The organism is Acidaminococcus sp. HCP3S3_H5 (assembly GCF_052122235.1).
Taxonomy (GTDB): domain Bacteria; phylum Bacillota; class Negativicutes; order Acidaminococcales; family Acidaminococcaceae; genus Acidaminococcus.
Genome location: NZ_JBQKCS010000003.1, coordinates 114032 through 171702, shown reverse-complemented (window position 1 = coordinate 171702; position 57671 = coordinate 114032). Strand labels below are relative to the sequence as shown.

General features: G+C 57.3%; 51 protein-coding genes. 50 read left to right on the top strand and 1 reads right to left on the bottom strand.

The features are described 5' to 3' along the window. Positions 1–35 precede the first annotated feature (35 nt). From atpD to ACTQY5_RS04655, 46 genes are all read left to right on the top strand, one after another. Entirely contained in the window at positions 36–1487 is a 1452-nt protein-coding gene (gene atpD / locus ACTQY5_RS04880) for a F0F1 ATP synthase subunit beta (protein WP_347567404.1), read from the top strand. Between the two features lie 2 nt (positions 1488–1489). Beyond that, positions 1490–1933, top strand: coding sequence for an ATP synthase F1 subunit epsilon (atpC, locus tag ACTQY5_RS04875; RefSeq protein WP_154487801.1), 444 nt, complete (start codon positions 1490–1492; stop codon positions 1931–1933). Positions 1934–1978: 45 nt separating this feature from the next. Beyond that, positions 1979–2170 (top strand): hypothetical protein, encoded by a 192-nt coding sequence (locus tag ACTQY5_RS04870; RefSeq protein ID WP_012939048.1) that lies wholly within the window; start codon positions 1979–1981, stop codon positions 2168–2170. 187 nt (positions 2171–2357) lie between these two features. Further along, positions 2358–2783 (top strand): hypothetical protein, encoded by a 426-nt coding sequence (locus ACTQY5_RS04865; RefSeq protein ID WP_302157167.1) that lies wholly within the window; start codon positions 2358–2360, stop codon positions 2781–2783. Positions 2784–2843: 60 nt separating this feature from the next. Further along, entirely contained in the window at positions 2844–4103 is a 1260-nt protein-coding gene (gene murA / locus ACTQY5_RS04860; protein WP_302157168.1) for a UDP-N-acetylglucosamine 1-carboxyvinyltransferase, read from the top strand. A 6-nt stretch (positions 4104–4109) separates the two neighbouring features. Next, on the top strand, positions 4110–5141 hold the full coding sequence (locus ACTQY5_RS04855) for a rod shape-determining protein (RefSeq protein WP_441368889.1): 1032 nt from the start codon (positions 4110–4112) through the stop codon (positions 5139–5141). Positions 5142–5221: 80 nt separating this feature from the next. Next, on the top strand, positions 5222–6631 hold the full coding sequence (locus tag ACTQY5_RS04850) for a phosphodiester glycosidase family protein (RefSeq protein ID WP_441368888.1): 1410 nt from the start codon (positions 5222–5224) through the stop codon (positions 6629–6631). A gap of 361 nt (positions 6632–6992) precedes the next feature. Further along, the gene (locus ACTQY5_RS04845; protein ID WP_441368887.1) at positions 6993–7298 is read left to right on the top strand and encodes a hypothetical protein; all 306 of its coding nucleotides are present in this window, start codon (positions 6993–6995) and stop codon (positions 7296–7298) included. A gap of 87 nt (positions 7299–7385) precedes the next feature. Further along, on the top strand, positions 7386–9152 hold the full coding sequence (locus tag ACTQY5_RS04840; protein WP_154487798.1) for a SpoIVB peptidase S55 domain-containing protein: 1767 nt from the start codon (positions 7386–7388) through the stop codon (positions 9150–9152). Between the two features lie 129 nt (positions 9153–9281). Beyond that, positions 9282–10064, top strand: a complete 783-nt coding sequence (locus tag ACTQY5_RS04835) for an MlaE family ABC transporter permease (RefSeq protein WP_302158176.1) — start codon at positions 9282–9284, stop codon at positions 10062–10064. A 1-nt stretch (position 10065) separates the two neighbouring features. Continuing rightward, complete coding sequence (locus tag ACTQY5_RS04830; RefSeq protein WP_022486870.1) at positions 10066–10818, top strand: ABC transporter ATP-binding protein; 753 nt, start codon at positions 10066–10068, stop codon at positions 10816–10818. Between the two features lie 4 nt (positions 10819–10822). After that, positions 10823–12076, top strand: a complete 1254-nt coding sequence (locus tag ACTQY5_RS04825) for an MlaD family protein (protein WP_279127822.1) — start codon at positions 10823–10825, stop codon at positions 12074–12076. A gap of 97 nt (positions 12077–12173) precedes the next feature. Further along, positions 12174–13466 carry a TolC family protein gene (locus ACTQY5_RS04820; protein ID WP_022486873.1) on the top strand — a complete coding sequence of 431 codons (1293 nt, stop codon included), beginning with the start codon at positions 12174–12176 and terminating at the stop codon, positions 13464–13466. 233 nt (positions 13467–13699) lie between these two features. Beyond that, positions 13700–18025 (top strand): translocation/assembly module TamB domain-containing protein, encoded by a 4326-nt coding sequence (locus ACTQY5_RS04815; protein WP_441368886.1) that lies wholly within the window; start codon positions 13700–13702, stop codon positions 18023–18025. Between the two features lie 183 nt (positions 18026–18208). Beyond that, a complete protein-coding gene (locus ACTQY5_RS04810; protein ID WP_441368885.1) occupies positions 18209–20422 on the top strand; it encodes a BamA/OMP85 family outer membrane protein in 2214 nt (737 codons plus the stop codon). 37 nt (positions 20423–20459) lie between these two features. Beyond that, positions 20460–20939: an OmpH family outer membrane protein gene (locus ACTQY5_RS04805; protein WP_022486876.1), complete on the top strand. Its 480-nt coding sequence runs from the start codon at positions 20460–20462 to the stop codon at positions 20937–20939. A 24-nt stretch (positions 20940–20963) separates the two neighbouring features. Further along, a complete protein-coding gene (locus tag ACTQY5_RS04800; RefSeq protein WP_441368884.1) occupies positions 20964–21896 on the top strand; it encodes an outer membrane chaperone Skp in 933 nt (310 codons plus the stop codon). Positions 21897–21911: 15 nt separating this feature from the next. Continuing rightward, entirely contained in the window at positions 21912–22316 is a 405-nt protein-coding gene (locus ACTQY5_RS04795) for an OmpH family outer membrane protein (protein WP_012939033.1), read from the top strand. A 68-nt stretch (positions 22317–22384) separates the two neighbouring features. Further along, a complete protein-coding gene (gene lpxD, locus ACTQY5_RS04790) occupies positions 22385–23425 on the top strand; it encodes a UDP-3-O-(3-hydroxymyristoyl)glucosamine N-acyltransferase (RefSeq protein WP_022486878.1) in 1041 nt (346 codons plus the stop codon). Further along, positions 23422–24033, top strand: coding sequence for a YjbH domain-containing protein (locus tag ACTQY5_RS04785; protein ID WP_022486879.1), 612 nt, complete (start codon positions 23422–23424; stop codon positions 24031–24033). Before lpxD ends, ACTQY5_RS04785 begins: the two co-directional genes overlap by 4 nt. 12 nt (positions 24034–24045) lie before the next feature. Then, the gene (locus ACTQY5_RS04780; protein ID WP_308664185.1) at positions 24046–24945 is read left to right on the top strand and encodes a lysophospholipid acyltransferase family protein; all 900 of its coding nucleotides are present in this window, start codon (positions 24046–24048) and stop codon (positions 24943–24945) included. Between the two features lie 3 nt (positions 24946–24948). Beyond that, positions 24949–26286 carry a UDP-3-O-acyl-N-acetylglucosamine deacetylase gene (gene lpxC, locus ACTQY5_RS04775; protein ID WP_302157073.1) on the top strand — a complete coding sequence of 446 codons (1338 nt, stop codon included), beginning with the start codon at positions 24949–24951 and terminating at the stop codon, positions 26284–26286. A gap of 15 nt (positions 26287–26301) precedes the next feature. Further along, entirely contained in the window at positions 26302–27111 is an 810-nt protein-coding gene (lpxA, locus tag ACTQY5_RS04770; protein WP_022486882.1) for an acyl-ACP--UDP-N-acetylglucosamine O-acyltransferase, read from the top strand. Positions 27112–27115: 4 nt separating this feature from the next. Then, positions 27116–27940, top strand: a complete 825-nt coding sequence (locus ACTQY5_RS04765; protein WP_288310456.1) for an LpxI family protein — start codon at positions 27116–27118, stop codon at positions 27938–27940. A 145-nt stretch (positions 27941–28085) separates the two neighbouring features. After that, on the top strand, positions 28086–29222 hold the full coding sequence (gene lpxB / locus ACTQY5_RS04760) for a lipid-A-disaccharide synthase (protein WP_302157068.1): 1137 nt from the start codon (positions 28086–28088) through the stop codon (positions 29220–29222). Further along, the gene (gene msbA / locus ACTQY5_RS04755; RefSeq protein WP_154487789.1) at positions 29219–31015 is read left to right on the top strand and encodes a lipid A export permease/ATP-binding protein MsbA; all 1797 of its coding nucleotides are present in this window, start codon (positions 29219–29221) and stop codon (positions 31013–31015) included. Before lpxB ends, msbA begins: the two co-directional genes overlap by 4 nt. 52 nt (positions 31016–31067) lie before the next feature. Beyond that, positions 31068–33599 carry a tetraacyldisaccharide 4'-kinase gene (gene lpxK, locus ACTQY5_RS04750; RefSeq protein WP_022486886.1) on the top strand — a complete coding sequence of 844 codons (2532 nt, stop codon included), beginning with the start codon at positions 31068–31070 and terminating at the stop codon, positions 33597–33599. Then, a complete protein-coding gene (kdsB, locus tag ACTQY5_RS04745; protein WP_022486887.1) occupies positions 33596–34342 on the top strand; it encodes a 3-deoxy-manno-octulosonate cytidylyltransferase in 747 nt (248 codons plus the stop codon). Before lpxK ends, kdsB begins: the two co-directional genes overlap by 4 nt. A 4-nt stretch (positions 34343–34346) precedes the next feature. Further along, positions 34347–35171 carry a 3-deoxy-8-phosphooctulonate synthase gene (gene kdsA / locus ACTQY5_RS04740; RefSeq protein ID WP_441368883.1) on the top strand — a complete coding sequence of 275 codons (825 nt, stop codon included), beginning with the start codon at positions 34347–34349 and terminating at the stop codon, positions 35169–35171. A 5-nt stretch (positions 35172–35176) separates the two neighbouring features. Then, positions 35177–36142 (top strand): KpsF/GutQ family sugar-phosphate isomerase, encoded by a 966-nt coding sequence (locus ACTQY5_RS04735; RefSeq protein ID WP_022486889.1) that lies wholly within the window; start codon positions 35177–35179, stop codon positions 36140–36142. Then, positions 36143–36685, top strand: coding sequence for a KdsC family phosphatase (locus ACTQY5_RS04730; protein ID WP_441368882.1), 543 nt, complete (start codon positions 36143–36145; stop codon positions 36683–36685). It begins immediately after the preceding gene. Then, entirely contained in the window at positions 36685–37554 is an 870-nt protein-coding gene (locus tag ACTQY5_RS04725) for a lysophospholipid acyltransferase family protein (protein ID WP_441368881.1), read from the top strand. Before ACTQY5_RS04730 ends, ACTQY5_RS04725 begins: the two co-directional genes overlap by 1 nt. Before the next feature lie 15 nt (positions 37555–37569). Beyond that, on the top strand, positions 37570–38121 hold the full coding sequence (gene lptC, locus ACTQY5_RS04720) for an LPS export ABC transporter periplasmic protein LptC (RefSeq protein WP_279127788.1): 552 nt from the start codon (positions 37570–37572) through the stop codon (positions 38119–38121). Then, on the top strand, positions 38121–38972 hold the full coding sequence (locus ACTQY5_RS04715) for an LptA/OstA family protein (protein ID WP_302574069.1): 852 nt from the start codon (positions 38121–38123) through the stop codon (positions 38970–38972). Before lptC ends, ACTQY5_RS04715 begins: the two co-directional genes overlap by 1 nt. A 12-nt stretch (positions 38973–38984) precedes the next feature. Continuing rightward, complete coding sequence (gene lptB / locus ACTQY5_RS04710; RefSeq protein WP_302574071.1) at positions 38985–39704, top strand: LPS export ABC transporter ATP-binding protein; 720 nt, start codon at positions 38985–38987, stop codon at positions 39702–39704. An 8-nt stretch (positions 39705–39712) separates the two neighbouring features. Beyond that, a complete protein-coding gene (locus ACTQY5_RS04705; protein WP_441368880.1) occupies positions 39713–40804 on the top strand; it encodes an LptF/LptG family permease in 1092 nt (363 codons plus the stop codon). Positions 40805–41019: 215 nt separating this feature from the next. After that, entirely contained in the window at positions 41020–41427 is a 408-nt protein-coding gene (locus ACTQY5_RS04700; RefSeq protein ID WP_441368879.1) for a ribonuclease Z, read from the top strand. Beyond that, positions 41424–42161, top strand: a complete 738-nt coding sequence (locus tag ACTQY5_RS04695; protein ID WP_441368878.1) for a DNA/RNA non-specific endonuclease — start codon at positions 41424–41426, stop codon at positions 42159–42161. The genes ACTQY5_RS04700 and ACTQY5_RS04695 overlap by 4 nt, the downstream gene beginning before the upstream one ends. A gap of 437 nt (positions 42162–42598) precedes the next feature. Then, entirely contained in the window at positions 42599–43825 is a 1227-nt protein-coding gene (locus tag ACTQY5_RS04690) for a DUF3084 domain-containing protein (RefSeq protein ID WP_441368877.1), read from the top strand. Further along, positions 43812–44252, top strand: coding sequence for a Holliday junction resolvase RuvX (locus ACTQY5_RS04685; RefSeq protein WP_441368876.1), 441 nt, complete (start codon positions 43812–43814; stop codon positions 44250–44252). The genes ACTQY5_RS04690 and ACTQY5_RS04685 overlap by 14 nt, the downstream gene beginning before the upstream one ends. 256 nt (positions 44253–44508) lie before the next feature. Next, complete coding sequence (locus ACTQY5_RS04680; protein ID WP_302574080.1) at positions 44509–45807, top strand: S-layer homology domain-containing protein; 1299 nt, start codon at positions 44509–44511, stop codon at positions 45805–45807. A 475-nt stretch (positions 45808–46282) separates the two neighbouring features. Further along, positions 46283–47560: an S-layer homology domain-containing protein gene (locus ACTQY5_RS04675; protein WP_441368875.1), complete on the top strand. Its 1278-nt coding sequence runs from the start codon at positions 46283–46285 to the stop codon at positions 47558–47560. A 296-nt stretch (positions 47561–47856) separates the two neighbouring features. Continuing rightward, on the top strand, positions 47857–49155 hold the full coding sequence (locus ACTQY5_RS04670; protein WP_441368874.1) for an S-layer homology domain-containing protein: 1299 nt from the start codon (positions 47857–47859) through the stop codon (positions 49153–49155). Positions 49156–49524: 369 nt separating this feature from the next. Then, positions 49525–49791 carry a DUF4160 domain-containing protein gene (locus ACTQY5_RS04665; RefSeq protein ID WP_288174839.1) on the top strand — a complete coding sequence of 89 codons (267 nt, stop codon included), beginning with the start codon at positions 49525–49527 and terminating at the stop codon, positions 49789–49791. A gap of 4 nt (positions 49792–49795) precedes the next feature. Continuing rightward, positions 49796–50095 (top strand): DUF2442 domain-containing protein, encoded by a 300-nt coding sequence (locus ACTQY5_RS04660; RefSeq protein WP_154488661.1) that lies wholly within the window; start codon positions 49796–49798, stop codon positions 50093–50095. Positions 50096–50277: 182 nt separating this feature from the next. Continuing rightward, positions 50278–51546 carry a porin gene (locus tag ACTQY5_RS04655; RefSeq protein WP_441368873.1) on the top strand — a complete coding sequence of 423 codons (1269 nt, stop codon included), beginning with the start codon at positions 50278–50280 and terminating at the stop codon, positions 51544–51546. 413 nt (positions 51547–51959) lie between these two features. Here the strand turns inward: ACTQY5_RS04655 and ACTQY5_RS04650 are convergent, their stop codons facing one another. Further along, on the bottom strand, positions 51960–53237 hold the full coding sequence (locus tag ACTQY5_RS04650) for a C40 family peptidase (protein ID WP_022488156.1): 1278 nt from the start codon (positions 53235–53237) through the stop codon (positions 51960–51962). Between the two features lie 445 nt (positions 53238–53682). On the opposite strand from ACTQY5_RS04650, the gene ACTQY5_RS04645 reads away from it, so the two are divergent. The 4 genes from ACTQY5_RS04645 (at position 53683) to ACTQY5_RS04630 (ending at position 57616) form a co-directional block, all read left to right on the top strand. Then, positions 53683–54327, top strand: coding sequence for a YigZ family protein (locus ACTQY5_RS04645; RefSeq protein ID WP_022488155.1), 645 nt, complete (start codon positions 53683–53685; stop codon positions 54325–54327). Between the two features lie 86 nt (positions 54328–54413). Further along, positions 54414–56303: an SH3 domain-containing protein gene (locus tag ACTQY5_RS04640; RefSeq protein WP_441368872.1), complete on the top strand. Its 1890-nt coding sequence runs from the start codon at positions 54414–54416 to the stop codon at positions 56301–56303. 72 nt (positions 56304–56375) lie between these two features. Next, on the top strand, positions 56376–56900 hold the full coding sequence (locus ACTQY5_RS04635; RefSeq protein ID WP_022487300.1) for an SH3 domain-containing protein: 525 nt from the start codon (positions 56376–56378) through the stop codon (positions 56898–56900). 77 nt (positions 56901–56977) lie between these two features. Continuing rightward, entirely contained in the window at positions 56978–57616 is a 639-nt protein-coding gene (locus tag ACTQY5_RS04630; RefSeq protein WP_441368871.1) for a hypothetical protein, read from the top strand. Positions 57617–57671: the final 55 nt, after the last annotated feature.

Sequence of the window (57671 nt, the reverse complement as noted above, 5' to 3'; positions counted from 1 at the left end):
AGGCACCCATCGTGTCGGAAGAGCAGAAACAAGCAATCGACAGGGCCGTTGCCCATCTCTCCGCCAAACAGCGGGGCCATGTGGGCAGAGTGGTCCAGGTCATGGGCCCGGTGGTGGATATCCGGTTCCCGGATAAGGAACTGCCGGCCATTTACAATGCAATCGTCATCGATGCCCAGGCATCGAAAAATATCCATGTGCATCTTACCGCGGAAGTGGTCCAGCACATCGGGGATGATGTGGTCCGTACCGTAGCCATGAGTTCCACCGACGGGGTTACCCGGAACATGGAAGCCAGGGATACGGGGAAACCCATTACGGTCCCGGTAGGCAAGGGCTGTCTGGGCCGGGTGTTCAACGTCCTGGGAGAAACCGTGGATGATGATCCCACCCCGGTCCAGGCAGCGGACCACTGGCCCATCCACCGGCCGGCTCCGGCTTTGGCGGACCAGGCCACGGAAACCAAGATCATGGAAACCGGCATCAAGGTGGTGGACCTGATCGCCCCGTATTCTCTGGGGGGCAAGATCGGTCTGTTCGGCGGGGCCGGCGTAGGCAAAACCGTGCTGATCATGGAACTGATCCACAATGTGGCCACCAACCACGGGGGCTATTCCGTATTTTCCGGGGTCGGGGAACGGACCCGGGAAGGGAATGACCTGTGGGGAGAAATGAAGGAATCCGGGGTCATCGACAAAACGGCCCTGGTGTACGGACAGATGAACGAACCCCCGGGAGCCCGTATGCGGGTGGGGCTCACCGGTCTTACCATGGCGGAATATTTCCGGGATGTGGGAGGCCAGGATGTACTGCTGTTCATCGACAACATCTTCCGGTTCATCCAGGCCGGGTCTGAAGTCTCCGCCCTGCTGGGCCGTATGCCTTCCGCCGTAGGGTACCAGCCCACCCTGGCCAACGAAATGGGTGCCCTGGAAGAGCGGATCACCTCCACCCGGAGCGGCTCCATCACCTCCGTCCAGGCCGTCTATGTGCCTGCCGACGACCTGACTGACCCGGCACCTGCCGCCACCTTCGCTCATCTGGACGCCACCACGGTGCTCAGCCGTGAAATCGTGGAACTGGGCATTTACCCGGCAGTGGATCCCCTTTCTTCCACCAGCCGGATCCTGGATCCTCTGGTCATCGGCCAGGAACACTATGAAGTGGCCCGGGGAGTCCAGAAAATCCTCCAGCGGTACAAGGAACTCCAGGACATCATCGCCATCCTGGGGATGGAAGAACTGAACGAACAGGACAAACTCACCGTATCCCGGGCCCGGAAGGTCCAGCGGTTCCTGAGCCAGCCCTTCTTCGTGGCCCAGCAGTTCACCGGCCAACCGGGAAAATACGTTCCCCTGTCCGAAACCATCCGGGGCTTCAAGGAAATCCTGGAAGGCAAACACGACGATCTGCCGGAAAGCGCCTTCTACATGGTAGGGTCCATTGATGAAGCCGTGGCCAAGGGCAAGAAACTGAAAGGCGCATGATCATGGCCAGGTTAATGAAACTGGAAGTCCTCACACCGGAAAAAATTTTGGTGAAAAGGGAGGATATTTCCTATGTCTTGTTGAATACAGTCAATGGGGGAGTTGGCATCCTGGCCAACCATGGCCCCATGATTGCAGTCTTGGGGGAAGGTGCACTGAAACTGCAGGATAAAGACAATCAGGTGATCCTGGTCTATGTGGAAGGGGGATTCGCAGAGGTCAAGGACAACCAGGTTGTGATCCTGACGCCCAGAGCCCAAAGAGCAGAGAAAATCGATGTGGCCAAATATCAGCAGATCCGGGACGAGGCCCAGGCCAGACTGGACCATCCCGACGCGCTTACCGACGTGGCCCATACGGAGAAGATCCTGCGGCGGGCGGAAGCCCGGCTCAGGACGGCATCCCTGGTGGGAAAGGTACAGCCCTATCCCGTAGAAGGAGAATGATCCTGTAGCACAAAGTCACTGCAGCAGGCAGAGGGGGGATCCGCTGTGGACTTTATCAGCAAAATGGCTGCCAGTAAAATGGGGCAGCTGCGGCTGGAACTGGTCGAGCTCAATGAACGGCTGGAAGCCGCAACAGACGAAGAACAGATCCGCAAGCTACGAAAGACCATCCAAGAAAAAGAAGTCTACTACAACATCCTGGCGGATCGGCTGCGGACCCATACGAGGAATTTTTAAAGGGGGTGCCAGTAGGCACCTCCTTTGCCCGTTGACAACCGACCGTTGACGGGGCTGTTGCTTATGCAACAGCCCCTTTTTTTATTTCCCTCTATGGAAAACAGAACGTTCTATGGTATAATAATCTAGTTATAAAAATGGACAGAGAAGGGAAGTTCCGTAGACATTAAGGGGGGTGCCGTACGGTTTGTCCAATATGATTGTTTTGGTGGTCTGCTGTCTTGTGACCTGGGTGGTTTTTCTGGACAGCCACAGCATTGGCATGAAGCACAAGAACCTGTGGGTATTGGGAACCTTTCTGCTGATGCCGGTGGCGGTGCCGCTGTATCTGATCCGGCGGGCCCAGTTCTTGTATGACCATAAATTGACGCCCCGGCAGAAACGGGAAGCCCAGGAACGGGCCGCATCCCGGAAACGGCGGGAAAAGGCGGAACGGGAAAAACAGCAGTGGGAACAGCAGCAAAGGCAGCTGGCCCAGGCCGATCCGGAAGAAGTGGCCCGGGAAAGGGCCGCCCGGTATCGGGAAAAGCATGAAATGAGACTCCGTCTGGATGAACAGCTGAGCAATCAGCAGAAACGTCATGCCAGACAATGGGGCATCCATCGACAATAGAGGCAGGAAAAAGAGGGAAGCCCGGCTTCCCTGCAGGCAAGGAAAGGTGTGGAATCAGGCGTGGAGAAACTGGTGGTAAAGGGTGGTCATCGGCTGACAGGAACTGTGCGGGTCAGCGGGGCCAAAAATGCAGTGCTGCCCATCATTGCAGCATCCGTTCTGGGGACGGAGGGCAGTACAATTTTGGAAGTTCCGGAACTGGAGGATGTAAGCACCATCTGCAAAGTGCTGGAATGTCTGGGGCTGAAGGTGGATCATTCCATCCCCCATGTACTGAAAATCGACAGCCACAACATTACCGGCTGGGAAGCTCCCTATGATCTGGTCAGCACCATGCGTGCCTCTTTCCTGGTCATGGGATCCCTGCTGGCACGGATCGGCCGGGCCAAGATTTCCCAGCCCGGAGGCTGTGCCATCGGCACCCGGCCCATCGATATCCATCTGAAAGGGTTCGAAGCCCTGGGGGCCACCATCGAACAAGGTCACGGCTACATTGAAGCCTTTGCCCCCCACGGTCTGGTGGGCACCACCATCTACCTGGATTTCCCCAGTGTAGGAGCCACGGAAAACCTGATGATGGCGGCGTCCATGGCCAAAGGCACCACCATCATTGAAAATGCGGCCCAGGAACCGGAAATCGTGGACCTGGCCAACTACATCAACGTGATGGGAGGCAAGGTAAGAGGCGCCGGTACCACTGCCATCCGCATCGACGGAGTGGAAAGCATGAAAGGCGGGGAACACGCGGTGATCCCGGACCGGATCGAAGCCGGCACCTATATGGTGGCGGGAGCCATGACCCAGGGGGATATCCTGGTGGACAATGTGCTCTGCGAACACATGAAGCCGCTCATTGCCAAGCTCCGGGAAGCAGGGGCCATTGTGGAAGAAGACATCAGCAGCGTCCATGTGGTGGGACCTAAGGAACTCCAGCCCATTACCATCAAGACCCTGCCTTATCCCGGGTTCCCTACGGACATGCAGGCCCAGGTCATGGCCATGATGTGCATTGCCAAAGGCCAGAGCTCTGTATTGGAAACCGTGTTCGAGAACCGGTTCATGCATGTGGATGAACTGCTGCGGATGGGGGCCAATATCCGGACCAACGGCGGCCGGGCCGCCATTGTGGAAGGGGTTCCCAAACTGTACGGCTGCCAGGTACGGGCTACGGACCTGCGGGCCGGTGCAGCCATGGTGCTGGCCGGTCTGGTGGCAGACGGGGTGACGGAAATCACCGATATCTACCACATCGACCGGGGCTACGAAAACCTGGTGGACAAGCTGACCGGACTGGGAGCCGACATCCAGCGGGTTGGCTGATGCGCCATGAAGCACACTGAAAAAAGCCTGTTCGCCCGGCTGTTCAATCCGGTGGACGTGGGCATCGACCTGGGGACTTCCTCCACCCGGGTGTTCATGAAAAATCGGGGGATCGTGCTGGAAGAGCCTACGGTGGTGGCCATCGATCCGGCTACCGGGAAGACGGGTGCCATCGGTTCCCGGGCCCGGGAAATGAACGGCCAGGGCCAGTGGGAAGTGGTCTGGCCCTTGGAAAACGGGGTCATTGCAGATTTCGACGCTTCCGTAGGCCTTCTGGAAACAGTGTTGGACCGGGTGGTGGGGAAGAATCTGTTCTTCAAGCCCAGAGTCATGGTCTGTGTGCCCACGGGAGTCACCGGCGTGGAACGGCGGGCGGTGACGGAAGCGGCTCTTTTGGCGGGAGCCGCCCGGACTTATCTGATCGAGGGGCCTCTGGCGGCGGCCCTGGGGGCCGGGCTTCCCATCCAGGAACCCAGAGGCCGGATGGTGGTGGATATCGGCAGCGGTACCACCAGTGCAGCGGTGATGAGCATGGGACGGATCATCCAGGCAGCCTCACTCCGGATGGGAGGGGAGGCCTTCAACGAAGGGCTGATCCGTCATCTCCGGGACCGGCTGAACATCCAGATTGAACGGCCCCTGGCAGAAGATATCAAGCTGGAAATCGGTACCGTGAGCCGGCGGGGGCGCCGGAGCACAAAGATTATCCGGGGCCGGGACAACATTACCGGCCTGCCCACCAGCCTGCGCCTGTCCTCCCAGGATACGGTGGCCGGACTGGAGGAACCCCTCACCGCCATTTTGTCCTGCATCCATCAGGTGCTGGAAAAGACCCCGCCGGAACTGGCAGCGGACCTGCTGGAAGAAGGCATCGTCCTTACCGGCGGGGGCGCCCTGCTGGAAGGGCTGGATGAGTGCATCGAAGCCGGGACCCACGTAAGGACCCGGGTGGCGGCCCATCCCAGGGAATGTGTGGCCCGGGGGGCCGGCATGGCCCTGGATGATCCGGGGCTGCTGGAAATTTTGGAAGGAAAATAAAGGGGGTGTTGCCTGCGCAACACCCCCTTTTTACGAAAGGAACGCGATCAATCACAATGAACCACAGTTACAGACAATGGATGGCACGAATTCTTCTGGCGGGGGTGCTGCTGACGGCTTCTCTGCCGGCGGCCCAGGCAGCCCGGGTCAGCGCTCTCCGGGGCGGGGTCACCCCCAACCGGGCCCGGGTGGTCATGAACCTGGACAGCCCTCTTTCTTATACGGCCCGGGTCACCGGGAACCAGCTGATCGTTGACCTGAAGGGAAAGGCGGACCGGACGGAAATGGTCCGGCTCCGGGATCCCCGGATCCAGAAGGCCTATCTGGAACCCCAGGGAAAGAACAGCCGGCTGGTGGTGGTCTTCCGGAAGACGGTACCGGTGTACAAGATTTTCCTGCTGAAGAATCCCCAGCGGCTGGTAGTGGATTTTCCCCGGTCCGGAACCAGCACCGGTACGGCCGGAAAACCGGCGGCGGGAAGTTCCCAGTGGCTGGGAAAGGGGCTTACCTACCGGGAAAGCACCGTGAATCTGGGAGCCGGCCGGGTGAAGACTTATCTTTTGACCCTGGCCCCTTCCAGTGACTTCCGTCTGGATTTCATCCCCGGCTATGGGAAGACCATCCAGCGGGGGACCCTGTCCATGATCCAGAAACGGTCCGGGGCTGTGGCTCTGGTGAACGCCTCCTATTTCGACAGCGACATCTGGGTGGTAGGAAACCTGAAAATCCAGAACAAATGGCTGGGCATGGAAAGCACGCCCCGGACCGGGCTGGTGATTCCCCGTACGGGAACTCCTTCCATCCAGCCCGGGCTGTCCTATACCGGCACTGTAACCCGGCCGGACGGAAAAAGTTTCGCCATCGGCGGATTGAACCGGATGCGGCTGCAGAACGAACTGATCCTGTACAACGACGGGTATGACGACACGACGGACACCAATGCCTACGGCACGGAAGTCCTTCTGAATGGCGGGATTGTCCGGGATATCCGGAAAGGGGCCGGCAGCATGGCCCTTGCCCCCGGCACCACGGTGCTTTCCGGCAACGGCAGTGCCGCCTCCTTTTTGAACGGCCTGCGGACCGGAGACAAAGTCACGGTGACTCAGACCCTGGGAAACCAGGCTGCGGACAGTGCAGCTTCCGTAGGGTCCGCAGGGCCTCAGCTGGTCCGGGACGGCCGGGTCCAGGTGACCAGTGAGGAAGAAAAAATCGCCGATGACATCGCCCAGGGACGGGCTCCCCGGACCGGGGTGGGCATCAAAAAAGACGGCACTGTGCTGATTGTAGTGGCTGACGGCCGGTCCGACAGCAGCGTGGGCATGACTCTCACCGAATTCGGCCGGTACTTCGTCCAGCTGGGGGCTGACCGGGCTATGAACTTCGACGGAGGCGGCTCCAGCGAAATGGTGGTCAACGGCAAAATCATGAACGATCCCAGCGACGGCAGCGAGCGCCCGGTTCGGGTGGCTCTGGGGGTGTTCAGGAAATAAGTGCCGCCAGAGGCGGCACTTATTTCAGTCTTGAGTCGGGAGTCTGAAGTCTGGAGCCGAATGATAAATTTGCAGGCAAATTTTTGAATGTGTAAATCGGTACCGTAGGGGCTGCACGCCGGGCAGCCCGCCAAATCATCGATGATCTGCGCATTTTGCGGGGCGCCGGGCCTGCGCCCCCTACGGTTATATACAATAAGAAGAACCTGGCCGAAGGACAGGTCCTATCCAATGGCCCGAGACTCATGACTCGGGACCCGAGACCTGAAGAGGGGGCTGCTGCCCTACCGGCAACAGCCCCCTTGCATCTCCCCTCTCCTTCGGTATATAATAAACAAACGAAAGAAAAGAGGTGCTGATCATGTTACACAAAATCCTGAAAAACAGAAAAATATGGGCAGCAGCCTTGCTGATGGTATTGCTGGCTTTGGGCATTGCTCAGGCGGCAGGGGTGCAGTCCCAGAAAAGCAGTCTTTCCGGCCAGGTGGCAACGGTGGTTTCCGTGGGCACCCAGGTATCGGAAGGTTCTGTGCTGGTTACGGTGAAGACCCTGACCGGGACGGCACCGGCAGCCCGTGCCAACTGCAGCGGGAAAGTGGTTTCCGTGGAAGTGGCTCCCGGCAGCCAGATTGCAGCGGACCAGGTGGTGGCCACCATCCAGCCCTGATGCAGGCAGTTTTTTCCATTATTGATAATTACAGGAACCAGAGGGTGTGAAATACACAGTCACACCCTCTTTTTTACAGGAGGAATTATGCGTTGTTTCAAGTGGAAGCGGCTCCTGGTGCTGACCCTGGGCTGCCTTGTGGCGGCGGTTTCCCTGGTAAGTGCCGCCATTCCCACCATTGCCGTGGAAGAGCTGAAACCGGGCATGAAGGGATATGGGAAAACAGTGATCCGGGGAGCGGACATCGAAACCTTTGATGTGGAAGTCCTGGGGGTCACCGGTACGGAAACCGGGGGCTACAACATCCTGATCAAGGCGTCCGGCCCTCTGCTGAAGGAAAGCGGGGGCATCGCCCAGGGCATGAGCGGCAGCCCGGTGTACATCGACGGCCGGCTGGCCGGAGCCGTGGCCTATGGTCAGGCTTTTTCCGACCCCAACTACTGTTTCCTGACCCCCATCAACGAAATGCTCCGGCTCTTTGACGAGACCGATCCCCGGCCTTCCGTCTTCCTGCCCAAGAGCACCCCTCTCATGGTCAGCGGTTTTACCGCTGACGGGGTGGCCCATCTGAACGAAAACCTGTCTCCTTTCGGCCTTACCTCCTATGCCGTGCCGGGAGGGACGGAACAACTGGACAATGTGAAGCTGGAACCGGGAAGTTCCGTGGGGGTTTCCATGGTCCGGGGAGATATGGTCATCGGAGCCATCGGCACGGTGACCTGGACTGACGATGAAGGACGGATCCTGGCTTTTGGCCATCCCTTCCTCCAGCATGGAGATTCCAACTATTTCATGACCAATGCCTGGATCTTTGCTTCCGTGCCCAACATCCAGAGCGCTTTCAAAGTGGGGACCCTGGGCAAGACCCTGGGACGGATCAGCCAGGACCGTCTCAGCGGCATTGCCGGGAAAGAAGGAGAGAACGCTCCCATCATCCCCATGTACGTGTCCGTCACCGACAAGGACCGGGGACTGCACAAAAGCAGCAATGTCCAGCTGATCACCGATGAGGACCTGGTGCCCAGCCTGGTGGACGGGGTGACCTACAACACCGTCAGCATGGCCAAGGACAGAAAGGGAGGGGGCACCTCCCGGATCCGGTTTACCATCACCGCCCAGGGGGAAAAGGAAGGCCCCATCCGGCTCCGTCGGGAGAACATGTTCTACAGCGCTTCGGACATCGGGAAGCTTACCGATTCGGAACTGAACGTGGCTACGGATATGCTCATGAACAACAGGTTCGACAAGGTGACCATCCAGGACATCAATGTGGATGTGGAAACCACCTCCAGCTGTGAAGTGGCGGAGATGGTGGGAGCCTCGGCACCTCTCACGGCAGTCCAGGGAGGGAACCTGCCCATTACCCTGACCTTTAAGCCCTACCGGTCTGAGGAAATCACCCGGACCATCAACTTCAAGATCCCGGACAAGCAGCCGGCGGGCCCCATGAACCTGATCGTCCGCAGCGGCAATGCCACCACCTGGATCAGCAAGGCCCTGGCCAAGCGGAACAGCCGGAACGGGGCCAACACCGCCCAGGGACAGGATGCAGGGGACGGCACCGGAGAGGACGACAGCGCCATGTTCCAGTCTTCCCAGCGCCAGTTCAAGGATTTCCTGACGGAATTCAATGAAATGGATGCCAACAACGAAGTGGTGGTGGACCTGATGCCCTCCTACGGGGACAGCCGGCCCAGCAGACGGGCTGCGGCCCGGGCGGCGGGAACCACCTCCGGCAGCATGAGCAGCGCCATCACCGGCCTGCTGAAAGGCAGCAAATACAAGCAGAAATTCCCCCTGGATTTCATCATAACCGGGGAAAGCAGCATTACTGTGGATGTGAAGAAGAGATAGTAAAAGAGTTGCTGCACGTGTATGGATTCCACACGTGTAGCAACTCCTTTTTTCTACATTTTTTCATCCAGATAGGTTATAATAATCAGTAACGTATTTTTGAAATCATGCAGGGAAGGAGTTGTTTCCATGGGATGTCGTGATCTTTGCCGCTGGGTGGGCCGTAAAATGGTGGACCTGTGCGCCCGTACAGGCCGGGTGGTCAACCTGTTTCTGGCGGCCTGTCAGGCGGCCGGCAGTGCGGACCGGCGGGAAGTCCTCCGGCAGATGGCACGGCTGGGGGCTGATTCCCTGCCCATTGTGAGCATGACCATCCTGTGCACCGGTATGGTCATGTCCGTCCAGACCGCCAAGGAATTCGTCCGTTTTGGGGCGGCGGATTCCGTAGGGGGCATCGTGGCCATTGCTATGGGCCGGGAACTGTCTCCCATCCTGACCGGGGTGGTGGTGGCCGGCCGGATTGGGGCGGCCATTGCGGCGGAAATCGGGACCATGAAGGTCACGGAACAGATCGATGCCCTCCGGGTCATGGCCGTGAGCCCCATCCGCTATCTGGTGGTGCCCCGGCTCCTGGCCATTGTGCTCATGATGCCCGTGCTGGTGGTCTATGCCAACCTTGTGGGGGATGTGGGGGGCTGGTTCGTGGCGGAAAACTACGCCGGGATCAATTCCCACATGTTCCTGGAAAGCATCAGGGGATTTATTGAACCCTGGGACATTATCGGCGGGCTGATCAAAGGAGCCGTGTTCGGCGCCATCATCGCCATCATCGGCTGCCACAAGGGTCTGAACGCCCAGCAGGGGGCTGAAGGTGTGGGCATGGCCACCACCAAATCCGTGGTGCTGTCCATTATCCTGATCTTTATCGCCAACTATTTCCTGTCGGTGATCCTGTATGTCCATGGAGGCTGAAATGGAACGACCTGTCATTGAATTCCGGAATGTGGAGATGGCCTTCGGGCCCAAGGTGATCCTGGACCGGGTGAATTTTTCCGTGGCCAAAGGGGAGACCCTGGCGGTAATCGGTCCCTCCGGTACCGGCAAAAGCACTGTGCTGAAGCTGCTGATCGGCCTTTTGAAGCCCCAGGGGGGCCAGGTGCTGATCCAGGGCCAGCCGGTGGAAAAATATACGGAAGACCAGTGGAACCAGCTGCGCCAGCACATGGGCATGGTGTTCCAGTATTCCGCCCTGTTCGATTTCCTGGATGTGGGAGAAAACGTGGCCTTCGGCCTGCGTCAGCACACCAGCATGTCGGAAGAAGCCATCCAGAAGCGGGTCAGGGACCTGCTGGAAGCGGTGGGCCTTGCCGGCAACGAGCATGTGTACCCGGCCCAATTGTCCGGGGGCATGCAGAAACGGGTGGGCCTGGCCCGGGCGTTGGCTCTCCAGCCGGACATTATCCTGTACGATGAACCTACTGCCGGGCTGGACCCCATTATGGCCACCAACATCAGTCAGCTGATTCTGGATACCAAGAAAAAACTGGGCATCACCGGGGTACTGGTGACCCACGACATGGCTTCCGCCTTCCTTTGTGCGGACCGGATCCTTATGCTCAGCCATGGGCACATCGTCTTTTCCGGCACGGTGGACGAAGCCAGACATACCCGGGAACCCCTGGTGCGGGCGTTCCTGCGCAGTGATATTTTGGAAGACAAGGAGTAAGATCATGAAAGCAGATGAAGTCAAAGTCGGTGCCGTCACCCTGGGGGGCATCGTGATCCTGGCCCTGATGCTCACCTTCCTGGGGGTGTTCAGTTTTGCCGGCCGGACCTACAAACTTAATGTAATGTTCGACGATGTAAACGGCCTGAAAGTGGGCAATGAAGTCCGGTTCGCCGGGGTCCCGGTAGGGAAGGTGGATGACATCATCGTGGACGGGTCCAAGGTGAAAGTGGTCATGAAGATGGACGAAAAACAGAAGATTCCCCGTAACTCCCAGTTCAGCATCGGTATGGACGGGGTCATGGGCACCAAATTCGTCACCATCGCTCCTCCCAAAATCGCCACCGGCCTGGTGTTCAAGGCAGGGGAAACCATTACCGGCCAGCAGGCAGGGGGCATCGACAAACTGATGGATTCCTCCGGCCGGGTGCTGGACAAGCTGGAAGTGGTGGTGGATGCCTTCAGCAATGTGTTCGGAGACAAGAACGTGCAGAAATCCATGCGGGAAGGCTTTGTCCAGACCGGGGAAGTGGCCAAGAACATGAACGACTTCACCAAGGCCCTGGCCACCATGGCCCAGCAGAACCAGGGTGATATCCGCACCATGGTGGGCCAGATGAAGGAAATGTCCGTCCATATGAACAGCATTATGGACAAGGCGGATGCTGATGGAGCCACCGGTCAGAACGTGGCAGCCATGGCAGCCAATATGGCGGATGCCAGCAAGAAGATCCAGAACACGGCGGAGGCCCTGCAGAATGTGGTCACCGACCCTCAGACTCAGCAGGACCTGAAGGAGACCATCCACCATGCCAAATCCACCACTGTGAAGGCGGACAAGATCCTGGGAGTGGTCACCGATGCCCAGGTCCAGGCGGATGTGCTGTACAATGACAAAAAAGGCAAATGGCGGACGGACATGGGAGTGAAGCTGCCCCTGAAGGAAGATACCTATGCCTATCTGGGGGTTTCGGACATCGGGGACCGGGACAAAGTGGACTTCCATTACAACAAAAAGCTGAACAAGTACATCTGGGGCCGGGCCGGTGTTATGGAAGGAGAATTCGGCGTGGGAGCCGACTGGATCCTGTCTCCCAAATTCAAGCTGTTCACCGATTTCTATGATTTCGATGATGCCAAACTGAAAGTGGGGGCGGAATGGGCCTTCAGTCCCAAACTTTCCCTGATCGGAGAGAGCATGGACGTGCTTGATCATGGTTCCGACACCACCTACCTGGGGCTTCGGGCCAGATTCTGACAAAAAGTTTAAAAAGTGTTTGGTTGACTTTACTTTTTCAACTGATTATAATAATAAAAGCTGACTAGGTAGTCAGAAAGTACAGGAGGGTCTGATTGTGAAGCATTTCCATACCAAAAGCATGATTCTGAGCGCTGTCATCCTGAGCGCCCTTTCTATCCATACAGTGGGGGCCGCCACCCCGGAAACCGTAAACCTGGATCTGGGGAAAACTGTCCGCATGGCCCTGGACAACAACTCCAGCGTCAAGATCTCTGCCGCTGAACTGGATGCGGCCAAGGCGGAACTGGACCAGGCCAAGGGGGCCCGGTGGGGGAGCATTGATTTCTCCCATACCAGCGGCCGTACAGAAAAATACCAGTCCAATGTCATCGGCAACAATCATTCCAATCAAGTGAGCATTACGGTGCCCATCTATACCGGAGGCCGTCTGGAAGGGGTCATCGACCAGGCCAAAAAGAACCTGGACTACTACCAGTATGGGATGAGCAGTTCCTACCAGACCACCCGGTACAATGCGGAAAAGGGGTACTATGATGTGCTCCAGGCCGCCAACACCGTGAACCTGGACAAGGAAACCGTGAACCGTCTGGATGAACATCTGAAGAACACCCAGGCCCAGTTTGCCGTAGGGGTAGTGGCCAAAGCCGACGTGCTCCGGTCCCAGGTGGAACTGGTCAACGCCCAGCAGACCTTGACCCAGGCGGAAAACAACTATGAAGTGGCTGTTTCCTCCCTGAACAACGTAATCGGGCTGCCCACTGCCACCCGGCTGAACCTGAGCCAGGGACTGGAATACAAACCCAACGACTACACCCTGGACAACTGCGTAACCTATGCCATGGCCAACCGGCCGGAAATCCACCAGGCGGAAGCCTCCGTGGGTATGGCTCAGGCCGCCCAGAAGATTGCCAACTCCGGCAGCCTGCCTCAGGTAAGCTTGGGAGCTTCCAACGCCTGGAGCAATGATACCTTCCCGGGCCAGAACCGGGACAACTGGACGGTGGGGCTCAACATCACCCAGAACATCTGGGACTACGGGGTCAACGCCGCCAAAGTCCGGGAAGCCAAGGCCAATGTGGTGAAAGCCCAGGAAAGCTACCGGCAGATCAGTGATCAGGTGCGCCTGGCCGTACGGACCAGTTACCTGAGCATGCGGGAAGCGGAAAAACGGATCAAGACCACGGAAGTGGCTGTGGCCCAGGCGGAAGAAGATTACCGTATCGCCCAGCTCCGGTACCGGGCCGGCGTAGGGACCAACACCGACGTAATGGATGCGTCCGTGGCTCTCACCACCGCCAAGAACAACTACATCCAGGCCCTGTATGACTACAATACTTCCACTGCCCTGCTGGAACAGAGCATGGGTGTTCCTGTGGAAAACGAATAAAAGAGCAAAGAAGAGGCTGTTGCGCAGGCAACAGCCCTTTTCTTTTTCCCTCTATACCTGTTATACTTATGTTGTGTATGATAAATTAATTAATTTGCATTTCCCTTGTAAGCGCCGGGCAGCAGCCCGCGCTTTATATCCGCCCTTTTCAAGGGCGGGGGACCATGCGCAGCATGGTGGTGGGTTTCGCGATGAACGACCCACGATTCACGACAATCGATATGGAGGCCCTGATGGGTACCAAAGGTAAAAAACGGCTGGCCGTTCTGGCCGGAGTGCTGGTCCTGCTGTACCTGGTCCTGTGGAAGCTGCTCCTTCCTACAGGGCTGGAGCGGGCCGTCCCTCTGGTGGAAAACGCCGCCGGGGAATACATTAACGGACAACTGCAGATGGAAACCATGGAAGTGAGCCCGGACCTGACCTTCACCGCCCGGAACCTCCAGCTGACCGATGCCGGCGGGAACCTGGTGGCCAAAATCCCGGCCCTGTCCCTCCAGGTGGATCCTTTGAAGTTCCTTTCCGGGAGCAGTTCGGTGGGGATCCTGACCCGGATCACCCTGGATGAGCCGGAATTGTACCTGGTCCAGGACGACAAACAGGAATGGAATGTGGCCCATCTCCTGAAGGAAAGCCAGAGTTCCAGCACCGATTTCAAAGCTCTCATTGCCATCCATAACGGCCGGGTGGAACTTCATCTGCCTTATGGCACCTGGGATGCCAGGGTGGAAGGGACCATCGATCCGGCCCGGAACCCGGACTTTGCCCTGGATCTGACGGTGACCCGGAAAAATCAGTCCATCCATGTAGCCGGTAACCTGGACACGGACCGGCAGGGAACCCTGACCGCCCAGACAGATCTCATGGGACTCCAGGATTTCAGCCCTCTGGCGGAACAGTTCCTGCCGGTGACGGAGCTTACCGGGGCTTTGACGGATGCTTCCATCACCTGGACCAACAACGCGGCAGGCAGCCAGCTTTCCGGCCGGGCCCAGCTGCGCCAGGTGGGGGCCGTCTACAGCTGGAATGGCCATGATCTGGCTCTGGGAGCCGATGGGGGCCTTTCCTTTGATCAGCTGCGGCTGAAGGCCCGGGATCTGGAAGTGACGGTGGACGGGCAGAAAATCCGTGTATCCGGGGGCGTGGATCTGACGGATCTCCAAAATCCCCGGGCGGAAAAACTCCAGGCGGATCTGGACGATTTTGACCTGTCCGCTCTGCCTCTGGATCTGCCTGTAACCGGCACTGTCAGCGGCACTCTGGCTGTGGACGGGACCAAAGAGGATCTTACCGGCAGCGGCACCTTCACCAGTCCGGCCCTGACGTTCCAGGGCTATGAGGCGGACCAGGTGACCCTGCCCTTCTCCTTCCGGGATCACCGGGTGGAAACCGATGGGGCCAAAGCCAGCCTGGGAGGGGGTTCTGTTACGGTCGAAGCCTCCTATGACTGGGAAGCCCAGGAGGGGCAGGCGGCCCTTACGGCAGACCAGGTGGACGCCGGAACCTTTGTACCCCGGTTGGGCAGCCTGATCCTGGACGGCACCCTTTATGCCGCAGGAAAGTATCAGGACGGGACGCTCCAGATGGAAACCCTTTCCAGTGATCTGTCCCTTGCCTGGGGGAACCTGAAGCTCCAGCAGATTGCCCTGGATGGATCCGTGGACGGCAGCAATTTCACCCTCAGCCGGATTTCCGGCTATACGGAAGAAGGGGGCGCCCTGGCCGGCACCGCCAGTCTGAAGGGGGGGCAGCTCCAGGGAGATATCTATATTACCGACCTGCCGGTGGATCCTCTCCTGGCCGCTGTGGGCCAGGAAGGCAAAGGTCTGCTTTCCACCCACCTGCTCCTGTCCGGTACCGCCGACGCACCGGGAGCCTTCGGGGCCTTCTCCTTCCGGGAGGGAGAACTGCTGGGCCAGACCATCCAGGAAGCCCACGGAGCTCTGGAATGGAAGGACCGGAAAGCCAGCTTCCACAAGGTGGAAGTAAACCTGGCCCAGGGCACCCATGCACTGGACGGCAGCGTGGACCTTTCCGGCAGCGAGCCTCAGCTGGACCTGACCCTGGAAACCCGGGGCATCCGGCTGGAGCCCTTCAGCGAAGCTTTCCATTCCCCCTGGCCGGTTACCGGGAATCTGACCAATACCATTGCCGTGAAGGGGCCCCTGTCCAATCCTTCTTTCACCGGCCATGTCCACGCCTGGGACGGGTCCGTAAACAAATTCCTGGTGGACGAAGTGGACGGAGACTACACCTATGACGGGAAGCTCCTTCTTCTGAAAGATTTCCATGTCCAGGCTCTGACCTGCGCTGCCCAGTTCAGCGGCACCGTCAGCCGGGACGGGTTCCTGGATCTGGGGATGGACGCCAAAAACATCAACCTGCTCCGGCTGCCCTGGCTGAAGGACAGTGTGGACCTGGCCGGATTCGTGAACTTCAGCGGCAGCATTACCGGCCACACCAGCCGGCCCCTGTTCCAGGGGGTCCTGTCGTCGGATTCCGTGCTGATCAACGGAGTGGAATTCACCGGGCTGGCCCTGTCCTTCCAGAGCCAGGCCGGCCATGTAAACACCTTCCAGGGAACCTTCCAGCAGAAAACCGGCGGGGACTATGCCCTGAAAGCCAAATTCGACTTTGACCGGAAGCTGTTCCAGTGGACCGTGGACGTAACCAAAGGCAATGTCCGGTCCCTGCTCCAGATGGGGGGCATCAAAGCGGACGTGGACGGCTATCTGTCCGGACGTATTGAAGCCAATCCGGACGGCCCCCGGACTGGCATGACCATCATCGGCAAAGTGGAAGACGGGAAAGTGGCCGGAGTGCCCTTTGCTTCGGCGGATTTCGATATTTACACCCATATGGGTCTGTGGCAGATCCGGAAGCTCCAGGCCCAGGAAAGCGGCGGCGGGCTCCTGGCCGCCCAGGGGAACTTTGACATGCGGAAACGGACTATCGACCTGGAACTGGCCACCAGTGACGCCAATGCCAAGCTGCTCACCGTGGGCATGGACAATCCTCCGGATGTGAACGGAAAACTGAACATTGTGGCCCAGCTGAAAGGGAACCTGGACGATCCCAACGGGAACTTCTCTCTGGAAATGAAGGAGGGAAGCATCAGCGGAGTGGCTTTTGACAATGTGTACGGCATGGTTACCCTCCGGAATGACATGTTCCATCTGGACCAGTTCCTGATCCAACGGGATGTGTACAAGATCAGTGCCTACGGCACTTTCCCCATGGACCTGCTCCGGCCGGTGGCCAAACGGAAGAATCCCCAGTCCCGGATGAACCTGGAAGTCCGTCTGGACAACGGGAACCTGGCCATCCTGCCCACCCTGACCAAATGGGTCCAGTGGGCGGACGGCCCCACCAGCGGCCGGGTGGATATTACCGGTACCCTGGAGGACTACAGCCTGAACGGATCCATTGATCTGGACGGGGGTACCGTAAAGTTCCGGGGCCTGGACAATACTTTCGACAACATGAAGTTCCATGGGGAATTCAGCGGCAAGACCATTACCCTGAAGGAATTCTCCACCACTACCGGGAAAAACGGCAGCATCACCGCATCCGGTTCCTATCTTCTCAATGATGTGTCCGGGAAACCCTACCATCTGAATCTGGCCATCAAGGATGTGGAACTGGTCTCTTCCATGGTGAAGGGGAAACTCAACGGGAACTTCGACCTGGAGCACAAGGAAAACAAACCCTTCCTCAGCGGGAACATCAAACTGGACAAAGGGTATCTGGGGCTGTCCGCCATCCCGGAATTCGGGGAGGGAAATTCGGACATCGGACTGGATATCGACGTGGACCTGGGGAACAATCTCCATTTGTACAATGCAGCCTTTATGGACCTGTGGCTGAAAGGCCAGTTCCACATTATGGGCAGCACGGCCTTCCCCCAGATCAACGGCAGCATCCGGGTGAACCGGGGCAGCCGGCTGAAATATCTGGGCACTCCGTTCAACATCGGGTTCGGGGAAATCTACTGGCCACGTCCCGGGACCTTTGTGCCCAATGTGAACATGTCGGCCTTTACCCGTCTGGGACAGTACAATATCCTGGCCAAGGCCAGCGGGCCGCTCAGCCTGGACAACATTGTGATCAAACTGTCCAGTGATCCGCCCCAGGATGAAAACACCCTGAAGCGGTTCCTGACCCTGAAAACCGACGACGCCAGCCTGGGGGACGATGCCTGGAGAGGTTTGGTGGATGCCGGGCTCCAGATGACCTTCCTGGCGGATGTGGAAGACGCCATCAAGGACGCCCTGGGTCTGGACGAACTGCGGATCTACAGCGGCAATGTCCAGAACCTGGTATCCTTCTCCGCAGATACCAACCGGGCCAACGAAGCCACCGGTCAGGAACGGCGCCAGTACAACGTGCTGCTGAGCCGGTATTTCGGCCGGAAGCTGCTGCTGGGCTATACCACCAGCTTCGACGGAGAAGAACATAACCTGTACGCCGGGTACCGGGTGGCTCCCAAAGTCCATCTGGGTGTATCCATCGATGAAGACAACAACCGGTGGTATGGGGTACAGTATCGGACGAGGTTTTAAAAGAAGGGACTGTTGCCTTTGCAACAGCCTGTGACCGGGGTGTGAATTTATTCACACCCCTTTTTTCACACTCCAGGACTGGAAATATTATCCCATAGAAGGTATAATAAACGGGATATGGTATAATTAATCGTTGATTTTCAAGTAGATACTGACAGCAAAAACCTGTACGGAGGGTACTCTATGAAAAAACATGTAAACTGGCGGCAGCTGTCCGTCGCTGTCCTGGCATCTCTGGCCATGACCACTCCGGTCTATGCCGCAGAAATCACCCACAGCCAGGAAGTGGAACTGGGGCCGCACAAAACGGCCGCCAAAGAAGGACAGGGCATCGGAACCATCGAGGTGGCTCCGGAGAGCCAGACTGCTGCCCAGCCGGCGGGAGCGGCTGCTCCAGCAGCTCCTGCTGGAGAAGAACAGCCCAGATATCGGGAAGTCCGCCGGAACGGTGTCACTTATATCGAAAAGGTCGGCAAGAAGAAACTGGAACAGGAACAGGAAAAGGCCCAGGCTGATGAAGAACAGCTGGAAGCCCGGATGACCCAGCAGAAGGAAATCCAGGAAGCCCAGAACAAGCAGCTGCCGGGCCGGAGCATCCTCCAGCAGTCCGTCCTGTCCGACTATGATATCACCACCCAGGAAAACCAGTATGCCAAAGTGGAAAAGGAATCCCTTCCCTTTATCGGCCAGACAGTGACCAAAGTGACCCTGGAAGGCGCCTCCCATGAGGATCCGGCCAAACTGGCAGACGTGCTGAAGATGCCGGCCGGCACCAAGTTCACCAAGGAAGGGCTCCAGGATGATATCCGGGCTCTCTACGAAACCGGCTGGTTCTACGATATCCGTCCGGTGTTCACCAAAGTCCCGGAAGGGGTCCAGATCAAATACCAGCTGGAAGAAAATCCTGTGCTTACGGACCTGGATATTGAAGGAAACACGGTGATCTCCACCGGGGACATTAAAAAAGAACTGGATCTGCCCATCGGGAAGGTCCTGAACTCCCGGGATGTGAACATCGGCGCCCGGAAGGTGGAAAGCCTTTACAGCCAGCAGGGCTACATCCTGGCCAAAGTGGCCGATGTGCGGATGCAGCCGGACGGACGGCTTATCGTCCAGGTGGCGGAAGGGGTCATCGAAGATTTCCGGGTGAAGGGCAACACCAAGACCAAGGATTACGTGGTTATCCGGGAAATGCGCATGAAGAAGGGCGAACCCTTCAATGCCAAGAAAGCCCGCCGGGCCATGCAGAAGATCTACAACCTGGGCTTCTTTGAAGACGTGAACATCCGTCTGAACCCGGGCCAGATGCCCAACACTGTTTCCGTGGAAGTGTCCGTGGTGGAAACCAGCACCGGTACCTTCGGGATCGGCGCCGGCTACAGTGATGCCGACGGCTTCCTGGGTATGGTCAGCATCGGGGACAAGAACTTCATGGGCACCGGGGACAGTGTCAGCGCCCGTTGGGAATTCGGCGGCGACTCTGAAACCAAGGCCAACTTCGAAGTGTCCTATGTGAAGCCCTGGATCGATGACAAGGAAACTACTGCCGGCTTCACCTTCTACAACATGACCAACGAGTACGTGGACTACAATCGGGACGGGGATGAAATCGCCCGGTACTACAAGAAACGTACCGGTGAGGAACTGTTCTTCAGCCGGGTCACCGACAACGAATTCATCACCAACAGCATCACCCTGAAGAACCGGGACGACAAATACAAGAAACCCGTCAGCGGCTACGGCACTCAGTGGTTCGAAGCCGGACAAAATGGCTATGACTATATCCACGAATATCCTGACGACTTCGATTGGGACAAACACGAACGGATGAAGAAGAACTTCGGGATCACCCGGAGCATCACCTTTGCCCGTACCCTGGATACCCGGGACAACATCTACGATCCCCGGGAAGGGAAACGGACGGCCTATTCCGTGGAAGTGGCCTCCTTCGGCGGGGACTTCAACTTCCAGAAATACCAGGCCGACTACCGGTACTACTACCGGATGGGCAAGGACAATGTGTGGGCTCTCAACCTGGGAGCCGGCTATGCCAACGGGGATATGCCTCTGTCCCAGCGCTTCAGCTTAGGCGGCAGCGACATCCTCCGGGGTTACCGGGATGACCAGTTCAAGGGCAACAGCATGGTGAAGGGATCCCTGGAATTCCGGTATCCCATCATCAAGAAAGTCCAGGGGGTATTCTTTACCGATGCAGGCTACGCCTGGAGCAAGGAATACGACGAATCCAATTACGACCTGGGCAAACTGAAGAACTCTGTGGGTATCGGTCTCCGGATCAATTCCCCGCTGGGTCCCATTAAGCTAGACTATGGCTACCGGCTGGAAAGCAGCGACCGTGGAGGCCGCTTCCACTTCAGCTTTGGCGGTCAGTTCTGATAAACAAATTGCATAACAAGGAAGCAGGGATAGTAAAATGATGGAATTGGCCCACAAGAAAAATGTCAAGGTCATTTCTCTGGCTATTGCGGCCATTATGGTGGTTGGGATCTTCGTCCTGGCCATCCAGGGCAAGAACCTGGGAGGCGGTGACGCCACCATGAATTCGGCCATCGGCAAAGTGAACTACAACCAGGTGATGGCTGCGGCTCCCGGTCTGGCAGATGCCCAGACCCAGCTCCAGCAGGCTGCTGAAGACAGCCGGAAGGAGTTTGAAGAAAAGTCCAAGAACATGAGCGATGCGGACAAACAGAAACTGGCTGCGGAATACCAGAAAAAACTGGAAGACAAGCAGAAGGAACTGATTGAACCGGTCAAGAAAGAAGTGGATGACGCCATTGTGGCCGTAGGCAAGACCAAGGGCCTCACCGTGGTGGTCAACCAGGGTGCTGTGGTCTATGGCGGTCTGGACGTTACGGCGGATGTAACCGCCCAGCTGAAAAAAGCCAAGAAATAATTCCGGGACAGGAGGGGATGGCTCATGGGCAGATGGCTCAGTCTTCTGCTGGCAGGTCTTCTTCTCCTGTCCGGCTGCGGTTTTTCCCGGTGGCAGCTTCCCTTCCGGCAGGACAAGCCACGGTTCGCCGTGGTGGACTGGGACCGGCTGGTGGAACAGCACCCCAAGTACAAGGAATGGCAGCGCCGGAAGGAACAGCTGGAAACCGCCAAATGGCTGCGGGAACGGCAGAAGGAAAACGGCCAGCAGCAGCTGGCTCTCCTGGGACAGATGAAGAAAGTCCGGGAAGCCGGCAAGGGCCAGTTCCAGTCAGCCCAGTGGTCTGCCCAGGTGGCGGAGAAACGGGCCCAGGAACAGGACCTGCTCCGGAAAAAACGGGCAGCCTTGAAAGAGGAAGCGGAAAGCCGGGTGAAGGCGGACCGGGATGCGGTGGAAGAAAAATACCGGATCCCTCTGTTCAACCTGCGGCTGAAGCTGAGCAGCGTGAAAATGAGCGATGAAGCCCAGAAAGCGCTTCTCCAGGAACAGCAGGAACTGTTGGACAAACGCCAGAAGGACCGGGCGGATGTGGAAGCGGAAAAGGAGCAGTGGCTCCAGCAGCAGATGGCTGCGGACGTGGCTGCTTCCCAGGCACGGCTCCAGGCCTTTTCCAAGGAACTGGCCGGTCAGGTGGTCCAGGAACAGACAGGGCTTTCTCTCACCGGGAAAACTCCCCAGAACCAGGAAGGCCAGCCGGAACTGGATAAACTGCTCCAGTCCATGGACAAGGAGATCCAGCAGCAGGAAGACAAGGAAAAACAGATGCGGGAGGAAATCGACAGTGATATCCTCAGCGCCATTAAGAAAGTCAATCTCAGCCGGAAATACACGCTGATTTTCCGGAATCCGAGAGCCAATATCAGCGCCGACGACATCACTGACGAAGTGAACATGGTCGTCCAGCAAATTGTTTACTAAGAGGGATGGAACAACATGAAAAAAGCAATGATTCTCTGTGTAGTGGCAGCAGCCATGCTGTCCTTTGGCTGCGGGCGGAACGCCCAGTTCGGTGTGGTGGACATGAATAAGGTCCAGACGGAAAGCCAGGTGTTCAAGGATGCCACCCAGGACCTCCAGACCAAGGGCAAGGCCATGGAAGAGGAACTGAACCAGGAAACCGCCGGCAAGAGCCAGGAAGAAGCCCAGAAGATTCTGACGGAAAAGAGCCAGAAGATGCACAGCCTCCAGGCAGAAGCCCAGGCCAAGGTGAAAGGCAGTTTTGACGCGGCCGCCGCATCCGTTGCCAAAGAAAAGAACCTGAGCGCCATCCTGGTGAAGGAAGCCGTCCCTCAGGGCGGTGTGGACGTCACCGATGACATCATCAAAGCAATGAAATAAGATTCGATAAGGGCGGACACTGTTCGCCCTTTTTCCCGTACCATCATGAAATGGAAAGGATGCTGGAAATGGAAAAAACCTTACAGGAACTGGCAACATTGTTGAAAGGGGAAATCCTCCAGGGTGACCCCGGAATGGTCCTCAAGGGGGTCAATGGACTGGAAGAAGCCCAGAAGGATCAGATTTCCTTTGCGGTGCCTCCCTATCTGGAAGTGGCCGGACGGTCCCGGGCCGGGGCCATCATGATTCCCCGGGGAGCGGAATTCAGGGGAGAACAGGCTGTACTGGCCGTGGAAAATCCCCGGGCCGCTTTTGCGGTGCTGCTCCAGATGTTCCGTCCCCCGGAAGCGGTGAAAAAGGGCATCAGCCAATACGCCTTCATCCATCCCACGGCCAAAGTGGGGAAGAATGTGGCCATCCTGCCCTTTGCCTATGTGGCGGAAGATGCGGAAATCGGGGACAACACGGTGATCTATCCCCATGTGTACGTGGGACGCCATGCGAAGATCGGTGCTGACTGCACCCTGTATTCCAACGTGACGGTGCGGGAAGACTGTGTGGTGGGGGACCGGGTGATTCTCCAGGCCGGCTGTGTCATCGGCGGAGACGGCTTCGGGTACATCACCGCCAACGGCAAACACACCAAAGTGCTCCAGACCGGGAACGTGGTCCTGGGAGACGATGTGGAAATCGGCTGCAACACCTGCATCGACCGGGCTACCGTGGACAGCACGGTGATCGGCAAAGGCACCAAGATCGACAATCTGGTCCATGTGGGCCATAATGACATCATCGGCGAAAACTGCATCCTGGTGGCCCATGTGGGCATTTCCGGCAGTGTCACTGTTGGGAATAACACCACCTTCGGGGGCCAGGCTGCTACCGCCGGCCATCTGAAAATCGGCAGCAACTGCACCTTTGCCGGCCGTACCGGGATCATCAGCGACGTGCCGGACAATGTGGTGTGGGCCGGCTTCCCTGCCCAGCCCCATGTGGACTGGCTGCGGCAGACCGCCAATGAACGGAAGCTGGGAGCTGCCCTGAAACGGCTCCGTCAGCTGGAAAAAACCGTGGAAGCACTGGAAAAAGGAAAGAAGGAACAACCATGAAGAGACAACTGACCGCTGCCCTGCTGTGTGCCCTGGCGGCGCTGCCTTTTGGGGCTGCAGAAGCCAAAACCACTCCCAGCGGCACCAGCGGCATCATCAATGCCCCTTCCGGCTACGTCCGGATGCCCGGCCATGTTTCCGCCGGTCTGGACTGGACCAAGGAAGGCCGGAATGTACGGGGCAACATCGCCCTGCCTCTGGGCATCGAAGTGGCCGGCAGCCATGTGGATACCAAACATGACGGATCCTACGGCACCGTCAGCGCCAAACTCCAGGTGCTCCGGGAAACCCCGCTGACCCCTGCTATCGCCATTGGCGTGGAGGATATCGGAGACCGGAATGACCGGCGGGGCTATGTGGCTGTCACCAAGGCCCTGGCCGCCGGCTGGAAGATCCACGGCGGGGTGGGCACCGGAGACCAGTACAAACACGGTTTCTACGCTGTGGAAAAAGAAACCAGACTCCTGGGTCTTTCCATGAATCTCATGGGAGAATATGACGGCAGCCATTTCAACTACGGCGCCGGCATCCCGGTGGGGAAATTCATCCAGGCCCAGGTGGGTGTGAGAGACCATCACCTGTACGGAGGGATGGACCTTACCTTTTAAGGAGGATGCAGGATGGCTGCGTACAAGCTCATGGAGTTCATCAGCTGGCTGGTGTGCCACCAGCCGGACTGTCTGAACCGGGCCCTGGCCTGGGTGCTGGGGCATTTGGGATGGCGGGTGGTGCCGGCCTGGCGCCGGTACATGGCCCGGGAAAACATCCGGGACTGCCTGGGGGTGGATGAAGCGCAGGCGGAACAGATCGCCCGGGAAAGCGTCTACCGCTTTGGCCGGATGCTCATCGAAGTGCTGAAATATCCTCTGATCACCAAAGACAATTTCCGGCAGCTGGTCCATTTTGAAGGACTGGAGAACCTGGAAAAGGCCTATGCCGAAAACAAAGGGGTGATCATGTGCACTGCCCACTACGGCAACTGGGAGATGCTGGGGGCTTCCATGGCCCTTCTGGGCTATCCCATCCTGTCCATTACCCGGAAGCAGAACAACGGGGCCATGGATAAATTCATCAACGACTACCGGCAGATGGTGGGGCAGCATGTAACCTACAACCATGGGGAAAACAGCATGCTGGCCATCGGCCGCTATCTGAAAAAGAAACATCTGGTAGGAATCCTGTACGATCAGGATTCCGCCCATACCGGAGAACATCTGCTGTTTTTCGGCAAACCTTCCCGGGTTCCCCAGGGGGCAGCTCATCTGTCCCGGATGTTCGGTTCTCCCATTGTGCCCTTGTTCATGCACAACAATCCTGACGGAACCCTGACCGCCCGGATCTATCCGTCCCTCCATACGGAGAAAACGGCTAACCGTTCAGAGGACGTCCGTGTTATAATGGAAGAACTGGTAGCCATCGCTGAGCGGGAAATCCGGTTGGATCCGGCCATGTGGTTCTGGGTCCACGACCGCTGGAAGGATGGCCGCAAACGGTATGAAAAGTATAAGAAAGGCGTGTGATTTATGACCATTGAAAAACAGCACACCCTGAAACAGGCGGCTTCCTGTGACGGCATCGGGCTCCATTCCGGGAAGCTGGTGGAAATGACCCTGCGCCCGGCGCCGGTGGATACGGGGATCGTGTTCATCCGCACAGATATGGAAGGCCGGCCCCAGGTCCGTGCCGTGGCCTCCAACATTACAGCCACCACCAGGGCCACCACCCTGACAGAAAATGGAGCCAGCGTCACCACCATCGAACATCTCATGGCGGCTCTGGCCATATTGAAGATCGACAACTGTTACGTGGAAATGTCTTCTGCCGAACCCCCGGTGGGGGACGGCTCCGCCCAGGCCTTCATCGATGAGATCCTGAAGGCGGGCATCGAGGAACAGGACGGGGAACGCCAGGTGTACCATGTGGACCGGGCCTTCTCCCATTATGACGGAGACCGCTCCATTGTGGTGCTGCCCTACGAGGGCTTCCGGATCACCTTTACCTCCATCAATCCCCATCCTCTCCTGGGAACCCAGGTGATGGACGTGGAAGACAAGGGAGATAATTTCCTGAAGGAAGTGGCTTCCGCCCGGACCGTGGCCTTTGAAGACGAAATCGCCCAGCTGCGGAAAATGGGCCTGGGCCTGGGAGGCAACCTGGACAATGTGGTGGTGTTCGGCAAGGAAAAGATCCTGTCCACCCCCCGGTTCCCGGATGAACTGATCCGGCACAAGATCCTGGATGTGATCGGGGACATGTACCTGTTGGGCCCCATCCATGCCCATATCATCTGCATGAAGAGCGGTCACGCCTTCAACGACAATGTGTCCCGGCAGATCGATGAATATCGGCGGCTCCATGAATATCATCCCAGACATACCCCGGTTTCCGGAAAAGAGAAAAAAGAAATAAGGAGTAAGGATATGATTACATTAGACATTCAGGAAATCCAAAAGATTCTGCCCCATCGGTATCCCATGCTGCTGGTGGACCGGATCATCGAACTGGAACCCATGAAGCGGGCCGTGGGAATCAAGAACATCACCATGAATGAGCCCCAGTTCATCGGCCACTTCCCTGGGAATCCCATTATGCCCGGGGTGCTGCTGATCGAAGCCATGGCCCAGGTGGGCGGCGTTACCCTGCTGTATCCGGAAGAAAACCGGGGCAAGATCGCCGTCTTCGGGAAAATCGACAAGGTGCGTTTCCGCCGTCCCATCAAACCGGGGGACCAGCTGGTGACCACCGCCATCATCACCAAAATCAAAGGCAATATGGGTGTGGCCCACTGTGAAGGTACAGTGGACGGAGAGCCGGCCTGCGAAGGGGACTTCTTCTTTGCGCTGGCGGAAAATAAACAATAAAGGTGGAGTGAAACAATGACAGCAGATTCTAGTATGATACATGAGACAGCCATTATTGCACCGGGTGCGGAAATCGGCCCCAACGTGAAAATTGGCCCGTACTCTGTTATCGGTGAACATGTCAAGATCGGTGAAGGTACCATCATTCATCCCCACGTTGTGATTACCGGCCGGACCACCATCGGGAAGAACTGCGAATTCTTCCAGGGTGCCAGCATCGGCGAAGTCCCCCAGGACCTGAAATACAAAGGCGAAGATACGGAAACCATCATCGGCGATCACGTGACCATCCGGGAATGCGCCACGGTCCATCGGGCTGTGGGAGAAGGCAATGAAACCCGGATCGGCAACAATGTGCTGATGATGGCCTATACCCACGTAGCCCACAACTGCATCGTAGGCAACAACGTGATCATGAGCAATGTGGCCACCCTGGCCGGCCATGTGATCGTGGAAGACCGGGCCGTCATCGGGGGACTTACCGCTGTGCATCAGTTCACCAAAATCGGCCGGAACTGCATGTGCGGCGGCATGAGCCGGATCTCCCAGGATGTTCCGCCTTTCGTCATCGTGGCCGGGAACCCGGCCTATGTGGCAGGGCTCAACAGTGTGGGGATCTCCCGGGCAGGTATCCCCATGGAAGTCCGCCGGGAGCTGAAGAAAGCCTACAAGATCCTCTACAAGAGAGGACTGTCCCTGTCCGATGCCATCAAGACCATGGAACTGGAACTGGACAGTTACGAAGAAGTGGAACACTTCATGCGCTTCCTGCGCACGGTGGAAAGAGGCATCTGCCGGGCTTCCGCCCACGGCATCCGGGAGTAAGCCTATGGGGAAGACCTTAGGGGTGCTTTCCGGAGTGGGCCATCTGCCGGTGGATGTGGTCCGGGGGGCGAAAAAGGCCGGTTATCGGACGGTGGCTGTGGCCCTGGTCCCCGGCACCCATGAAGACCTGGAAAAAGAGGCGGATGCTTTCTATGCCATCAACATCGGCAAAGTGGGGAAGATCTTCAAGACCCTGAAGCAGGAAGGGGTGGATGAAGTCACCATGATCGGCAAGGTGACCAAGGAAATCCTCTATTCCGGAGGCATCCTGGTCCCGGACTGGCAGGCCATCAAGATCCTTATGTCCCTGCCGGACCGGCACGATGACACCATCATGAACGCCCTGGTGGCCAAGCTGGAAGACATGGGGATCCATGTAATGGACCAGACCCTGTTCCTGACGGATCTCATGCCCCAGGAAGGAGTGCTGAGCAAACGCCAGCCCACCCCGGAAGAATGGGAAGACATGAAGTACGGCTTTGCCATGGCCAAGAAGATCGGAGGCCTGGATATCGGCCAGACCGTGGTGGTGAAGAACAAGGCCATCATGGCCGTGGAAGCCATCGAGGGCACCGATGCATGCATCCTCCGGGGCGGCAAACTGGGCAAGGGGGCCATTGTGGCCAAAACTGCCAAGCCCGCCCAGGACAACCGGTTCGACATGCCGGGAGTTGGGGTGAAGACCGTGGAATCCATGATTGAATCCGGCTGCGCCGGCATCGTTATGGAAGCCGGCCGGACCCTCCTGGTGGAACGGGAAAAGGCCCTGGACCTGGCCAACCGCCACAAACTGACCGTAGTGGCCATGAAGGATCCGGAAGGAAAATAAAAATGGGCTGTGAAAAAATGATCTTCATTTTTTCACAGCCCACTTTGGCTTCGGTGGGGAGGTGTGAATTTTTTCACACCCCCTTTTTTGTTATGTGATATAATAAACTGTACATTTATGTTCAGATGAGAGAGGAGACAACAGGGTGACAAAAGTTTTCATTTCTGCGGGGGAAGCCTCCGGCGATCTTCATGCCGCTGCACTGACCCGTGCCATCCTGCAGCAGGACCCCACGGCCCAGGTCTTTGGCATGGGCGGTGATGCCCTGGCAGCAGCCGGTGGGCAAGTGGTGTTCAATTATAAAGATTACAGCGTCATGGGCTTTGTGGAAGTCCTCCAGGCTCTGCCCCGTCTGCTGGGGCTGAAGAAGGCTTTCCGCCGTCTTATGGAGGAACGGAAGCCCGATGTGTTCGTAACTGTGGACTACCCGGATTTCAACATGCGGGTAGCCAAAGAAGCCAAAAAGCTGGGGATCCCGGTATTTTCCTACATCCCTCCTTCCGCCTGGGCCTGGCGCCGGGGGAGGGCCAAAGACGTGGCCCGGCTGGCCGCCAAAGTGGCCTGCATCTACCCCTTTGCAGCGGAAGTCTACAAAGCGGCGGGAGCCCCGGTGGAATTTGTGGGGAATCCGCTGGTGGACATTGTCCAGCCCACCCTGAGTCCTCAGGAGGCGGAAGCCCTGATCGGCAAACGGCCTGGCCATCCGGTGGTGCTGCTGCTCCCGGGCAGCCGGGTGAAGGAAATCACCGGGGTGCTGCCGGTGATGCTCCAGGCCCTGCCGAAAATCCGGAAGCAGCGGCCGGAAACGGAATTCGTCCTCCAGAAGGCCCCGTCCATTGACGCCGGCCTGCTCCAGTCCATCCTCCAGACCAGTCCTGTGCCGGTGAAAGTGGTGGAAGGACACAACTATGATGTGATGGGGGCCTGCGACGTGGCCCTGGCCACCAGCGGCACCGTGACCCTGGAAGCGGCTCTCTGCGGGCTGCCCAGCGTTATCTGCTACACCGCCAGTCCTCTCAGCATGTGGATCGCCAAACACATGGTCTATGTGAAATACATCGGCCTGCCCAACATCCTGGCCGGGAAGGAAATCCTTCCGGAACTGATCCAGGAAAACATGACCCCGGACCACATGGCAGCCGCCGTCCTCCACTTCCTGGAGCCGGCCAACGCCGCCGCTGTCCGGGAAGAAATGCAAAAGGCCGTTGCCAAGCTGGGTCAGCCCGGTGCCGTGGAACGGACCGCCCGTCTGATCCTTGAAACAGCAAAGGAGAATCCATGAACCTCTATCTGCGAATTTTGCGCTTCATCAAACCCTATCTGCCCCGTCTGGCCCTGGCAGGGGTCTGCACCGTGCTCACCTCCGCCGCCAACCTGTACGTGCCCTGGATCGTCCGGGACGTGATCGACAAGGTGTTCATCAACAACGATGCCCAGCTGCTGAACCTGATCGCTCTGGGAATCGTGGTGATCTTCTTTGCCCGGGGCATTACCTACTACGGTCAGAACTACCTGATGAACTATGTGGGGGAAAGCGTGGTCATTGACATCCGGGGCCTGGTGTTCAAAAAGATGATGGAACTGGATACCCGGTTCTATGACACCAACAAACTGGGCACCATCATGAGCTATGTGACCAACGACGTCCAGGCCATGCAGAGCGCCATGGTGGATAACTCGGTGGAAATCATCACGGAAACTTCCGTCCTCATCGGTTCCATCTGTGCCATGGTCTATCTGGACTGGAAACTGACCCTGTTCGCTTTCTGCACCTTCCCGGTGGTACTGTTCTTCATGGATTTCTTCGGCAAGAAGATCCGGAAAACCGGCCACCGGATCCAGCAGGCCACCGCCGACATCACCTCCGTGCTCCAGGAAACCCTGTCTTCCAGCCGGGTGGTGAAGTCCTTCGTCCGGGAGCCTTATGAAATCGCCCGGTTTGAACGGACCAACCGGAAGAACTTCGATGCCAACATGAAAAGCGTCCGGCTCATGGGTACCCTGTCCCCGGTGATCGAATTCATCGCCGCCCTGGGGGTCACCGCCATTATCTGGTTCGGGGGCCGGGGGGTGCTCAGCGGTGACATTACCGCCGGGTCCCTGATCGCCTTCCTGGTCTATGCCGTGAATATCTCCAACCCCATCAAGCGGATCGCCCGGGTGCTGGGGAACATCCAGAAAGCCCTGGCCGCTGCAGACCGGGTGTTCAGCATCCTGGATCTGGACGAAAAGATTCCGGAAAAGGCCGATGCCATTGCCCTGCCTCCTGTAAAAGGGAAGGTGGAATTCCGTGACGTGTCCTTCTCCTACAATCCGGATGAACCCATCCTGAAGCACCTGACCTTTACCGCCCAGCCCGGCCAGGCCATTGCCCTGGTGGGGCCCAGCGGTGCCGGCAAATCCACCATCGCCAACCTGCTGCCCCGGTTCTATGACGTGACCGAAGGGGCCATCCTCATCGATGACCACGACATCCGGGACGTAACCGTATCTTCCCTCCGGGAACAGGTAGGCATTGTGCCCCAGGAAACCAACCTGTTCAACGACACGGTATACAACAACATCCTCTACGGGCGGCTGGATGCCACCCGGGAAGAAGTGCTGGCCGCCGCCAAGGCCGCCAATGCGGACGAATTCATCCAGAACCTGCCCCAGGGGTATGACACCTACCTGGGAGACCGGGGCATCAACGTGTCCGGGGGCCAGCGCCAGCGCATTGCCATTGCCCGGGCCATCCTGAAGGATCCCCGGATCCTGATCCTGGACGAAGCCACTTCCGCCCTGGATACGGAAAGTGAACGGATCGTACAGGAAGCCCTGGACCGGCTCATGGTGGGCCGTACCTCTTTTGTAATCGCCCACCGGCTGTCCACCATCCAGAACGCCAGCAAGATCCTGGTACTGGATCATGGGGAAATCGTGGAAGCCGGCACCCATGAGGAACTGATGGCCCGTCACGGGCTTTATGCTCACCTACACGACATCCAGTACCGGGAAAAAGCCGAACAGGCGGAAGTCCGGAAACTGGAAGACCAGGAAACGGCACCGGCCGGGACGGAGGTCCCTGCCCGCTGATCAGCCGCCTTCCTTCCAAGCAAGCCAAGCCCAATGAAAACGAGGTCAATGTATGTACTATATTTATAACTTCCTGGCCACAGTTTTGTTCATCTTTGTGATCCTGCCCTACTTTACCTGGCGGTATTTCCGGGAAAAAGGCTTTCCCCGCCGGTTCCGTCAGAGCCTGGGGTTCATCCGGGATGAAGAAATCGCAGCCGTTGCCCATAAAAACTGCATCTGGATCCACGGTGCTTCCGTAGGGGAAATCGTGGCCACCAGCCCGCTGGTGAAAGAAATCCGCAAGGCCATGCCCGATGCCAAGATCCTGGTGTCTGCCGTGACCACCGGGGGCTACAACATGGCCCACCAGATCATCCCGGAAGCCGATGCCATCATCTACTTCCCCCTGGATCTGCCCTTTGTGTCCGAATCCTTTGTGAAGCGGATCATGCCCCGGATCTTCATGCCGGTGGAAACGGAACTGTGGCCCAACTTCCTCCGGGCCATCAAGCTGCGCCGGATCCCGGTGATGATGGTCAACGGCCGGATCTCCGACAAATCCGTGAAAAGCTACCGGTATCTGTTCGGCATCCTGGCCGACATGATGGGCAGCGTCACCCGGTTCTGCATGCAGTCCTCCATCGATGCGGAATACATCCAGCATCTGGGGGCGGAAAAACGCCGGATCTTTGTGACCGGCAACACCAAATTCGACCAGACCTATGCGGAAGTGACCCCGGAAGATCTCCAACAGTACAAGGATGAACTGGGGCTGGAAGAGGACTACCCGGTGATCGTGGCCGGCAGTACCCATCCTACTGAAGAGGAAACCCTGTTCCAGAGCTTCCTGGACATCCGGAAGGAATTCCCCCAGGCCCGTCTCATCATCGCTCCCCGGAAGCCTGGCCGGATCCATGAAATCACCCGGCTGGCGGAAAAATACGGCCTTTCTCTGGGTCTTCGGTCCTCTCTGAAGGCCATGAGCAATCCCCGTCCCAAATACCAGGTGGTCCTGATCGACACCATCGGGGAACTGGGTCGGATCTATGCAGTGGGGGATGCGGTGTTTGTAGGCGGCAGCCTGATCAACCACGGCGGCCACAATGTGCTGGAACCGGCAGCCCATGCCAAACCCATCATCGTGGGGCCCAGCATGTCCAACTTCAAGGATTCCTTCGCCCTTTTGAGCAAAGTGGGGGCCTGTGTCCAGATCCATGACGGCAAGGAAATGACGGACATGTTCCTGAAGATCTTCAAAGACGATGCCCTGCGGAAAAAGATGGGGGATGCCTCTCTCCAGGTGATCCGGGAAAACCGGGGCGCCGCCGTGCGGACCATCGGCTACCTGAAGGAGCTGCTGGAACTCACTGCCACCGAAAGCATGGTGAACACCCATTACAAGATCAATACCCGGAACATCAACGACGAAGTGAGCCCCCGGATGCGTCCCGGGGATGCGGTGACCCAGTACCTGATCCAGCTTTCCCACGGGGAAGACAACGGGATCCTGGACTGGTGCGTCCTGGCCTTCCTCCGGATCCTCTCCGTGCTCTATGAAGCCGGGGTCCGGCTGAAGCTGTTCTGCTACAACGCCGGGCTGGTACCCCGGACCAAACTGGACTGCTGCGTGATCAGCATCGGCAACATTACCGTAGGGGGCACCGGCAAGACCCCCACCGCCCAGAAAGTGGCCCTGATGATCCAGAAACTGGGCTACCGGGTGGTGATCCTGAACCGGGGCTACCGGTCCCACTGGGAAGAAAAGATCGGGGTGGTGTCCGATGGGAAGAAAATCTACATGACCGCCTATGAAGCCGGGGACGAAGCGTTCCTCATGGCCAAGCAGCTGCCGGGGATCCCGGTGGTCATCGGCAAGGAACGGGCCATTACGGGCCAGTTCGCCGTGGACAAGTTCAAGGCGGAAGTGATCATCCTGGATGACGGCTACCAGCACTGGCAGCTGTACCGGGACCTGGACGTGGTGCTGGTGGATACCCTCAACATGTTCGGCAACGGCTGCATCCTGCCCCGGGGCACGCTCCGGGAGCCCCTCAGCAACCTGAGCCGGGCAGGGCTGTTCCTCCTGACCAAATGCGACCAGAGTTCCCCTATTTCCCGGGCCACTCTCTGCGACACCCTGCACAAATACGCTCCGGCGGCTCCCATTGCCGAGAGCATCCATAAACCCTGCGACTACATCGAGATCGCAGACTGGTACAAGAACGACATGTCCAAGGCCCTGCCTCTGGAAGCCCTCCGGGGCAAGCATGTGATGGTGTTTTCTGCCATCGGCAACCCTTCTTCCTTTGAGCAGACCATGAACGCCGAAGGCCTGAACATCGTGGAAGCCATCCGGTATCCGGACCACCACGATTACGGCATGGTGGAAATGCAGTACATCATGGACCGGGCCATCAGCCGGGGCGTCAAAGCCCTGGTCACCACCGGGAAAGATGCGGTGAAAATCCCCACAGAGTTTATTTACCTCCACCGGGATGTGCCTCTGTACATCCTGGATATGGAAATCCAGATTACCAGCGGCGAAGAAGCCTTTACCGATACCATCAAAGCCGCCATTAAAAAGGAGAATCCGTCCAAATGAAAGTACTGTGTGTAATTCCGGCCCGTTACGGGTCCACCCGTCTGCCAGGGAAACCCCTGGCCCTGATCCATGGCAAACCCGTGATCCAGCGGGTCTATGAACGGGCCGCTCTGGCCCGGATCCCTGATGAAGTGCTGGTGGCCACCGACGACCAGCGGATCCTGGACTGCGTCAATGCCTTCGGCGGCCGGGCTGTGATGACCTCCGAAGATCATCCCAGCGGCACCGACCGGCTGGCGGAAGTGGCTCTCAACTTCGAGGATGTGGATGTGATCGTCAATGTCCAGGGCGACGAACCCATGATCCCGCCCCAGGTCATCGACGACCTGGCCCAGGCCTTTGCAGACAATCCCGACCTGGAAATGGCCACCTGCAAAACGGAAATGAATCCGGAGGACTACCAGAACCCCAATGCGGTAAAGGTGGTCACCGACCAGAACGGCTACGCCTTGTATTTTTCCCGGAGCCTGATTCCCTATCCCCGGAATGAAGAACCGGAAGTGAAGGTATGGAAGCATATCGGCATCTACGCCTACCGCCGGGACTTCCTGCTGAAGTTTGCGGCGCTCCTGCCCACGCCCCTGGAACGGGTGGAAGGGCTGGAACAGCTCCGGGCCCTGGAAAACGGCGTAAAGATTAAAGTCCTGGCTACGGACTTCCAGGGCGTGGGCATCGACACCCAGGCTGATCTGGACCGGGCCAACGAAATCTTCGCCCAACTGGACCAGGAAGGAAAGGAGTAATCCCATGGAAATCGTCAAGATCGGACCCTACCAGGTGGGACAGGGTCACCCGCTGCTGATCATGGCCGGCCCCTGCGTGCTGGAAGGCTACGAACGGAGCCTGGCCATCGGGAAACGGGCCAAGGCCATCTGTGAAAAGCTGGGCCTGCCCTATGTGTTTAAAGCTTCTTATGATAAAGCCAACCGGTCTTCCCTGGATTCCTTCCGGGGCCCGGGCATCGAAGAAGGTCTCCAGATCCTGGCCCAGATCAAGAAAGATCTGAATGTGCCGGTGATCAGTGACGTCCACGAAACCTGGCAGGTGGAAAAGGCTGCCGAAGTCCTGGACACCATCCAGATTCCCGCCTTCCTGTGCCGGCAGACGGACCTGCTGGTGGAAGCTGCCCGGACCGGGAAAGTGGTCAATGTGAAGAAAGGCCAGTTCCTGGCACCCTGGGACATGAAAAATGTGGTGAACAAGATCGTGGGTTCCGGAAGCCGGAATCTGATGCTCACCGAACGGGGCGTTAGCTTCGGCTACAACACCCTGGTGACGGATATGCGCAGCCTGCCCATTATGCGGGACCTGGGCTTCCCGGTGATCATGGACGTGACCCACAGTGTCCAGATCCCCGGCGGACAGGGCACCAGCTCCGGGGGCCAGAGCAAATATGCGCCCCATATGGCCCGGGCGGCAGCTGCTGTAGGGGTTGACGGGCTCTTCATCGAAACCCACGACAACCCGAAAGAAGCCTTGTCCGACGGCCCCAACATGATTGCCTTGGATGATCTGGAACAGGTCCTGGCGGACGCCAAAGCCATCGACGCCATCGGCCGCAGGGAGGCGTAACCGGTATGTTTGAAAAAGCCAAAGAAGCACTGCAGATCGAAGCGGATTCCATCCTGGAGCTGCTGCCCCGGGTGGATGACCATTTCGGCGCCGCGCTGGAGATGATCCTCCACTGCAAAGGCCGGATCATCGTCACCGGCATGGGCAAATCCGGGATCATCGCCCGAAAAATCGCTGCCACCCTGGCCAGCACCGGCACCCCGGCCTTTTTCCTCCATCCGGCGGAAGGCATCCACGGGGATCTGGGCATGGTCACGGACATGGATGTGGTCCTGGCCCTGTCCAACAGCGGGGAAACGGGAGAAGTCCTGAACATCCTGCCCTCCATCCGGCGGATCGGCGCCAAAGTCATCGCCATGGTGGGGAATCCGGAATCCACCCTGGCGAAAAATGCGGATATCGTCCTGAACGTGGGTGTGAAACGGGAAGCCTGCCCCCTGGGCCTGGCTCCCACCAGCAGCACCACGGCAGCCTTGGCCTATGGGGATGCCCTGGCCATGGAACTCCTCAGCGCCCGGAAATTCACCCCGGAAGAATTCGCCATTTTCCATCCCGGGGGCAGCCTGGGACGGAAGCTGCTGCTTACGGTGGACGATGTGATGCACAAAGGGGACGAAAATCCCCTGGTCCATGCGGACATCAGCGTCAAGGATGCCCTGTTCATCATTACCGACAAGGGCGTGGGGGCTGTCTCTGTTGTGGATGACAACCAGCATCTTCAGGGACTTTTGACCGATGGGGACATCCGGAGAGGCATCGCCAAGGATCTGGACTGCCTGAACCGGCCGGTTTCCCAGATGATGACCCGAAATCCCAAGACCATCCTGGATCACAAACTGGCCGCCGAAGCCCTGCACCTTATGGAATCCAACAAACCCCGGCCCATTACCGTCCTGCCCGTAGTGGATCAGGACCGGAAAGTGGTGGGGCTGCTGCATATTACTGATCTGGTACACCAGGGAGTGGTATAAATGATTACAGAAGAACAACTGGCCAAGATCCGTCTCCTGGCCCTGGATGTGGATGGGGTCATGACCGATGGCAGCATCATCATCGGACAGGAAGGAGAACTGTCCAAGCATTTTGACGCCCGGGACGGCATGGGCATCAGCCTGGCCCTCCGCCACGGCATCCAGGTGGCCCTCATTACCGGCCGCCACAGCGAAATCGTTCTCCACCGGGCCATGGAACTGGGCATCAGCTCCATATACGAAAACGTGGTCTACAAAGGCAAAGTGCTGGAGCAGGCTTCCAACGAACTGGACATTCCGCTGGAAGAAACCGCCTTTATGGGGGATGATCTCAACGACCTGCCCGCTTTCGGACGGGCGGCGGTGACCTTTGCTCCTGCGGATGCCGCCCCGGAAGTCCGGGAACGGGCCATGCTGGTTTCCGCCTGCAACGGCGGCCACGGGGCCGTCCGGGATGTGATCGAACGGATCCTCAAGGCCAAGGGCCTGTGGGATGGCATCGTCCGCAGTTACGAAATCCAGGGACAGGGAGACAGACAGTAATGCTTTACGGATTTTTGAAAGGCCTGAGCCGGTTCCTGTCCCTGCTGCCCTACAAATTCGTAGTGCGGCTGGGACGGAATTGTGGTAAACTATACTGGCATATTGCCAAAAAACAGCGGGTGCGGGCGGAAAAAACCATCCAGGAACGGATGGGGGTCACGGCCCGGGAATCCCGAACCATCATCCACCGGCTCTTTTTGAACCTGGGCATGACCGCCATGGAGATCCTCTACATGCCGGCTCTCAACAAGGACAACATCCGGGGTCTTGTAAGCTTCGACCGGCCGGATATCCTGTGGGAGGCCCTGGCCAAAAAGCGGGGGGTCGTGATGCTGGCCTGCCATATGGACAACTGGGAATGGCTGGGAGCCGCTCTGGCCCTCAACGGATTTCCCCTCAGTGCCGTGGAGAAACCCCAGCCCAACCCGGTATACAGTGATTTCCTCAATGAGCTCCGCCGGGGCGTGGGACAGGAAATCTTCGCCCGGGGCACCAACGAGATCCTGGGCTGCGCCCGTGCCATGAAAAAGGGACGGATGCTGGGGCTCATCGCCGACCAGGACGGAGGCTATCACGGGATTTTCGTTCCCTTCTTCGGGAAGATGGCTTCCACCCCGGAAGGGCCGGCCTATTTCGCCCGGAAGTTCAAAGCTCCGGTGGTGCCCATCTTCATGGTCCGCAAACCCAGCGGCTACGGCCACCAGGTGTTTGTGAAAGAACCCATTTACTATGAAGATACCGGCAATCGGGAAAAAGATGATTATAAGATTACCCTGAAAATGACCCAGGAAGTGGAAAAGATCATCCGCCAGTATCCGGACAACTGGATCTGGTTCCAGCACCGCTGGAACACTCCCTGGAACGGGTAAAGAAAGGATGTCTCCATGCTCGCAGAAAAACATCGTACACTGCTGGTGATCGCAGCCGCTGTGCTCCTGATGGGGGGCGTCATTGCCTGGCTCCTGAGCAGCAAGCCCACCGCGGGCACTGTAAAGGACAACGGCAAGGATGTGCTCCAGGAAGTGAACGGTTCCACCATCCAGGAAACGAAAAACGGGAAAAAAGTCTGGGAACTTACCGTCCAGTCCCTGCTCTATGACAAAAAAGCCCAGCTGGCCCACATGAAGGGCATCAGCGGGACCTTTTACCAGGACGACGGCCGGACCATGACCGTGACTGCTGACGAAGGGGAAGTCCACATGGATACCAAGGACGTGGTCCTTACCAAGAATCCTCACGGCACCACCTCCGATGGAGGGGACGCAGTGGCGGACAAATTCACCTGGATTAACAAAGATCAGATGGTGGTGGGTGAGGGCAATGTCCGGCTGAAGAAAGACGATACGGTGGCCACGGCGAAAAAGGCAACCTTCAATGTTGCCCTGGACCAGGCCAAACTGGAAGAGGATGCTCACGTACAGAAGGGAGAATTTTAATGCTGAAAGTGAAAAAATTTGCAGTGCTGGGACTCCTGGCAGGCCTTCTGTCCGTTACTTCTGCCTGCTGGGCGGCATCCGCCATCAGCGGGGACCAGGTCCAGTACGATTTCAAGACCGGCCAGGCTGCTGCCGTGGGGAATGTGAAGATCCGTCACGATGACGGCACCGCCAGTGCGGAAGAAGCCGATTACAACACCAAGACCGGGGAAGGGAAACTTACCGGGTCCGTGGTGGCGGACCAGAAGGATGCCCATCTGACCAGCTCTGAACTGATCATCAAAAACAAGGGAAAGTTCCTTTCCGCCATTGGCAATGCGGTGCTCCGGAAAGAGGATAAGACCCTCCGGGCCGCCCAGGTGGATTACGATTCCGATGCCCAGTTTGCGGAGACCATTGGATCCTGGGCCCAGCTCACCATGGATGACGGGTCCAGCCTGGATGCCGCCAACATGAAATACAACATGGGCACCGGCGTGGCCAACGCCGACGGCAACGTGCGGCTGATCAGCCCGCCCCGGAACCTGACTGCCAGAGCGGACCGGGCCATCTACAATACCAAGGAAGCCGACGGCACCATCCGGCTCATCGGCCATGCCACCGCCACCCAGAATGACGACACCGTCAGCGGGGATACCCTGACCATTACCGGAGCCGGCGGCAAAGTGGCCATGGGCGAAGGGAACGTGAAGATGGTGGTGATGCCCCAGGACAGCACCTCCCAGAAGGAGGAGAGCGGGGCACAGCCGGTATTCAGCCTGGCAGGGCTGGCCAATGTGCCGGAATTCCTGTATAAGTTTTACAACTGGCCCGGCCATCTCATGACCATCGGCCAGACTGAAATTGGATAAAGGGAGTCAAGAGTGAAGATACGTGCGGAAAAACTGGTAAAAGAATACGCCGGGCGGCGGGTGGTCAACGAAGTCAGCCTGGAAGTGGAACAGGGGACCATTGTGGGACTTTTGGGGCCCAACGGTGCCGGGAAGACCACTTCCTTCTACATGATCGTAGGACTGGAACATCCGGATACCGGCCATGTGTACCTGGATGACGAGGACGTTACCGCTCTTCCCATGTACAAACGGGCCCTGAAGGGCATTGGCTATCTGCCTCAGGAAGCCTCCATCTTCCGGAAACTTACCGTGGAAGAGAACATCATGGCCATCCTGGAAGAAATCGAACCGGACAAGGACAAACGCCGGCAAAAGATGGAAGACCTGATCCAGGAATTCCACATCGGCCACATCCGGAAAAGCAAGGGCAGTGCCCTGTCCGGAGGCGAACGGCGGCGGGTGGAGATCGCCCGGGCCCTGGCCACGGACCCCGGCTTCATCCTGCTGGACGAACCCTTTGCGGGCATCGACCCCATTGCGGTGGCGGATATCCAGGTGATGGTGGCCCATCTGGCCAAACGGGGCATCGGGGTGCTGATCACCGACCACAACGTCCGGGAAACCCTCAGCATCGTGAACCGGGCCTATATCCTCAGCGCCGGGAAGATCCTGGTGGAAGGCACCAGCCAGCAGGTGGCCGAAGATCCGGTGGCCCGGAAGTTCTATCTGGGCGATAATTTCAGAATGTGAGGCTGCTCATGTCCATTTTAGATAAGTACATTTTAAAACAGATGATGCAGCCCTTCCTGTTCGGGGTGGCTGCCTTTTCCACCATTTTTGTGGCCAGTTCCTTCCTGTTCCGGGTGACTCAGTACATCACCCAGTACGGGGCTTCCTATTCTTCCCTGATCCGGCTGTTCCTGTGTCTCATGCCGGAAGTGATCAACTATACCTTCCCCATGTCCATGCTGCTGGCGTCCCTGCTCACCATGGGGCAGCTGTCCAGCAACAGTGAGATCACCGCCATGCGCAGCGGGGGGCTCAGCTTCCGCCGGATTGCCGCTCCCATCCTGGCTGCCGGGTTCGTGGTGAGCCTGTTTTCCGTGGTGTGGGCCGAAAAGGTGGTGCCTCCTGCCAAAAGCGAATATGAACGGATCATCAAAGTGGAGATCAAGCGGGACACCAAGCCCCGGACCCAGAACCATGTGCTGATCAAGCAGGTGTCCAAGGGCCAGCTGGTACGGCTTACCTATGCCCGGACCTTCGACGAGAAGCAGGGGATGATGAAGGACATTACCATCGAAGACTGGGACAACGGAAAAGTGGCCCGGATCCAGCGGACCCCCCAGGCCAAATGGACCCAGGGGACCTGGATCATGGAAGGGGGCACCATCACCGACCTGACCGGGAAAGACGGGGTGGCCCGGACCATGACCTTCGACAAACAGGTGCTGCCCATCAGCGAGACCCCCAAGGCCATTACCCTGGACCAGAAAGATCCGGACCAGATGACCATTGGGGAACTGAAGATGTACATCGACATCCTGAAACGCCAGTACATGCCCACCAGCAAGTATGAAATGGAAATCTACCGCCGGTTCACCGTGCCTCTGGCCAGCTTCTTCTTTGCCCTCATCGGGGTGCCGTTGGGGGTCCAATCCCAGCGGACCGGGGCGTCCATGGGCCTGGGCTTCTCCGTGGTGCTCATCTTCATCTATTATTCCATCATGACCTTCATGACCGGACTGGGCCAGGGCGGCGTGATCCCGCCCCTGTTGGCCGCCGCCACCCCCAACCTTCTCTGCGGAGCCTTTGGGTGCTGGATGATTTATAAAAAGGATAATGTATAGCAAAAAGCTGCCGGAAGGCAGCTTTTTTGCGGTCGCGGGCCCTGAGCCGCGGGCCGCGGGCCAATTGTTCTGCAAATCCGAATGAAACGTGAACTTTTGTTCACGGTATGATATAATAAATACCATATATGGACAAGCAGCCGTACTTCCGGCTGCACCAACAAAGTCCGCAACCCGCGACCTGTGGCTCGCGACCTGCCAAGGAGGGAAATCCCATGCTTCTCATCACTGCCGTCGATGATTCCGGCGGCCTTTTGTTCAACCACCGGCGCCAGAGCCAGGACCGGCTCCTCCGGGCCCGTATCCTTGCTTTCACAGGGGATGCACCTCTGTGGATGGATGCATATACCGCCGGCCTTTTCGACCCGCCAGCGGCCAATATCCGCGTGGCGGAAGATTTCCTGGACCAGGCCGGACCCGGGGAATACTGCCTGCTGGAGGACCGTTCTGCGGCTCCCTATCTGGACAAAATCGAAAAGATCATCCTCTACCGCTGGAACCGGGCCTATCCCGGGGACTTTTTCTTCGACATCGACCTGAATCAGGGCTGGCAGAAGGTGTCCACCGCCGATTTTGCCGGTTCTTCCCATGACAAAATTACAGAAGAGGTATACGTAAAATGAAAAAACTCACAGCGTTCCTGTCCGCCCTCCTGGTTTCCCTGTCCCTGGTCTTAACCGCCTGCGGATCCACCAAACCTGCCGCCAAAAAAGCGGCTCCCAAAAACAGCACAAAGGTGACCCAGCAGGTGGGGAAGAATCAGCCCTCCTTTGACCTTTCTTCCATCCCTGCCTTTACCAACAAGCCCTATGTGGTGCTGAACAACAATGTGCCTGATTTTCCCGACAAGGACAAGACCAAAAAGTCTTTTGAACGGTACAGCGACCTGGACAGCCTGGGCCGCTGCGGCCCCGCCTATGCCAATGTAAGCCGGCAAACCATGCCTACGGAGAAACGGGGCCCCATCGGCAGCGTCAAGCCCTCCGGCTGGCAGACCGTGAAGTATGAGGGCATTGATGGGAAATATCTGTACAACCGGTGCCATCTCATCGGGTATCAGCTGACAGCGGAAAACGCCAACCCCAAAAACCTGATCACCGGCACCCGGTATCTCAATGTTACCGGCATGCTGCCCTTTGAAAATATGGTGGCCGACTACGTAAAAGAAACCAACCATCACGTGTTGTATCGGGTAACTCCCATTTTCCAGGGGAATGATCTGGTGGCCCGGGGCGTACAGATGGAAGCATGGAGCGTGGAAGACAAAGGGGCCGGCGTCCAGTTCAACGTGTTCGTCTACAACAACCAGCCCGGCATCACCATCGATTACAAGACCGGGAAGAGCCGGAAAGGGTGATCTGATTCCTTGACTGTGAAACCCGCAGGCCGGGAAGGGCGTGCCTTTGGCGCGCCCCTACCTGGTTGGGATCAGATGTTCAATCCTACGGTCCGGGAAACGGATTTTTTGCTGCATCTTTGACACCAACGTTGTAGGGGCTCCCCGCAGGCCGGGAAGGGCGTGCCTTTGGCGCGCCCCTACCTCGTTGGGATCAGATGTCCGATCCTACGGTCCGGGAAACAGATTTTCCGCTGTATCTTCGACACCAACGTTGTAGGGGCTCCCCGCAGGGGAGCCCGTCCCGGCCGCCCGGAGGGCAGATATATTCAAAAGCAGATGCGGCAGCATCTGCTTTCCATTGGCCGCTGACCGCATAAAACCGGAGCTCATCCACGAGCCCCGGTTTTATGCTATAATGTACAGGATAATATACACACGAAAGGAGAGCGCATCCCATGACCGGCATTACCCTGATCCTGGTTCTGGCCCTGATGGGCGGACTGATCGCCTATCTGGGAGACAAACTGGGAAGCAAAATCGGCAAAAAACGGCTCCGGCTTTTTGGCCTGCGCCCTCATGACACCTCCGTGGTCATGACAATTGTCAGCGGCATGCTGGTTGCCGCCCTGACCATCACCGTCCTGACCATTGCCTCCAAGGAGGTCCGCACGGCTCTGTTCGGCATGAAGCAGATGCGGGCGGAAATTGCCTCTCTTACCGCCACCCGGGACAAGGCTAACGAAGAACTGTCCGCCCAAAGTGCCAAAATCGAAGAACTGGACCAAAAAATTAGCGAAGCCACCCAGGCTGCGGAACAGGCACGGCAGCAGAAGGCTGCTGCTGAAGCCCAGATGAAGGACGCCCAGGCCCAGATGCAGCAGGCCCAGGCCGACCTGGGACAGCTCCAGGCCCGGTATGCGGAAGCCAGCACCCGTCTCCAGGAGGCCCAGGAACAGGTGCGCCAGGCAGAAGCCGCCCGTGACCAGCTCCAGCAGGACGTGAAATCCCTGGAAGACACCGCCAAAAAACTCCGGGAAGGCATTGTGGCCGTCCGGGAGGGCCATGTGGTGTTCCGCAGCGGCGAAATCCTCTATTCCGGGGTGCTGAAAAGCGGCCAGAGCGAAGAAAACACCCAGAAACAGCTCCAGGAATTCCTGAACCAGGCCAACATCCAGGTAGCCGGCCGCATCGGGATGGATCCTTCCACACCGGTGATCTGGCTCAGCCGGGAAGCGGTGGAGAATGCTGCTTCCAACCTGGAAAAAGCCAAAGGGGACATGTACGTCCGGCTCTGCGCCGCCGGCAACATCCTGTCTGGAGAAGTGGTGGTATCCCGCCTGGAAATGGTGGGGGACAAGGTGGTCTATCCGGAAGATACCCTGATCCTTACCCAGTCTATTACCGTGGATCCCAATTCCAACGAATCCGACCTGGCCCTCATGGCCTTCCTGAAGGCCGTGAACCGGGCAGCCCAGGCCGACGGGGTGATCCCCAATCCCATTACCGGGGACGTGGGGGCCATTACCAGCACCGAACTGTCCAACGCCAGCGAAAAGATCCGCAGCCTGGGCGGCAAAGTGGTAATCACCGCCAAGGCCCGCCGGGATATTACCGTGGCCGGGCCTGTATTGCTGGATCTGGAAATCCGTCCCGTGGGAGGTCTGCCTCGTGAACAAAACTGAGCTTTATCTGGGGGTGGATCCGGGCCGGGACAAAACTGGGGCCGCCCTGGTGGCCGGGGATGGAACCCTGGTCCGCCAGGCCATCCTGCCTACGGCAGGGTTCCTGGACCATCTGAAGGATTTTCTGGGCGATGACCGTCCTTCCGGCTGCGTGCTGGGGGATGGCACAACTTCAAAGACCATGCATCGGCAGCTGGCGGAGGCGTTTCCCCAGCTGCCCCTTTATGAAGTGGATGAATACGGCAGCACCCAGGAAGCCAAAAAACTCTACTGGCAGCTGAATCCGCCCCGGGGATGGAAAAAGCTGCTGCCCACGGCCCTGCTTTCTGAACCGTCCGCAGTGGATGGACTAGCAGCCGTGGTACTGGTCAAAAGATTCCTTTGTGATAAAACAGTGAAACAACGGACTGGTAAGTCACAAAAATGACTCCTGTAAAATACGAAGAAACAAGGCATAATCAGGCGAAAGTGGAAACTTTCCCCCAGGTGTCTTGTTTCTTTTTTGTCCAAATGCTACACTGGCAGTGTGAAGAAATTCACACAGTCCCGCTGATGGGCCAATGGATGGAAGAATCCGGAATGTGTACGTAGAGGAAACAAGGATACTCGCACGGAAAAATCTGGAGGATGCCGGAAAGGAAACCCGGGGGCAGGACAAATATCATTCAAGGGAGTGTTTTCCTATGAAAAAATCCTTAGTATTTGCCATGGCTATGGCTCTGGGCGTAAGCGCTACTGCTTTCGCTGCCAACCCGTTCTCCGACCTGCCTGCTGGCCACTGGGCTTACGGCGCTGTTGCCAAACTGGCTGCTGCCGGCGTAGTTGACGGTTATCCTGATGGCACCTTCAAAGGCGACAAGACTATGACCCGTTATGAAATGGCTCAGATCGTTGCCAAGGCTCTGGCCAAAGGCGCTATCGGTGCTGATGACAAACTGGTCAGCGAATTCGCTGACGAACTGGACAACCTGGGTGTTCGCGTTGCCAAACTGGAAAAGAACGCTGACAACGTAAAGATCACCGGCAACGTCCGTGCCAGCTACTACAACAATGAAGGTGGCAAGACCACCGGCAAAGCCGACAAATCCCAGTCCCGTCTGCGTACCCGTCTGTTCCTGACCGGTGAAGTCAACGACAACTGGCATTACGTTTCCATGCTGGAAAACAACCAGTACTTCCAGGGCAAGAACGAATCCGGCGATTCCGACACCTCCTTCCAGAGAGCTTACCTGGACGGCAACATCGGTGTCTGGAATATCCAGGCCGGCCGTTTCAACAAGACCATTGCTGAAGGCAATGTGTACGATGACCGTGTAGATGCGGTTCAGTTTAAAGTTCCTTTCGGCCAGGCTTATTTGAGCGCTGCCTACGGCAAGATGGCCAGCAAGGATACCTATGGCTGGACGGATGGCGATCTGGGAACCATCGCTGGCCGTAAATGGACCAAAGATGATTCCGTAGCAGACAAGTTCTGGAATGCCGAACTGGGCGGCAGTATCGGCAACCTGGACCTGGCTGCCACTTACACCAAGGCCGATGATGTAAACCCGTACATCGACAACGGCCTCACCGGGGACAACAAGATCTGGACCGTTGGCGCCAACTACAAAGCCGGCGACTTCAAGATCGGGGCCATGTACCTGAAGGGTGACGATGACACCCTGGCAAACAGCGACTACAAGAACGGCGATGATGACGGTTATGTAGTATCCCTGGGCTACAAGGGTGCTGCTGCTTCCAAACCTGGTTCCTGGGGCCTGTTCGCCAAGTACTATGATCAGGGAGCTCCCACCATCATTTACCATACCATGAACGGTATGTGGGATTCCTTCAACGGGGAAGGCTTCAAAGGCTACAACGTTGGCGGCAACCTGACCCTGGCCAAGAACATGGTGGCTCAGGTGGAATACTACGACCTGAAGGGCAAAGAATCCGATCAGCATGCCCGGACCCTGTGGTCTCAGATGGTAGTAACCTTCTAATTCAATCATTCCTCCTTGGGTATCCATCCCTTTAGGATGGAACCCAGCCAGTCCCTCTATATCCGCCCTTTTTAAGGGCGGGGGACCCAGCCAGTCCCTTCTATATCCGCCCTTTTTAAGGGCGGGGGATCATGCGGAGCATGGTGGTGGGTTCTCCATCACCAATACAAAAAGGACGATTCTTTGGAATCGTCCTTTTTTCGTGCTATAAATTTTAAAATGTGTGATAAAAACATGAACTATAAAGAATAAAATAAATAATAATGTAATCTATAGCCAAAATAAGTTCACAAATTTGCTTTTTTCTGTAATCTTGTGTTAAAATAACACCGTGACAAGAAGTTGTCACAATAGTATTGTGAATTTCACAGGGACAGAGTGCTGAAAGAGCCAGAGGAAACAAGGATACTCGCGGCAGAGGTCAGCCGGACGTTCCAGGGGAATTCACTCTGTGATTCCTAAGGAGGAATATCCCATGAAAAAATCTTTAGTATTTGCCATGGCTATGGCTCTGGGCGTAAGCGCTACTGCTTTCGCTGCCAACCCCTTCTCCGACCTGCCTGCTGGCCACTGGGCTTACGGCGCTGTTGCCAAACTGGCTGCTGCCGGCGTAGTTGACGGCTATCCTGATGGTACCTTCAAAGGCGACAAGACCATGACCCGTTATGAAATGGCTCAGATCGTTGCCAAGGCTCTGGCCAAAGGCGCTATCGGTGCTGATGACAAACTGGTCAGCGAATTCGCTGATGAACTGGACAACCTGGGTGTTCGCGTTGCCAAACTGGAAAAGAACGCTGACAACGTAAAGATCACCGGGAACATCCGTACCCACTATGCTCATACTACCGGCGACTTCGGTAAGAAGAGTGTGACCAAGACCCGGTCCCGTCTGTTCTTCACTGGCGAAGTGAACGACAACTGGCATTATGTTGGCATGCTGCAGAACGAACAGCAGTGGAACAACAAAGGTACCAATGATTCCGGCGATAACGACACTGACTTCCAGCGCGCTTACCTGACCGGTAACATCGGCGTTGTGAACATGACTGCTGGCCGTTACAACGGCACCTATGCTGAAGGTAACGTTTATGATACCCGTGTGGATGCTGTAAACGCCAACACCAAATTCGGTGCTACCTATCTGGGCGCAACCTGGGGCAAGATGGCCAACAGCGATACTTATGGCTGGACTGGCTTTGATAAGACCACTGCTGCTGATAAAGCCAAAGCTAAAGAATCCAAAGCCGGCGAATTCACCCAGGCTGTACTGGGCGGCGACATCGGCAACCTGAATCTGGAAGCCAACTACCTGCATGTAAAAGACCTGGATACCAACTGGGTTAAAGGTTCTGACAACATCTGGACCGCTGCTGCCAACTACAAAGCCGGCGATTGGAAGATCGGCGCTATGTACCTGCACGGCGATGCCGATGAAAAGATTGATGGCGTAGAACCCGACAATGATGGCTGGGTAGCTACTCTGGCCTACAAGGGTGCTTCTGCTGCTAAAGCTGGTTCCTGGGGTCTGTTCGGTAAATACTACGATCAGGGCGGCGCTACCTACATTGCCCACACCATGAACGGCAACTATGATGCTTTCGGTCCGGACGGCTTCAAAGGCTGGATGGTCGGCGGCAACCTGACTGTTGCCAAGAATATGGTGGCTCAGGTTGAATATTATGATCTGAAAGACAAAGGTTCCACCAGCGATCACAACAAGACTCTGTGGTCTCAGATGGTTGTTACCTTCTAATTACAGAACAAACCAGAAGACGGTTCCTTCGGGAACCGTCTTTTTTTATAAAAATACATGCAAAATTGTTTCAAACAGTATAATAAACAACTTCTGTAATATCATTTACCTTGCTTCGTTGCATTCACATTCAAAATATGGTAAATTTATGAAAGATGACAAATAATTCACACTTGCTTTATCCCGGTCAGGGACCGGAATTTTCTGCCAGGAACAGAGGAAACAAGGAGACTCGCGGGAATGGAGAAAACAGAAGGAACTGCCTGGATAAAAATAACATCAGGGAGGAATCTCCAATGAAAAAATCCTTAGTCTTTGCCATGGCCATGGCTCTGGGCGTAAGCGCTACCGCTTTCGCTGCCAATCCCTTCTCCGATCTGCCTGCTGGCCACTGGGCTTACGGCGCTGTTGCCAAACTGGCTGCTGCCGGCGTAGTTGACGGCTATCCTGATGGCACCTTCAAAGGCGACAAGACCATGACCCGTTATGAAATGGCTCAGATCGTTGCCAAGGCTCTGGCCAAAGGTGCTATCGGTGCGGATGACAAACTGGTCAGCGAATTTGCCGATGAACTGGACAACCTGGGGGTCCGGGTGGCCAAACTGGAAAAGAATGCGGACAACGTACAGGTGACCGGGGCTGCCCGTATCAGCTATGCAGATCGCAGAGGCGGCGGCTTCAAGAATTGGGATGACAAATCTGAAGCCCAGTTGCGGACCCGTCTGTGGTTCACCGGTGAAGTGAACGACAACTGGCATTACACCGCTATGATCCAGAACCAGCAATACTTCGAAGGCAAGAACGAATCCGGCGACAGCGATACTGACTTCCAGAGAGCTTATCTGACCGGTAATATCGGCGCTGTGAACATCACTGCCGGCCGGTTCAACGATTTCATCGCCGATGGGAACGTATTTGATGACCGGGCTGATGCTGTCCGTGCTGATGTGAAATTCGGCCAGGGCTATCTGTCCGCTGCCTATGGTAAGCTGGCCAACGCTGATCGGTATGGCTGGCAGGATAAAAATGGTTCCGTAGGGGATACCTACTGGAGCGCAGCCCTGGGCGGCAACTGGGGCAACCTGCACGGCGAAGCCACTTATACCAAGATCAATGACCAGGACTTCGGCGCCATGAATGAAGGGGAAAGCACCCTGGATAAGACTGACAACAAAATCTGGACCGTTGGGGCCGATTATACCGCCGGCAAATGGAATGTGAACGCCATGTACCTGAAGGGTGACGCTGATTCCAAGAACAACAGCTGGGTCAACAATGTGGATGATGATGGTTATGTAGTGGGGCTGGGCTATGCCGGTGCCGATGAAAAGAAACCGGGCACCTGGGGCCTGTATGCCAAATACTATGACCAGGCTGCTGTGACCGTGGCCTCCCACACCATGAACGGCGACTGGTACGTATTCCCGTACACCGGATTCAAGGGCTACATGGTGGGCGGCAACCTGACCGTGGCCAAGAACATGGTGGCTACCGTGGAATACTATGATCTGAAGAATAAAGATGCAGAAAACGGCATCGATGCAGGCAACAAACACGCCCGCACCCTGTGGTCCGAACTGAACATCACCTTCTGATCAACCGATTGGAAGCAAAAAACGGCTCTCCCCAAAGGAGGGCCGTTTTTATATGCCGAAAAACCAGTGCAGCCGGTTCGCCCGTACCGGGCAACAAACGGCGAACACCGCTGTTGTCGTCTGTTAGACAGCGACGGCGTAGGGGCTGCCCGCAGGGAAGCCCGTCCCGGCCGCCCGGAGGGCATGACAAGAAACCAGAAACGGCCCTGACGTCTTACTATAAATCCGGAGTCCGGGAAGGGCGCGCCCTACAGATGGCAATCGGCTAATCGATGAAAATTTCTTCGGTGTGAAATGAGGGAGAATCCAATGGTACCGTTGGTTTTGCTTGGTGATTTTGCTATAATGGAAGAAAAGGGGGGATGACCAATGCCTGAAATCAGTTTGTTTTTTGGAATTCGGATTACCATATATTACAACGACCACAATCCTCCACATATCCACGCCGAATATGCTGGTCAGAAGGCTTTGATTGATATTCAGAATGCATCGGTATTAAAGGGATTTCTGCCAGGTAGACAATTAAAAATTGTCCTTGCCTGGTGTGTTTTGTATCAGGATGAATTGATGCAGAATTGGGAACTGGTGAAAGAAGGAAAAGAACCCAATCCGGTACCTCCAATGCGGAAGGGGTGATACAATGGAAAAACAGTTGATACCTGAAGTCTTACAGGTGGTTCCAGGAAAAGGATACAGTTTTTACGCGTATTTTAATGACGGAACGGTTCATTATTATGATGCATCGTCCCTGGTACAGAACCCCGGAGTATTTCAAAAATTGAAGGATCAAAAGGTGTTTCACGACTGCCTTACGGTCATGAATGGCACAGCCGCGTGGGACTTGGAAGGAAAACGGAATCCGCGAAGATGCATAGATTTGGATCCTTATGACGTCTATGAGGCCCCTGTTGTAAAGGATCCGCTGGAGACGGTTGCATAAGAGATAAAAGAAAAGGGGGTGTTGCACGTCCTGTGCAACACCCCCTTTCTGTCGCCTGCCGTTGACCGCTGACTGCCGACCGTTGACAGCCTCATTCCCTTCTTGCCAAATCCATTGGCAGATTGTATAATTTATGACGTGAAGTTAGAAGAAACTAACTAAAATTCAAGGAGGGTTTTCCAATGAACAAGAAACTGATCATGGCCCTGGCTATGGCCCTGGGGGTCAGCGCAACGGCTTTTGCGGCCAATCCTTTTTCCGATCTGCCGGCAGGCCACTGGGCCTATGGGGCAGTGGCCAAACTGGCGGCGGCCGGAGTGGTGGACGGGTTCCCTGACGGCACTTTCAAAGGGGACAAGTCCATGACCCGGTACGAAATGGCCCAGATCGTGGCCAAAGCCCTGGCCAAAGGGGCTATTGGCGCCGATGACAAACTGGTCAGCGAATTTGCCGATGAACTGGACAATCTGGGTGTTAGAGTATCCAAACTTGAAAAGAATGCGGACAATGTCCAGGTCACCGGAGAAGTCCAGATGAGCTACCGGAATGATTCTGGGGCCGCCACCGGCAAGGGCAGCGAATCCGACCTGCGGACCCGTCTGTGGTTCACTGGGGAAGTGAACGACAACTGGCATTATGTGGCCATGCTGGAAAACCACCAGTACTTCGGCGGCCGGAACGAATCCGGGGACAGCGACACGGACTTCCAGAGAGCTTTCCTGGACGGCCGGATCGGGGCTCTGGAACTGAAGGCCGGGCGGTATGATGAGTTCCTGGCGGACGGGAACATCTATGACAGCCAGGTGGATGGAGTGAAGGCAAAGGTGAATCTGGGCCATGCTTCCTACCTCCAGGCAGCCTACGGGAAAATGGCGGATGTATCCGGATTCGGCTATATGAGCGATGACGAAAAAATTTCCGTGGCTGACAAATTCTGGACGGCGGAACTGGGCGGGGATACGGGCAACCTGCACCTGGCGGCCACCTACACCAAGGCGGACAACATCACCTTCCTGGACGGGGCAGACAATGAAATCTGGACCGCCGGGGCCGGGTACCAGGCCGGGAAGCTGGGCATCAACGCCATGTACCTCCGGGGCAGCAATGACTACGAAAAAGCCCGTGACTGGGACAAGGACGGCTGGGTGGCTGGCCTGACCTACGGCGGGGCAGAAAGTGACAAACTGGGCAGCTGGGGCCTTTTGGCCACTTATTATGACCAGAGCGCTTCCACGGTGATCGCCCACACCATGGACGGCAGCTGGGATGCTTTCATTCCCGGAGACAACGGAGTCACCAACGGGTTCAAAGGCTGGAAAGTAGGGGGCAACCTGACCCTGGCCAAGAATATGGTGGCCGAAGTGGACTATTATGATCTGAAAGGCAAAGAAGGGGACCAGAACGGCAAACACGCCCGGACCCTTTGGAGCCAGCTGGTAGTGACGTTTTAACGGTCTGCAGCCAAGCAGCAGACCGTGTCAGCGGTCAACGGTCAATTGTCAATGGCCGTTGGAAAGAAAAACGCAGCCTATGGCTGCTAACCCACCACCATTGCGCAAGCGCAACGGTCCCCCGCCCTTGCAAAGGGCGGATATACGCTCGGGCTAGTGCCCATTGCTTTCCGTGACACTCGGGCTACGCTTTTACCCTGTCCGTAAAAATCGGGTTGAGCCCTTGCTTTCCGTGACACGCGGGCTACGCCCTAGTGTCACTATCCGTCCCTTTTCAAGGGCGGGGGACCATCCGCAAGGATGGTGGTGGGTTAGCAGCGTCAGCTGCGTTTTCTTTCATTAAAATTTGCCTGCAAATTTTATCATTCGGCCGTTGACCGCTGACCGTTGACAGAAATAAAGCGCCCTGCGCTTTATTTCCATGTATTGCATTGTGTCATCTGATCCACCAGGGGCGTTCCGCTGCCGGCCAGCAGATCCACTTTGCTGACCACCACCTGCATGATCCGGTTCTTTACCACGCCGCTGGAAGTCTCCATGCCGTAGGAGGCCAGGGAATGGATCATGTAGGGAGTGCCGTTGTAATTCCCCAGCACCATCATAACATGGTAGGGGGTGAACAGGAGGGACCCCGGTGCGGCGGTTTTGATGTAGGCCAGCTTCTCTGCATGGGTCATGCCCTGGAAGCTTTTCCCCGGGAAGGACTGGGCCTGTTCGTCTCCGTTCCGGGGCAGCTGGATTCCCATGGTCTTGTACACATCCTGGACAAAGGCGGAGCAGTCCACACTGTTGTGCATGCCGCCCCAGCCATAGGGGGCCCCCAGATGCTTGAAGGCCATTTCAATGGTGTTGTTGGCGGTGTAGGGCAGGTAGCCCTGATGGAGATCAGCCCCGTAGGCGGCTTTCACCGGGACAATCTGGAGATAGCCCTGATGGTTCCGGGTGGGCAGCAGCAGGTTCCCGCCCTGGGTGGGAATGGCGGTGCCCATCTGGTACAGCTGGGGCTGGGTGCCGGCCTGGAGGGTCAGTACCCGCCCGGTGACTACAGCAGGAGAGGCAGGGTTGGCGTAGGTCTGCCAGGTCTTGGCATCGGTGATGGCTACCTTGTTCCGAGGGACCCATCCCCGATAATGGGGGGTACGGACGAAAATGAAGTTCCCTTGGGGATTGGTGTGGTACACCCGCACCGGAGTGGCCGGATCCACGGCGGTTTCCTGCCAGTTGTCGAACTGGGTGTCGGAGGCGGAATCAAAGGCCCGCTGAAGGGTGGGGAAGGAGCGGAGATCCACCCGGTCCACCACCACTCCGTATTTTACTGTATTGGTGGGACGGATATTGGCTTTGGCATCTTGGACCAGCTGGGAAGCAAAAGAGTGGCTGATGGGAGCCCTCTGGATGTACTGGTCTTCATCCATGCCGAAGGAATTCACATAGCCGGTGAGCTTGTCGCCGGAAATGGAGGCTCCCAGGTCCTGGATGGAATCGCCAAAGGTGGCCTTGTCCATCTGGGCGTTCATGGCTTTAATCCGTTCCGGAGTGGCCAGGACGGTGTTCCCGGCAGCCGTGGTCCAGGCGGAAGCTTTGGTGAGAGCAGCCGGTGTGCCAGGCATGGCCGCCGCAGCCAAAGCCACGGAAGCGGACAGGCAAAGGGCACCGGTCAAAAGGGATATACGATGAAAAGCATGCAGCAAAATGATGACCTCCTTTATATAGCGTTCCTATTATACCATAAGAAAAGGGGACCGCGGGTAGGGTGAAAAACGGCGGGCCGTTTTTCAGTCTTGCGCTTAACGTCTCACGCCGATGGAAACCATCTGCCCCAGGCAGATGCTGTTGATTGAAAACGCAGCCCCAAGGGCTGCTAACCCACCACCATTGCGCAAGCGCAACGGTCCCCCGCCCTTGCAAAGGGCGGATAGATTGCATGGCAGGCCGAGACCATGGATAAGCAATGGGCCAGCGGCCCGAGCGTATATCCGCCCTTTTCAAGGGCGGGGGACCATCCGCAAGGATGGTGGTGGGTCAGCTGGCAAATTTTTTCCATCAGCCGTTGACCGTTGCCCATTGGCCGCTGACCGGGTTTCTTATGGTATAATATCCCCTGTGATACACCTAACGGAAAGGACGGAAACGGCAATGGGAAAATATGTGATCGCCCGGCCTGTGGTCAGTGAGCTGGTGGTGGAAAAATCCCGGTTCCTGTGCACCTTGGCCCGGGTAGAAACGGAAGGGGAGGCCCAGGAATTTGTCCGGGCCATGAAAAAGAAATACTGGGACGCCACCCACAACTGTTCTGCCTATATCGTAGGTCCTGACAACCGGGTGGAGCGGTCCAATGATGACGGGGAACCCAGCGGCACAGCCGGTTCTCCCATGCTGGAAGTCCTCCGCCGGAAGGAGCTGTACAACACGGCGGCAGTGGTGACGAGATATTTCGGGGGCATCAAGCTGGGAGCCGGGGGCCTGACCCGGACCTACGGGAAATGTGTGGCCCAGGCCGTGGAGGAAGGGGGCCTGGCGGAAATGGTGCCCATGGGGGACTATGCCTTCCTCTGGACCCTGGACGATGTGGGCCGGGTGCTGAACCTGCTGTACCAGCAGGACCTTTTTGCCGTGGGGGACGTAGAATACGCCAACCGGGCCAAAATCCACTTGGTGATGCCCCGGGACCGAAAAGAGAAGGCGGAAGCCTGGCTCACTGAGTCCCTCAGCCGTCCGGTGGCCTTGGACGAAGAGAAAACTTTCTTTGAAGAATGTCCGGTGGAGCCGGCCCAATCTTGATTTTCCCTCCGGATTACAGTACACTTATACTTATTGTACATCATGAGATGATGGGGAAAGAATATGGTAGAAAGCAGGCATGATCAATGCTGAAAAAAACTTGTGCTGTCCTGATGAGCTGTCTGGTCCTGGGGGCCGCTACAGTTCCTGCATGGGCGGCGGAAACCGGCGTATCCGTCAAGACGGTGAGCCGTACGGAAAATAAAGTAGATGTGGAATGCCCTCAGGTCAGCGGCGGCAGCCGCACGGCAGATGACAAAATCAACCGGGCCCTCAGCAGCCAGGTGGCTTCTTTTGTCAGTGAAGCCTCCACCCTGGGAGGGGGCAAAGTCCATTACGATGTGCACAAATCTGACGAGGATCTGGTCAGCTTCACCCTGGTGATGACTCCCAATATGGGTGTGGAAGAAAGCGTGGGCATGACCTTTGACCGGAAAACCGGTGAACTGCGGCCTCTCAGCTATTACTACACCAAAGACCAGCTGGCTGTGCTGGCCCAGAACGGGCTCCAGTATCTGTATGATGTGGATCCGGCCAAACTCCAGACCATTCCGGATACCTATTATGTGGACCGGGACGGGAGCCTGATCGGGGTATACCATGCCGGGGCGGTGCTGGATAAAAGTGAAGGGGAAATCGAAATCAACCTTTCGGCAGCCGGTATGGATGCGGAAGGGAATGTGACCGAAGCCCCCATCGACCACAGTGATGGGACGGCCGGAGAAACGGCGGCTCCCGCCGACACAACGGCCAAACCGGCGGAAAAACCGGCAGTCGGAGAAAGCACCGGCAAGGGGCTGGAACGGATCCGGGCCCGTCTGGCGGCCAAAGAAAAAGCCCAGGATGAAGCCAAAGCCAAGGCGGAGGCCAAGGCCAAAGCCAAAGCCAAAGCCAAAGCAGAGAAAGCCGCCAAAGCCAAAGCGGAAGAACAGGCAAAAATGGATGCCCAGGCCAGGGCAGAAGCTCAGGCCAGAGCGGAGGCCAGAGCCAAAGCACGGGCAGAAGCCAGAGCCAAAGCTGAGGAACAGGCCCGGAAAGAGGCTGCTGAAGCTGCCAAGGCAGCGAAAGCCAAGTCTGCCAAAGAGAACAAGGCGGCTGAAGTGGCAGCCGGCAGCCTGACGGCGGTGGCCAAAGAGGCGGAAGCAGCCGGGAAAACTGCTGCTGCCGTGAAACCGGCGGTACCGGAAACCAAACCGGAAGCCAAAAAGGCGGAAGCTTCTCAAGAAGCTCCCCAAGAAACGGCCAAACCGGCGGAACAGAAGGCTGCTCGTCCCATGACCGTAAAGGAAAAAGTGGCAGCCATCCAGGCCCAGGAAGCCAAAGAAGAGGCGGCCCGGGAAGAAGCCCGGATGAAGGAACTGGTGGCCATAAAGGAAGCTGCGGAGAAACGGGCGGCAGAAGAAAAGGCCCGCCGGGAAGCGGAAGAACGGGCGGCTGAAGAAGCCCGCCGGCAGGTGGAAGCTGCGGCGGAAGCCGAACGGCAGGCTGAGGCGGAACGGCAGGCAGAAGCTGCCAGAGCCGCGGCTGCAGCTCTCGATACGGATGTAAGCGGTGCCGGGGTGATCACCGGCACGGACGTGCGGATGCGGGACGGCGCCGGCCTGGACAGCAGCGTCATCGGAGTCTTTGGCCAGGGAGAATCGGTCCAGGTGCTGGGCAGCACCCGGGCTGACGGCATGACCTGGTACAAGGTGAGCCGCAGTGACGGATCCACCGGCTATGTGGCTGCGGATTACTGCAGCATGGGCAGCGGGGATGGTGACGGAAGCAGTGCTTCCACCGGAACCATCACCGGCACGGACGTGCGGATGCGGGCCAGCTACAGTACGGACAGTGCTGTGCTGGGCTACTTCGACAACGGAGAAACCGTGACCATCCTGGACGATGTGACCAGTGACGGGCAGCGGTGGCTGAAAGTCCAGCGGAGCGACGGTTCCGTAGGCTGGGTATCGGCTGATTTCTGCGCCCAGAACTGATTTACTGGCAGTACTGGCAGGGAACGGGCGCTTGTGATACAATGACTTCAATAAGAGGAGAGGAGGCAGACCATGATGAAAAAAATGGGACGGATTCTTGCCGCGCTGTGCTGTCTGCTGGGTCTGACATTCCCCATGGAACGGAAAGCGGATGCGTCCGCAGCCGGAACCATCATTGGTACGGAAGTGCGGATGCGGAAAGGCGCTGGGACGGATACAGAAATCCTGGGCTATTTTGAAGACGGTGAAAAGGTGGAAGTCCTGAAAAGCAATGTAAATGAAGGACGGAAATGGTATGAAGTGACCCGGAAGGACGGGTCCCAGGGCTGGGTGGCCGGGGAATACTGCCGGGTGCCGGAAGGCTCCCTGATCCCTTCGGTGACCCGTCTGGAAGACCGGAAGGGCAGGATCACCGGCACGGAAGTGCGGATGCGCAGCGATCCCAACCAGAACGGGGATGTGCTGGACTACTTCACCAAAGGGGAAATCGTCACCATCCTGGATGCTGCCGACGGCGGCGGCCTCCATTGGACCAAGGTCCAGCGGGAAAATGGGGATATCGGCTGGGTGGCTTCTGCCTATTGTGAGGAATTGTAATTTTCTGGCCAAAGAGCTCCCCCTTGTGATAAAATAGATGAAATGACAAGAAAAGACAACTAGGAGGTTACAGCAATATGAAAAAAATCTGGCAAACCCTGTCTGCCGTCGCTTTCAGTGCGGCGCTGATCCTGCCTGCCCTCCAGCAGGCGGACGCCGCTACCTTTACCTATACCCCCACCAAACCGGCGGAAACCACTGCCCAGCAGCAGACCCCTGCAGCAACGCCTCAGGTAAAATCCCTGAAACTGGCTGTGGTGCCCCTGATGATCGGAGAAAAAGTGGAAGACAACGAAGGGATGAAACCCATCGTGTTCAGCAACGAAATCGCCAAGGCTTTCCAGTATCCGGAATATGACATGGTGGATTCCGACATCGTCCGGAAAGTGGCCCTCCAGGAACAGGACAACCTGTTCACCCAGGCTGGCCTGGAAGCCGTAGCCAAAGCCAGCGGCGCTGACGTGGTCATTGTCATGGCTGTGGACAAGTTCGACGTAACGGAAGACAACTTCCGCCGGGAACCCATGACCATCCTGGATTACCGGGGACGGTTCGCCACGGTGAACATGCTGAACCACAAGTTCAAACTGGACCGCTGGAGCTATGGCCGTGAAATGGAATCCGGAGCCATCAATCCCCGGTCCGACTGGCCCCATCACGAATTCGGCCTGTTCTGCCGGAGAGAGCTGAAGAAGGTTATTAAGAACAACAAGTAAGGTATGCTGCCAAGGCAGCATACTGTCAGCTGTCAACGGTCAGCGGCCCAAGGAA

What these genes read in the sequence shown, in the direction of transcription:
- atpC (WP_154487801.1), top strand. Translation starts at nt 1,490, where the DNA reads ATGGCCAGGTTAATGAAACTGGAAGTCCTCACACCGGAAAAAATTTTG.
- ACTQY5_RS04855 (WP_441368889.1), top strand. Translation starts at nt 4,110, where the DNA reads ATGAAGCACACTGAAAAAAGCCTGTTCGCCCGGCTGTTCAATCCGGTG.
- ACTQY5_RS04850 (WP_441368888.1), top strand. Translation starts at nt 5,222, where the DNA reads ATGGCACGAATTCTTCTGGCGGGGGTGCTGCTGACGGCTTCTCTGCCG.
- ACTQY5_RS04845 (WP_441368887.1), top strand. Translation starts at nt 6,993, where the DNA reads ATGTTACACAAAATCCTGAAAAACAGAAAAATATGGGCAGCAGCCTTG.
- ACTQY5_RS04840 (WP_154487798.1), top strand. Translation starts at nt 7,386, where the DNA reads ATGCGTTGTTTCAAGTGGAAGCGGCTCCTGGTGCTGACCCTGGGCTGC.
- ACTQY5_RS04835 (WP_302158176.1), top strand. Translation starts at nt 9,282, where the DNA reads ATGGGATGTCGTGATCTTTGCCGCTGGGTGGGCCGTAAAATGGTGGAC.
- ACTQY5_RS04830 (WP_022486870.1), top strand. Translation starts at nt 10,066, where the DNA reads ATGGAACGACCTGTCATTGAATTCCGGAATGTGGAGATGGCCTTCGGG.
- ACTQY5_RS04825 (WP_279127822.1), top strand. Translation starts at nt 10,823, where the DNA reads ATGAAAGCAGATGAAGTCAAAGTCGGTGCCGTCACCCTGGGGGGCATC.
- ACTQY5_RS04815 (WP_441368886.1), top strand. Translation starts at nt 13,700, where the DNA reads ATGGGTACCAAAGGTAAAAAACGGCTGGCCGTTCTGGCCGGAGTGCTG.
- ACTQY5_RS04810 (WP_441368885.1), top strand. Translation starts at nt 18,209, where the DNA reads ATGAAAAAACATGTAAACTGGCGGCAGCTGTCCGTCGCTGTCCTGGCA.
- ACTQY5_RS04805 (WP_022486876.1), top strand. Translation starts at nt 20,460, where the DNA reads ATGATGGAATTGGCCCACAAGAAAAATGTCAAGGTCATTTCTCTGGCT.
- ACTQY5_RS04800 (WP_441368884.1), top strand. Translation starts at nt 20,964, where the DNA reads ATGGGCAGATGGCTCAGTCTTCTGCTGGCAGGTCTTCTTCTCCTGTCC.
- ACTQY5_RS04795 (WP_012939033.1), top strand. Translation starts at nt 21,912, where the DNA reads ATGAAAAAAGCAATGATTCTCTGTGTAGTGGCAGCAGCCATGCTGTCC.
- lpxD (WP_022486878.1), top strand. Translation starts at nt 22,385, where the DNA reads ATGGAAAAAACCTTACAGGAACTGGCAACATTGTTGAAAGGGGAAATC.
- ACTQY5_RS04785 (WP_022486879.1), top strand. Translation starts at nt 23,422, where the DNA reads ATGAAGAGACAACTGACCGCTGCCCTGCTGTGTGCCCTGGCGGCGCTG.
- ACTQY5_RS04780 (WP_308664185.1), top strand. Translation starts at nt 24,046, where the DNA reads ATGGCTGCGTACAAGCTCATGGAGTTCATCAGCTGGCTGGTGTGCCAC.
- lpxC (WP_302157073.1), top strand. Translation starts at nt 24,949, where the DNA reads ATGACCATTGAAAAACAGCACACCCTGAAACAGGCGGCTTCCTGTGAC.
- lpxA (WP_022486882.1), top strand. Translation starts at nt 26,302, where the DNA reads ATGACAGCAGATTCTAGTATGATACATGAGACAGCCATTATTGCACCG.
- ACTQY5_RS04765 (WP_288310456.1), top strand. Translation starts at nt 27,116, where the DNA reads ATGGGGAAGACCTTAGGGGTGCTTTCCGGAGTGGGCCATCTGCCGGTG.
- msbA (WP_154487789.1), top strand. Translation starts at nt 29,219, where the DNA reads ATGAACCTCTATCTGCGAATTTTGCGCTTCATCAAACCCTATCTGCCC.
- lpxK (WP_022486886.1), top strand. Translation starts at nt 31,068, where the DNA reads ATGTACTATATTTATAACTTCCTGGCCACAGTTTTGTTCATCTTTGTG.
- kdsB (WP_022486887.1), top strand. Translation starts at nt 33,596, where the DNA reads ATGAAAGTACTGTGTGTAATTCCGGCCCGTTACGGGTCCACCCGTCTG.
- kdsA (WP_441368883.1), top strand. Translation starts at nt 34,347, where the DNA reads ATGGAAATCGTCAAGATCGGACCCTACCAGGTGGGACAGGGTCACCCG.
- ACTQY5_RS04735 (WP_022486889.1), top strand. Translation starts at nt 35,177, where the DNA reads ATGTTTGAAAAAGCCAAAGAAGCACTGCAGATCGAAGCGGATTCCATC.
- ACTQY5_RS04730 (WP_441368882.1), top strand. Translation starts at nt 36,143, where the DNA reads ATGATTACAGAAGAACAACTGGCCAAGATCCGTCTCCTGGCCCTGGAT.
- ACTQY5_RS04725 (WP_441368881.1), top strand. Translation starts at nt 36,685, where the DNA reads ATGCTTTACGGATTTTTGAAAGGCCTGAGCCGGTTCCTGTCCCTGCTG.
- lptC (WP_279127788.1), top strand. Translation starts at nt 37,570, where the DNA reads ATGCTCGCAGAAAAACATCGTACACTGCTGGTGATCGCAGCCGCTGTG.
- ACTQY5_RS04715 (WP_302574069.1), top strand. Translation starts at nt 38,121, where the DNA reads ATGCTGAAAGTGAAAAAATTTGCAGTGCTGGGACTCCTGGCAGGCCTT.
- ACTQY5_RS04705 (WP_441368880.1), top strand. Translation starts at nt 39,713, where the DNA reads ATGTCCATTTTAGATAAGTACATTTTAAAACAGATGATGCAGCCCTTC.
- ACTQY5_RS04700 (WP_441368879.1), top strand. Translation starts at nt 41,020, where the DNA reads ATGCTTCTCATCACTGCCGTCGATGATTCCGGCGGCCTTTTGTTCAAC.
- ACTQY5_RS04695 (WP_441368878.1), top strand. Translation starts at nt 41,424, where the DNA reads ATGAAAAAACTCACAGCGTTCCTGTCCGCCCTCCTGGTTTCCCTGTCC.
- ACTQY5_RS04690 (WP_441368877.1), top strand. Translation starts at nt 42,599, where the DNA reads ATGACCGGCATTACCCTGATCCTGGTTCTGGCCCTGATGGGCGGACTG.
- ACTQY5_RS04680 (WP_302574080.1), top strand. Translation starts at nt 44,509, where the DNA reads ATGAAAAAATCCTTAGTATTTGCCATGGCTATGGCTCTGGGCGTAAGC.
- ACTQY5_RS04675 (WP_441368875.1), top strand. Translation starts at nt 46,283, where the DNA reads ATGAAAAAATCTTTAGTATTTGCCATGGCTATGGCTCTGGGCGTAAGC.
- ACTQY5_RS04670 (WP_441368874.1), top strand. Translation starts at nt 47,857, where the DNA reads ATGAAAAAATCCTTAGTCTTTGCCATGGCCATGGCTCTGGGCGTAAGC.
- ACTQY5_RS04665 (WP_288174839.1), top strand. Translation starts at nt 49,525, where the DNA reads ATGCCTGAAATCAGTTTGTTTTTTGGAATTCGGATTACCATATATTAC.
- ACTQY5_RS04660 (WP_154488661.1), top strand. Translation starts at nt 49,796, where the DNA reads ATGGAAAAACAGTTGATACCTGAAGTCTTACAGGTGGTTCCAGGAAAA.
- ACTQY5_RS04655 (WP_441368873.1), top strand. Translation starts at nt 50,278, where the DNA reads ATGAACAAGAAACTGATCATGGCCCTGGCTATGGCCCTGGGGGTCAGC.
- ACTQY5_RS04645 (WP_022488155.1), top strand. Translation starts at nt 53,683, where the DNA reads ATGGGAAAATATGTGATCGCCCGGCCTGTGGTCAGTGAGCTGGTGGTG.
- ACTQY5_RS04640 (WP_441368872.1), top strand. Translation starts at nt 54,414, where the DNA reads ATGCTGAAAAAAACTTGTGCTGTCCTGATGAGCTGTCTGGTCCTGGGG.
- ACTQY5_RS04635 (WP_022487300.1), top strand. Translation starts at nt 56,376, where the DNA reads ATGATGAAAAAAATGGGACGGATTCTTGCCGCGCTGTGCTGTCTGCTG.
- ACTQY5_RS04630 (WP_441368871.1), top strand. Translation starts at nt 56,978, where the DNA reads ATGAAAAAAATCTGGCAAACCCTGTCTGCCGTCGCTTTCAGTGCGGCG.